The organism is Micromonospora sp. H33 (assembly GCF_052068455.1).
In the GTDB taxonomy this organism is placed as follows: domain Bacteria; phylum Actinomycetota; class Actinomycetes; order Mycobacteriales; family Micromonosporaceae; genus Micromonospora.
The window spans coordinates 392,876-449,589 of the sequence record NZ_JBQHDE010000003.1; the positions used below are offsets into that span (position 1 = coordinate 392,876).

55 protein-coding genes and 1 pseudogene (2 of these 56 running past the window's edge) are annotated in these 56,714 nt (G+C 73.8%); 33 read left to right on the forward strand and 23 right to left on the reverse strand.

What is annotated here, in order from left to right:
- On the reverse strand, positions 1-888 hold the 5' end (the start) of the coding sequence (locus ACTMS0_RS11055) for a molybdopterin oxidoreductase family protein (protein WP_441155169.1). 1,182 nt of this gene lie to the left of the window's left edge; only the first 888 of its 2,070 coding nucleotides appear in the window; its start codon is at positions 886-888; its stop codon lies beyond the left edge, outside the window.
- A 239-nt stretch (positions 889-1,127) separates the two neighbouring features.
- Between ACTMS0_RS11055 and ACTMS0_RS11060 the strand changes: the two genes are divergently transcribed.
- The 7 genes from ACTMS0_RS11060 to glmM all read left to right on the forward strand — a co-directional run bounded on the left by ACTMS0_RS11060 (position 1,128) and on the right by glmM (position 6,576).
- Positions 1,128-1,835, forward strand: coding sequence for a class I SAM-dependent methyltransferase (locus tag ACTMS0_RS11060; RefSeq protein ID WP_441155041.1), 708 nt, complete (start codon positions 1,128-1,130; stop codon positions 1,833-1,835).
- A 63-nt stretch (positions 1,836-1,898) separates the two neighbouring features.
- Complete coding sequence (locus tag ACTMS0_RS11065; RefSeq protein ID WP_168001560.1) at positions 1,899-2,156, forward strand: DUF6364 family protein; 258 nt, start codon at positions 1,899-1,901, stop codon at positions 2,154-2,156.
- Positions 2,146-2,439, forward strand: coding sequence for a type II toxin-antitoxin system PemK/MazF family toxin (locus ACTMS0_RS11070; protein WP_441155042.1), 294 nt, complete (start codon positions 2,146-2,148; stop codon positions 2,437-2,439). Before ACTMS0_RS11065 ends, ACTMS0_RS11070 begins: the two co-directional genes overlap by 11 nt.
- Positions 2,440-2,617: 178 nt before the next feature.
- Complete coding sequence (locus ACTMS0_RS11075) at positions 2,618-3,985, forward strand: NarK family nitrate/nitrite MFS transporter (protein WP_441155043.1); 1,368 nt, start codon at positions 2,618-2,620, stop codon at positions 3,983-3,985.
- A 191-nt stretch (positions 3,986-4,176) separates the two neighbouring features.
- On the forward strand, positions 4,177-4,620 hold the full coding sequence (gene rplM / locus ACTMS0_RS11080) for a 50S ribosomal protein L13 (protein WP_091102704.1): 444 nt from the start codon (positions 4,177-4,179) through the stop codon (positions 4,618-4,620).
- Positions 4,621-4,640: 20 nt separating this feature from the next.
- On the forward strand, positions 4,641-5,105 hold the full coding sequence (rpsI, locus tag ACTMS0_RS11085; protein WP_102658823.1) for a 30S ribosomal protein S9: 465 nt from the start codon (positions 4,641-4,643) through the stop codon (positions 5,103-5,105).
- Between the two features lie 115 nt (positions 5,106-5,220).
- A complete protein-coding gene (gene glmM, locus ACTMS0_RS11090; protein WP_441155044.1) occupies positions 5,221-6,576 on the forward strand; it encodes a phosphoglucosamine mutase in 1,356 nt (451 codons plus the stop codon).
- A 165-nt stretch (positions 6,577-6,741) separates the two neighbouring features.
- Here the strand turns inward: glmM and ACTMS0_RS11095 are convergent, their stop codons facing one another.
- Both ACTMS0_RS11095 and ACTMS0_RS11100 read right to left on the reverse strand, forming a co-directional pair.
- Positions 6,742-7,851 (reverse strand): threonine aldolase family protein, encoded by a 1,110-nt coding sequence (locus ACTMS0_RS11095; protein WP_441155045.1) that lies wholly within the window; start codon positions 7,849-7,851, stop codon positions 6,742-6,744.
- Positions 7,848-9,041 carry a pyridoxal phosphate-dependent aminotransferase gene (locus tag ACTMS0_RS11100; RefSeq protein ID WP_441155046.1) on the reverse strand — a complete coding sequence of 398 codons (1,194 nt, stop codon included), beginning with the start codon at positions 9,039-9,041 and terminating at the stop codon, positions 7,848-7,850. Before ACTMS0_RS11100 ends, ACTMS0_RS11095 begins: the two co-directional genes overlap by 4 nt.
- Positions 9,042-9,203: 162 nt before the next feature.
- Between ACTMS0_RS11100 and glmS the strand changes: the two genes are divergently transcribed.
- Positions 9,204-11,117 (forward strand): glutamine--fructose-6-phosphate transaminase (isomerizing), encoded by a 1,914-nt coding sequence (gene glmS, locus ACTMS0_RS11105; protein WP_441155047.1) that lies wholly within the window; start codon positions 9,204-9,206, stop codon positions 11,115-11,117.
- A gap of 61 nt (positions 11,118-11,178) precedes the next feature.
- On the opposite strand, the gene ACTMS0_RS11110 is transcribed toward glmS, so the two are convergent.
- A complete protein-coding gene (locus ACTMS0_RS11110; RefSeq protein WP_441155048.1) occupies positions 11,179-12,771 on the reverse strand; it encodes an alpha/beta hydrolase in 1,593 nt (530 codons plus the stop codon).
- A gap of 173 nt (positions 12,772-12,944) precedes the next feature.
- A complete protein-coding gene (locus ACTMS0_RS11115; protein WP_441155049.1) occupies positions 12,945-13,268 on the reverse strand; it encodes a hypothetical protein in 324 nt (107 codons plus the stop codon).
- Between the two features lie 148 nt (positions 13,269-13,416).
- Here ACTMS0_RS11115 and ACTMS0_RS11120 point away from each other — a divergent pair, with 148 nt between their 5' ends.
- From ACTMS0_RS11120 to ACTMS0_RS11175, 12 genes are all read left to right on the forward strand, one after another.
- The gene (locus ACTMS0_RS11120) at positions 13,417-13,785 is read left to right on the forward strand and encodes a holo-ACP synthase (protein ID WP_441155050.1); all 369 of its coding nucleotides are present in this window, start codon (positions 13,417-13,419) and stop codon (positions 13,783-13,785) included.
- A gap of 43 nt (positions 13,786-13,828) precedes the next feature.
- Complete coding sequence (locus tag ACTMS0_RS11125) at positions 13,829-15,298, forward strand: NAD(P)H-hydrate dehydratase (RefSeq protein ID WP_441155051.1); 1,470 nt, start codon at positions 13,829-13,831, stop codon at positions 15,296-15,298.
- 110 nt (positions 15,299-15,408) lie between these two features.
- On the forward strand, positions 15,409-15,759 hold the full coding sequence (locus ACTMS0_RS11130; protein WP_441155052.1) for a PepSY domain-containing protein: 351 nt from the start codon (positions 15,409-15,411) through the stop codon (positions 15,757-15,759).
- Positions 15,760-15,804: 45 nt separating this feature from the next.
- Positions 15,805-16,923, forward strand: a complete 1,119-nt coding sequence (gene alr, locus ACTMS0_RS11135; RefSeq protein WP_441155053.1) for an alanine racemase — start codon at positions 15,805-15,807, stop codon at positions 16,921-16,923.
- Complete coding sequence (locus tag ACTMS0_RS11140; RefSeq protein WP_441155054.1) at positions 16,920-18,014, forward strand: alpha/beta fold hydrolase; 1,095 nt, start codon at positions 16,920-16,922, stop codon at positions 18,012-18,014. Before alr ends, ACTMS0_RS11140 begins: the two co-directional genes overlap by 4 nt.
- A gap of 52 nt (positions 18,015-18,066) precedes the next feature.
- The gene (gene tsaE, locus ACTMS0_RS11145) at positions 18,067-18,549 is read left to right on the forward strand and encodes a tRNA (adenosine(37)-N6)-threonylcarbamoyltransferase complex ATPase subunit type 1 TsaE (protein ID WP_441155055.1); all 483 of its coding nucleotides are present in this window, start codon (positions 18,067-18,069) and stop codon (positions 18,547-18,549) included.
- A gap of 114 nt (positions 18,550-18,663) precedes the next feature.
- Entirely contained in the window at positions 18,664-19,365 is a 702-nt protein-coding gene (ung, locus tag ACTMS0_RS11150; RefSeq protein ID WP_441155056.1) for a uracil-DNA glycosylase, read from the forward strand.
- Between the two features lie 106 nt (positions 19,366-19,471).
- The gene (locus tag ACTMS0_RS11155) at positions 19,472-20,353 is read left to right on the forward strand and encodes a maleylpyruvate isomerase family mycothiol-dependent enzyme (RefSeq protein WP_441155057.1); all 882 of its coding nucleotides are present in this window, start codon (positions 19,472-19,474) and stop codon (positions 20,351-20,353) included.
- A 46-nt stretch (positions 20,354-20,399) separates the two neighbouring features.
- Positions 20,400-21,077 (forward strand): tRNA (adenosine(37)-N6)-threonylcarbamoyltransferase complex dimerization subunit type 1 TsaB, encoded by a 678-nt coding sequence (gene tsaB / locus ACTMS0_RS11160; RefSeq protein ID WP_441155058.1) that lies wholly within the window; start codon positions 20,400-20,402, stop codon positions 21,075-21,077.
- Positions 21,074-21,538 carry a ribosomal protein S18-alanine N-acetyltransferase gene (gene rimI, locus ACTMS0_RS11165; protein WP_441155059.1) on the forward strand — a complete coding sequence of 155 codons (465 nt, stop codon included), beginning with the start codon at positions 21,074-21,076 and terminating at the stop codon, positions 21,536-21,538. The genes tsaB and rimI overlap by 4 nt, the downstream gene beginning before the upstream one ends.
- Complete coding sequence (gene tsaD / locus ACTMS0_RS11170; protein ID WP_441155060.1) at positions 21,531-22,577, forward strand: tRNA (adenosine(37)-N6)-threonylcarbamoyltransferase complex transferase subunit TsaD; 1,047 nt, start codon at positions 21,531-21,533, stop codon at positions 22,575-22,577. Before rimI ends, tsaD begins: the two co-directional genes overlap by 8 nt.
- A gap of 14 nt (positions 22,578-22,591) precedes the next feature.
- Entirely contained in the window at positions 22,592-22,846 is a 255-nt protein-coding gene (locus tag ACTMS0_RS11175; protein ID WP_441155061.1) for a hypothetical protein, read from the forward strand.
- A gap of 70 nt (positions 22,847-22,916) precedes the next feature.
- Here ACTMS0_RS11175 and ACTMS0_RS11180 read toward each other — a convergent pair whose 3' ends face one another.
- The 10 genes from ACTMS0_RS11180 to ACTMS0_RS11225 form a co-directional block, all read right to left on the reverse strand.
- Positions 22,917-24,584, reverse strand: a complete 1,668-nt coding sequence (locus ACTMS0_RS11180) for a copper resistance CopC/CopD family protein (RefSeq protein WP_441155062.1) — start codon at positions 24,582-24,584, stop codon at positions 22,917-22,919.
- Positions 24,585-24,605: 21 nt separating this feature from the next.
- Positions 24,606-25,343 (reverse strand): DUF4142 domain-containing protein, encoded by a 738-nt coding sequence (locus tag ACTMS0_RS11185; protein ID WP_441155063.1) that lies wholly within the window; start codon positions 25,341-25,343, stop codon positions 24,606-24,608.
- A gap of 124 nt (positions 25,344-25,467) precedes the next feature.
- Positions 25,468-26,649: an ROK family protein gene (locus ACTMS0_RS11190; RefSeq protein WP_441155064.1), complete on the reverse strand. Its 1,182-nt coding sequence runs from the start codon at positions 26,647-26,649 to the stop codon at positions 25,468-25,470.
- 28 nt (positions 26,650-26,677) lie between these two features.
- A complete protein-coding gene (locus ACTMS0_RS11195; protein WP_441155065.1) occupies positions 26,678-27,937 on the reverse strand; it encodes a sugar ABC transporter permease in 1,260 nt (419 codons plus the stop codon).
- Positions 27,934-28,743 carry an ATP-binding cassette domain-containing protein gene (locus ACTMS0_RS11200; protein ID WP_441155066.1) on the reverse strand — a complete coding sequence of 270 codons (810 nt, stop codon included), beginning with the start codon at positions 28,741-28,743 and terminating at the stop codon, positions 27,934-27,936. The genes ACTMS0_RS11195 and ACTMS0_RS11200 overlap by 4 nt, the downstream gene beginning before the upstream one ends.
- Positions 28,744-28,853: 110 nt before the next feature.
- On the reverse strand, positions 28,854-29,948 hold the full coding sequence (locus ACTMS0_RS11205) for a sugar ABC transporter substrate-binding protein (protein WP_441155067.1): 1,095 nt from the start codon (positions 29,946-29,948) through the stop codon (positions 28,854-28,856).
- A 228-nt stretch (positions 29,949-30,176) separates the two neighbouring features.
- Positions 30,177-30,656, reverse strand: a complete 480-nt coding sequence (gene ybaK / locus ACTMS0_RS11210) for a Cys-tRNA(Pro) deacylase (RefSeq protein WP_441155068.1) — start codon at positions 30,654-30,656, stop codon at positions 30,177-30,179.
- Between the two features lie 136 nt (positions 30,657-30,792).
- On the reverse strand, positions 30,793-32,058 hold the full coding sequence (locus ACTMS0_RS11215; protein ID WP_441155069.1) for a THUMP-like domain-containing protein: 1,266 nt from the start codon (positions 32,056-32,058) through the stop codon (positions 30,793-30,795).
- A 72-nt stretch (positions 32,059-32,130) separates the two neighbouring features.
- Entirely contained in the window at positions 32,131-32,322 is a 192-nt protein-coding gene (locus ACTMS0_RS11220) for a DUF397 domain-containing protein (protein ID WP_441155070.1), read from the reverse strand.
- Entirely contained in the window at positions 32,313-33,113 is an 801-nt protein-coding gene (locus tag ACTMS0_RS11225; protein WP_441155071.1) for a helix-turn-helix domain-containing protein, read from the reverse strand. Before ACTMS0_RS11225 ends, ACTMS0_RS11220 begins: the two co-directional genes overlap by 10 nt.
- A 328-nt stretch (positions 33,114-33,441) precedes the next feature.
- Between ACTMS0_RS11225 and groES the strand changes: the two genes are divergently transcribed.
- The 3 genes from groES to ACTMS0_RS11240 all read left to right on the forward strand — a co-directional run bounded on the left by groES (position 33,442) and on the right by ACTMS0_RS11240 (position 37,243).
- Positions 33,442-33,756: a co-chaperone GroES gene (gene groES, locus ACTMS0_RS11230; RefSeq protein ID WP_089005269.1), complete on the forward strand. Its 315-nt coding sequence runs from the start codon at positions 33,442-33,444 to the stop codon at positions 33,754-33,756.
- 70 nt (positions 33,757-33,826) lie between these two features.
- The gene (groL, locus tag ACTMS0_RS11235) at positions 33,827-35,470 is read left to right on the forward strand and encodes a chaperonin GroEL (protein WP_441155072.1); all 1,644 of its coding nucleotides are present in this window, start codon (positions 33,827-33,829) and stop codon (positions 35,468-35,470) included.
- A gap of 129 nt (positions 35,471-35,599) precedes the next feature.
- On the forward strand, positions 35,600-37,243 hold the full coding sequence (locus tag ACTMS0_RS11240; RefSeq protein WP_441155073.1) for a molybdopterin-dependent oxidoreductase: 1,644 nt from the start codon (positions 35,600-35,602) through the stop codon (positions 37,241-37,243).
- A 230-nt stretch (positions 37,244-37,473) separates the two neighbouring features.
- On the opposite strand, the gene ACTMS0_RS11245 is transcribed toward ACTMS0_RS11240, so the two are convergent.
- Entirely contained in the window at positions 37,474-37,857 is a 384-nt protein-coding gene (locus tag ACTMS0_RS11245) for a WhiB family transcriptional regulator (protein WP_109946349.1), read from the reverse strand.
- 241 nt (positions 37,858-38,098) lie between these two features.
- On the opposite strand from ACTMS0_RS11245, the gene ACTMS0_RS11250 reads away from it, so the two are divergent.
- Positions 38,099-38,923 (forward strand): response regulator transcription factor, encoded by an 825-nt coding sequence (locus ACTMS0_RS11250; protein WP_441155074.1) that lies wholly within the window; start codon positions 38,099-38,101, stop codon positions 38,921-38,923.
- Between the two features lie 8 nt (positions 38,924-38,931).
- On the opposite strand, the gene ACTMS0_RS11255 is transcribed toward ACTMS0_RS11250, so the two are convergent.
- Positions 38,932-39,342 carry a DUF5319 domain-containing protein gene (locus tag ACTMS0_RS11255; protein ID WP_441155075.1) on the reverse strand — a complete coding sequence of 137 codons (411 nt, stop codon included), beginning with the start codon at positions 39,340-39,342 and terminating at the stop codon, positions 38,932-38,934.
- Positions 39,343-39,527: 185 nt separating this feature from the next.
- Between ACTMS0_RS11255 and guaB the strand changes: the two genes are divergently transcribed.
- The 4 genes from guaB (at position 39,528) to ACTMS0_RS11275 (ending at position 45,311) form a co-directional block, all read left to right on the forward strand.
- Positions 39,528-41,090, forward strand: a complete 1,563-nt coding sequence (gene guaB / locus ACTMS0_RS11260; RefSeq protein WP_441155076.1) for an IMP dehydrogenase — start codon at positions 39,528-39,530, stop codon at positions 41,088-41,090.
- Between the two features lie 29 nt (positions 41,091-41,119).
- Positions 41,120-42,238: a GuaB3 family IMP dehydrogenase-related protein gene (locus tag ACTMS0_RS11265; RefSeq protein WP_441155077.1), complete on the forward strand. Its 1,119-nt coding sequence runs from the start codon at positions 41,120-41,122 to the stop codon at positions 42,236-42,238.
- 50 nt (positions 42,239-42,288) lie between these two features.
- Positions 42,289-43,701 carry a M1 family metallopeptidase gene (locus ACTMS0_RS11270; protein ID WP_441155078.1) on the forward strand — a complete coding sequence of 471 codons (1,413 nt, stop codon included), beginning with the start codon at positions 42,289-42,291 and terminating at the stop codon, positions 43,699-43,701.
- A 155-nt stretch (positions 43,702-43,856) separates the two neighbouring features.
- Entirely contained in the window at positions 43,857-45,311 is a 1,455-nt protein-coding gene (locus tag ACTMS0_RS11275; RefSeq protein WP_441155170.1) for a M1 family metallopeptidase, read from the forward strand.
- Positions 45,312-45,333: 22 nt separating this feature from the next.
- On the opposite strand, the gene ACTMS0_RS11280 is transcribed toward ACTMS0_RS11275, so the two are convergent.
- Entirely contained in the window at positions 45,334-46,458 is a 1,125-nt protein-coding gene (locus ACTMS0_RS11280) for an LCP family protein (protein ID WP_441155079.1), read from the reverse strand.
- Between the two features lie 144 nt (positions 46,459-46,602).
- Between ACTMS0_RS11280 and ACTMS0_RS11285 the strand changes: the two genes are divergently transcribed.
- Entirely contained in the window at positions 46,603-48,300 is a 1,698-nt protein-coding gene (locus ACTMS0_RS11285; protein WP_441155080.1) for an FAD-dependent oxidoreductase, read from the forward strand.
- A gap of 145 nt (positions 48,301-48,445) precedes the next feature.
- On the forward strand, positions 48,446-49,999 hold the full coding sequence (guaA, locus tag ACTMS0_RS11290) for a glutamine-hydrolyzing GMP synthase (protein WP_441155081.1): 1,554 nt from the start codon (positions 48,446-48,448) through the stop codon (positions 49,997-49,999).
- A 7-nt stretch (positions 50,000-50,006) separates the two neighbouring features.
- On the opposite strand, the gene ACTMS0_RS11295 is transcribed toward guaA, so the two are convergent.
- Entirely contained in the window at positions 50,007-50,363 is a 357-nt protein-coding gene (locus ACTMS0_RS11295; RefSeq protein ID WP_441155082.1) for a PspC domain-containing protein, read from the reverse strand.
- A 144-nt stretch (positions 50,364-50,507) separates the two neighbouring features.
- Here ACTMS0_RS11295 and ACTMS0_RS11300 point away from each other — a divergent pair, with 144 nt between their 5' ends.
- From ACTMS0_RS11300 to ACTMS0_RS11310, 3 genes are all read left to right on the forward strand, one after another.
- Positions 50,508-51,455, forward strand: a complete 948-nt coding sequence (locus ACTMS0_RS11300) for an NUDIX hydrolase (protein WP_441155083.1) — start codon at positions 50,508-50,510, stop codon at positions 51,453-51,455.
- Positions 51,456-51,566: 111 nt separating this feature from the next.
- Positions 51,567-52,481: an NUDIX domain-containing protein gene (locus ACTMS0_RS11305; protein ID WP_441155084.1), complete on the forward strand. Its 915-nt coding sequence runs from the start codon at positions 51,567-51,569 to the stop codon at positions 52,479-52,481.
- Positions 52,482-52,924: 443 nt separating this feature from the next.
- Positions 52,925-53,827 carry a CDP-alcohol phosphatidyltransferase family protein gene (locus ACTMS0_RS11310; RefSeq protein WP_441155171.1) on the forward strand — a complete coding sequence of 301 codons (903 nt, stop codon included), beginning with the start codon at positions 52,925-52,927 and terminating at the stop codon, positions 53,825-53,827.
- A 66-nt stretch (positions 53,828-53,893) separates the two neighbouring features.
- Here the strand turns inward: ACTMS0_RS11310 and ACTMS0_RS11315 are convergent, their stop codons facing one another.
- The 4 genes and pseudogenes from ACTMS0_RS11315 to ACTMS0_RS11330 form a co-directional block, all read right to left on the reverse strand.
- A complete protein-coding gene (locus ACTMS0_RS11315) occupies positions 53,894-55,147 on the reverse strand; it encodes a phosphatidylserine decarboxylase (RefSeq protein WP_441155085.1) in 1,254 nt (417 codons plus the stop codon).
- Positions 55,148-55,311: 164 nt separating this feature from the next.
- Positions 55,312-55,566 (reverse strand): hypothetical protein, encoded by a 255-nt coding sequence (locus ACTMS0_RS11320; protein ID WP_441155086.1) that lies wholly within the window; start codon positions 55,564-55,566, stop codon positions 55,312-55,314.
- Positions 55,567-55,586: 20 nt separating this feature from the next.
- Positions 55,587-55,839: pseudogene (locus ACTMS0_RS11325) on the reverse strand (hypothetical protein); the annotation flags it as partial.
- Positions 55,836-56,714: the 3' portion of a PspC domain-containing protein gene (locus ACTMS0_RS11330; protein WP_441155087.1), read on the reverse strand. 789 nt of this gene lie beyond the right edge of the window; only the last 879 of its 1,668 coding nucleotides appear in the window; its start codon lies beyond the right edge, outside the window — the gene reads right to left on this strand; it ends in the stop codon at positions 55,836-55,838. The gene ACTMS0_RS11330 and the pseudogene ACTMS0_RS11325, both read right to left, overlap by 4 nt.

Genomic DNA, 56,714 nt, shown 5'->3' on the forward strand with positions numbered 1-56,714 from the left:
GAGCGCCAGGTTGACGTATCCGGTGACGGTGTCGACGCCCTTGGCGTGCTGCTCGGCGCCGCGCGCGGTGAGGATGACCGCCCGCTCGGCGGTGCCCAGCGCCCGGGCGGTCGCCTCCAAGTCGGCCACCGGCACCCCGGAGAGCGCCTCGGCGCGTGCCGGCCACCAGGCGGCCACGGCCCGGCGGACCTCCTCGAAACCGGTGGTGCGGGCGGCGATGTAGTCCTTGTCGACCAAGCCCTCGGTGAGCGCGATGTGCAGCAGCGCGCTGGCCACCGCGAGGTCGGTGCCCGGCAGCGGTTGCAGGTGCAGGTCGGCCAGGCGGGCGGTCGGGGTGACCCGGGGGTCCACCACGATCAGCTTCCCGCCGCGCTGGCGCTGCTCGGTCAGCCAGCGCACCAGCGGGGGCATCGTCTCGGCCGGGTTCGCGCCGACCAGCAGCAGGGTGTCGGCGCGGCCCAGGTCGGACAGCGGGAACGGCAGGCCCCGGTCGACGCCGAAGGCCCGCATGCCGGCGGCCGCCGCCGAGGACATGCAGAAGCGGCCGTTGTAGTCGATGTGCCGGGTGCGCAGCGCCACCCGGGCGAACTTCCCCAGCGCGTACGCCTTCTCGTTGGTGAGGCCGCCGCCGCCGAAGACGGCGACCGCGTCCCGGCCGTGTCCGGCCTGGACGTCGCGGATCCCCTCGACGATCCGGGCCAGGGCCGCGTCCCAGCTCGCCGGCCGCAGCTCGCCGCTGGCCCGGTCCCGCAGCAGGGGTGTGGTGAGCCGGTCGGGGTGGTCGAGCAGTTCGGCGGCGGTCCAGCCCTTCTGGCAGAGGCCGCCCCGGTTGGTGGGGAACTGCCGGGGGAGCACCGCCACCCGGCCGTCCTCCTCGCGCAGCGTCATGCCGCACTGGAGGGCGCAGTACGGGCAGTGCGTCGCCGCCTCCCGGGGCGGGGGCCCCGGTGAAGTCGCGGGTCGTGCACCGTCTGTCATGCCCGTGAAGCGTGCCGGGGAGGGGTTTCCGGTCCGGGTCCCGTTTGTTTCGGTCCTGTCAAGAGCGGCTCACACCGCACCGGGGCAGCGCGCGGGCCGGACTGGTCTACAATGTGGGAGAGTTTTCCTGCATATTGGGAGGGATCGGGATGGGTGTGGCAGCGGCGTTCGACGCCGTGGCGGGCCGGTACGACGGGGCCCGTCGCCGGTTGGTGCCCTGCTTCGACGAGTTCTACGGCACCGCGGTCGAGGTGGCCGCCCCGCCGTTGCGGGCCGCGCTCGCGTCGGGGCGTACCCCGGAGGTGCTGGACCTGGGCGCCGGCACCGGGCTGCTCTCCCTGCTGGTCGCCACCGCCGTGCCGGGTGTGCGGGTGACTCTCGTGGACGCCGCGCCGGCGATGCTCGCGGTCGCCGCCGACCACCTGCGGGCCGCCGCCGTGCCGCACCGCACGGTCCACGTCGACCTCACCGACCCCCTGCCGCCGGGCCGGTACGACGCCGTGGTGAGCGCGCTCGCCATCCACCACCTCGACGACGCCGCCAAGCGGGCGCTGTACCGGCGGGCCGCCGGGGCGCTCGTCCCGGGCGGTGTCCTCGTCAACGCCGAGCAGGTCGCCGGGCCGACCCCGGAGCTGGACCGGCGCTACGACGAGGTGTGGGTGGCCCAGGCCACCGCGCTCGGCTCGGACGACGCGGAGATCGCCGCCGCGCGGGAGCGGATGGCGTACGACCGGCCGGCACCGGTCGCCGCCCAGTGCGACTGGCTCACCGAGGCGGGCCTCGTCGACGTGGACTGCTACTTCAAGGCCTGGCGGTTCGCCGTCTTCGGTGGCCGCTCGCCGGAGGCGGCGGTCTGACCGGTTTGCCGGCGGGCGCAACGAGGATGACTGTCGGTCATACCAGTGGGTAATCTGACCAGCATGACTGCCAAGGTGACCCTGTCGTTCTCGGACGAGACGATCGAGGAGGCCCGGCGGTTCGCCAAGCGCGAGGGCCTGTCCCTGTCCGCCTGGATGGACCAGGCCGCCCGGGAGAAGGCGTTGCGCGAGGTCTTCTCGGCGCACGCCGCCGCCGTCGGTCGGGCCGGGATCGACCTGGAGTCCGCCGCCCTCGCCGACGCCCGCGAGGTGGGCATGGTCGACGACCTGCTCTTCGGCGGGCCTCCGCGTGCTGCGTAGGGGCGAGGTCTGGCGCATCTCCGGCGCCCGGGAACGGCTGGGTCTGATCGTCAGCTCCGACCTCTACAACTCCACCGCGGTGCCGATCGTGATCGTGGCGGAGGTGGTCGACGCGGCGCTGCTGCGCGACTCGCCTCTGGCCGTCCCGATGGGGGACCGGGTGGTGATGCCGGACCGGCTCTCCTCGCCGATGAAGCAGTGGTTCACCGAGTGCGTGGACGTCGCCGACACGGAGACCATGCAGCGGGTGGGCCGGGCGCTGCGCATCCTGCAACAGCTCTGACGGGCTCTTTTTCTCACCGACGGTCATCCGGCCCGGTGCGATCACCGTTGCCTGCCCGACCTCGTCGACGAAACGCTCCGGTAACGGCGGTTACCTAGCTTTCAGCCGGGATCGCTCGACACCGGCCGGGCCGGTGGGTCGTGCGACCACGACATCGCCCGGCCGGAAGGAGCACCTGATGACGACGACGAGCGAGCCCGTCACCACAGCGGAGGAGATCGACCTGCAACGCCGGCCGGGCCGGTGGATCGGGCACTGGGCTCCGGAGGACGGCCACTTCTGGCGGACCGTGGGTCGCGGGATCGCGCGGCGCAACCTCATCTACTCGATCTTCGCCGAGCACATCGGCTTCTCCGTCTGGCTGCTCTGGAGCATCGTCGTCGTCCGGCTGGACGACGTGGGGTGGACGTTGACCACCAGTCAGGCGCTCTGGCTGACCGCGGTGCCCAGCGGCGTCGGCGCGCTGCTGCGGCTGCCGTACACCTTCGCGGTGCCGATCTTCGGCGGCCGCAACTGGACCGTCGTCTCCGCCCTGCTGCTGATCATCCCGTGTGCGGGGCTGGCCTGGGCGGTCCAGCATCCGGAGATCGGCTTCCTGCCGCTGCTGCTGATCGCCGCCACGGCCGGCCTCGGCGGCGGCAACTTCGCCTCCAGCATGGCGAACATCTCGTTCTTCTACCCGGAACGGGAGAAAGGCTGGGCGCTCGGCCTGAACGCGGCCGGCGGCAACATCGGCGTCGCCGTCGTGCAGTTCGTGGTGCCGCAGGCGATCGTGCTCGGCGGCGGCCTCGCGCTGGCCCGGGCCGGCCTGATGTACATCCCCCTCGCCGTGATCGCGGCGGTCTGCGCGTACCTGTTCATGGACAACCTGTCCGAGGCCAAGGCGGACGTGGGCCCGGTGTGGTCCTCGCTGCGGCACCGGGACACCTGGGTCATGTCGTTCCTGTACATCGGCACCTTCGGCTCGTTCATCGGTTACTCGGCGGCCTTCCCGACCCTGCTCAACGGGGTGTTCGGCCGGCCGGACATCGCGCTGAGCTGGGCGTTCCTCGGCGCGGCCGTGGGCTCGGTCTGCCGGCCGTTTGGCGGCCGCCTCTCCGACGTGATCGGCGGCGCCCGGATCACCGTGGCCAGCTTCGTGCTGATGGTCGCCGGGGCGTCCCTGGCCCTGTGGTCGGTGGAGGAGCGCCGGCTGGGCGTCTTCTTCCTGGCGTTCATGCTGCTGTTCGTGGCGACCGGTGTCGGCAACGGCTCGACGTACCGGATGATCTCCCGGATCTTCCAGGTCAAGGGGGAGGACCTGGGTGGTACGCCGGAGATCATGCTTTCGATGCGCCGCCAGGCGGCCGGGGCGCTGGGGATCATCTCCTCGGTCGGCGCGTTCGGTGGGTTCCTCGTCCCGATCTGCTACGCCTGGGCGAAGTCGACCTACGGGGGCATCCAGCCCGCGCTGCGGTTCTATGTCGGGTTCTTCCTGGTGATGATCGTGGTGACCTGGGCCGCCTACCTGCGGCCGGGAGCGCGGATGGCCCGTGCGCGGGTGTGAGCCCGGTCATCGAACGGGGGTCCGGCGTGCGTCGCCGGGCCCCCGTTTTGACCGGCCGACGAGGCGTTGGGTATCGTTACCTGCTGTTGTGCGACATCTAGAGGCGTGCCACCTGAGGTACGCTTGGTCGTTCGTGCGCGCCTGGTCACCCGGCGCGCGACCCCAGACCGACGACGAGACAAGGTAGACCTGTGCGTACGTACAGCCCGAAGCCGGGTGAGATCGAGCGTCAGTGGCACGTCATCGACGCCTCTGATGTCGTGCTGGGCCGCCTGGCCACCCACGCCGCCACGCTGCTGCGCGGCAAGCACAAGCCGACTTTCGCGCCGCACGTCGACACGGGCGACTTCGTCGTCATCGTGAACGCGGGCAAGGTCGCGCTGACCGGCAACAAGCGGCAGCAGAAGATCGCCTACCGCCACTCCGGCTACCCGGGTGGTCTGAAGCAGGTCGGCTACGACGAGCTGCTGACCAAGCGTCCCGAGCGGGCCATCGAGCTGGCCGTGAAGGGGATGCTCCCGCACAACAAGCTCGGCCGTAAGCTCATCAAGAAGCTGAAGGTCTACGCCGGTGCCGAGCACCCGCACGGCGCGCAGTCGCCGGTGCCGTTCGAGATCAAGCAGATCGCGCAGTGAGCGCGGGCGAAGGAAGCAGCATGACCGACATCACCGCCACCGAGGTCGCCCCCGAGGCCACCGAGGCGCCGGCGCCCGTCGCCCGCGCGCCTCGTGGTGACCGGCCGATCCAGACCGTGGGCCGCCGCAAGGAGGCCATCGTCCGGGTCCGCATCGTGCCGGGCACCGGCAAGATCACCTGCAACGGCCGGGACCTCGAGGCCTACTTCCCGAGCAAGGTGCACCAGCAGCTCATCAAGGACCCGCTGGTCACCGCCGAGAAGCCGGAGGCGTTCGACGTCATCGCCAACCTGCGGGGTGGCGGCACCACCGGTCAGGCCGGCGCGCTCCGGCTGGCCATCGCCCGGGCCCTCATCGTCAACGAACCGGACGACCGTCCCGCGCTGAAGAAGGCCGGCTTCCTCACCCGGGACGCGCGGGTCAAGGAGAGCAAGAAGTACGGCCTCAAGAAGGCTCGCAAGGCTCCCCAGTACTCGAAGCGCTGACCATCAGCTGCACGTTGTACTTCTGACGGACGGCCGGGCCACCACCCATACGACGGGGGGTGGCCCGGCCGTTCCGCTTTCCCATCATCGGCAGTTCCATCGGAGGTTGGCGGGTATGGGCCGGTTGTTCGGCACGGACGGTGTACGCGGGCGGGCGAACGCGGATCTGACGCCCGAGTTGGCGCTCGCGGTGGCGGTGGCCGCCGCGCACACTCTCGCCGAGTCGGACAAGAGCCATCCCCCGCTGGCCGTCGTCGGCCGCGACACCCGGGCCAGCGGCGAGATGCTGGAGGCCGCCGTGGTGGCCGGCCTCACCAGCGCCGGGGCGAACGTCGTCCGGGTCGGCGTGCTGCCGACCCCGGCCGTGGCGTTCCTCACCGCCGAGGCCAAGGCCGACCTGGGCGTGATGCTCTCCGCGTCGCACAACCCCATGCCGGACAACGGCATCAAGCTCTTCGCCGCCGGCGGGCACAAGCTGCCGGACGAGATCGAGATGCAGATCGAGGCGGCCGTCCAGGCGAACGCGACCACCGCCTGGGAGCGCCCGATCGGCGCGGGCGTGGGCCGGGTCCACGACCTGCTCGACGGTGCCGACCACTACGTGCAGCACCTGGTGGGCACGGTTCCGCACCGGCTCGAGGGGATCAAGGTCGTGGTGGACTGCGCCAACGGCGCCGCCGCCGAGGTGGCCCCGGTGGCGTACCGGGAGGCCGGCGCCGAGGTGATCGCGATCCACGCCGAGCCCGACGGCCTCAACATCAACGACGAGTGCGGCTCGAACCACATCGAGGCGCTGCGCCAGGCCGTCGTCGAGCACGGCGCGCACCTGGGTATCGCCCACGACGGCGACGCCGACCGGTGCGTCGCGGTGACCGCCGACGGCGACGAGGTCGACGGCGACCAGGTGATGGCGATCCTCGCGCTGGCCATGCGGGAGGCCGGCACCCTCACCGGCGACACGCTGGTCGCCACGGTGATGAGCAACCTCGGCCTGCGCCTGGCCATGTCCAGGGAGGGCATCCGGCTGGTCGAGACCAAGGTCGGCGACCGGTACGTGCTGGAGGAGCTGCGCGCCTCCAGTCTGGCGCTGGGCGGCGAGCAGAGCGGGCACATCGTCATGCCCGCGTACGCGACCACCGGCGACGGCGTGCTGACCGGCCTGCACCTGATGTCGCGGATGGCGGCGACCGGGAAGCCCCTGGCCGAGCTGGCCGGCGTGGTCACCCGGCTGCCGCAGGTGCTGATCAACGTGCCGGTCGGCGACCGCACCGTCGGCGCGGCCGCGCCCGCCGTCCGGGCCGAGGTCGAGCGGGCCGAGGCCGAGCTGGGCGAGACCGGCCGTGTGCTGCTGCGCCCCTCGGGCACCGAGCCGCTGGTCCGGGTCATGGTCGAGGCCGCCACCGAGGCGACCGCCCGCTCGGTGGCCGAGCGGATCGCCGAGCAGGTCCGCACCGCCAGCCCGGTCGCCTGATCCGGTGCGCCGCGCGCGCCACGGCGCGAAGCAGCCGGCCTATCGACTCCATGCCGGCGGCATTGCGGGGTCAGCGCCGTCTGGACGGCGCGAAGCGGCCGGCATCAGGGTTTCGGCGTTGCCCCGATGGCGCGATGCCGCCGGCATCGCGGTCGGGGTGGGCGCTCAGCGGGCGGGCAGTCGGCGCAGGAAGCGGTGGGCCAGGTCGGTGATCTGGTCGGCGTCCAGCTCCAGGGCGGGGTCGGCCACCGTCACCTCGGCCAGCGCCAGCCCGGGGACGTCGGTGTCCCGCCACTGACCGACGAACCAGGCCTTCTCCTCCTCCGCGAGCGCGAGGGCGGCGTCGTTGAGCGCGTCGGCCGGGTACGGCAGCCAGAACCGGAACTGATGGGTGTGCGGTGGCGCGGGGAAGACCCGGGCCCCCGGCACCGTGGCGAGTGTCTCGGCGACCCGCCGCGCGTGGGCGACGTAGCCGGGCAGGCGGGGCAGTTCCTGGTCCAGCCCGTGCAGCGCGGCCAGCGCGGCCGGCCACTGCTGGAAGACCGTGCCGCCGTAGCGGTGCCGCCACGCGCGGGCGTACGCGGCCAGCTCCGGGTCACCGGCCAGCACCGCTCCGGAGACCCCGCCGAGGGACTTGTAGAGCGACACGTACACGCTGTCGACCAGTGCGGTGACCGCCGGGGCGGGCCGCCCGAGGTGCACGGTCGACTCCCACAGGCGGGCGCCGTCGACGTGCACGCGGGCGCCCCGGGCACGGCCGGCGCCGACCACCGCCACCAGCTCGTCCCAGGTCGGCAGCAGGAACCCGGCGTCCCGCAGCGGGAGTTCGAGGAGCAGCGTGCCGAACGGCTCGCCGAGGTCGCTGACCTCCTCGGCGGTCGGGAACCGGGCGGCGTCCGGGGTGCGGGCCGCTCGCAGGCCGGTGAGCACCGCGTACGCGTCCCGCTCGTGGACGAGGGGGTGACTGAGGGGGTGCAGGGCGACCGCGTCCCGGCCGGTCAGCTCGGCACCGTGGCGGAGGGCGACCTGCTGGGCCATGGTGCCGGTGGGGAAGAGGACGGCGGCCTCGGTGCCGAGCAGCTCGGCGATCCGGTGCTCGACGAGCTCGACCACACCGCCCTCGCCGTACAGGTCGGGGAGGCTGTCCTCGGGCAGCGCGGCCCGCATCGCGTCCAGCCGCTCGCCCACGGTCGCCGGCCGCGCTCCGGACAGGACCACGTCGCAGCCCCGCAGCGCGGCCAACCGACGGAGCCGGTCGGCGTACGGGCCGCTCACCGTGCCGCCTCGAGCCGACGGAGCCGGGTGACCGCCTCGGTCAGCACCTCCGGACGTTTGCAGAAGGCGAACCGGATCAGTCGCCGGCCGGCCTCCTGGTCGTCGTAGAAGACCTGCGTGGGCACGGCCACCACGCCGCAGCGCTCCGGCAGCGACCGGCAGAACTCCACCCCGTCCCGGCCGCCGAGCGGGGTGACGTCGGCGGTGACGAAGTAGGTGCCCTCGGGCGTGAGCACGTCGAACCCGGCGTCGGTGAGCCCGGCGACCAGGTGGTCACGGCGGGCCTGCATCCCGTCCCGGAACGCGGTGAAGTAGTCGTCGCCGAGGCCGAGCGCCACGGCGACCGCGGGTTGCAGCGGCGCGGCGTTGACGAAGGTCAGGAACTGCTTGACCCGCAGCGCCGCCGACACGAGCGTGGCCGGGCCGCTCACCCAGCCGACCTTCCAGCCCGTGCAGGAGAACGTCTTGCCGGCCGAGGAGATCCGCAGGGTCCGGTCGCGCATTCCCGGGAGCGTGGCGAGGGGGACGTGACCGGATGCCGCGTCGGTGAAGACCAGGTGCTCGTACACCTCGTCGGTGATCGCGTACGCGTCGTGCTCCCGGCACAGTTCGGCGACCAGGGCCAGCTCGTCGGCGGTGAAGACCTTGCCGGTCGGGTTGTGCGGGGAGTTCAGCAGGACCAGCCGGGTGCGGGGCCCGAAGGCGGCACGCAGCGCGTCCGGGTCGAAGGCGTACCGGCCGTCGGCGCCGGGACGCAGCGTGACCGGTCGCCGGACCGCGCCGGCCAGCGCGATCGAGGCGGCGTACGAGTCGTAGTACGGCTCGAAGCAGACCACCTCGTCACCCGGCTCGCAGAGGCCGAGGATCGCCGCCGCGATCGCCTCGGTGGCGCCCGCGGTCACCACGATCTCGCCGTCCGGGTCGTACTCCAGCCCCCAGAAGCGGCGCTGGTGGGCCGCGACAGCGGCGCGCAGCGCGGGGATCCCCGGCCCCGGCGGGTACTGGTTCTGCCCGGTGCGCAGCGCCTCGGCCGCGGCAACCAGCATCTCCGGCGGCCCGTCGGTGTCCGGGAAGCCCTGACCGAGGTTGACCGCCCCGGTGCGGACGGCGAGAGCGGACATCTCGGCGAAGATCGTCGTCCCGAACGGGCGCATCCGGGCCACCAGGGGATCGACGTGGGCGGTCGTCACGCCCGCCAGCCTACGGACTCGCCGTGCCGGTTCAACCCGTCGTGGCCGTCGATGGCGATTCGTTACTCCGCGTAGCGACTCGCTCCCTTCGCTCAAAGTTGCTGATCGTTTACCGGACTTCCGAGCACGCGCGATGAGCGAAACTGGGTTAGGCTGCGACCCATGTGTGGAATCGTGGGTTACGCCGGCACGCGCCCGGCGCTCGGCATCGTGCTCGACGGGCTGCGTCGGTTGGAGTACCGCGGCTACGACTCGGCCGGTGTCGCCATCGTCTGCGACGATGAGCTGCTGACCGAGAAGAAGGCCGGCAAGCTGGCCAACCTGGAGAAGGTGCTGTCCGAGCGGGCCGCCGAGGATCCGGCGTCCTGCGGCGCGAGCCCGATCGGCATCGGCGACGGCACCACCGGCATCGGCCACACCCGCTGGGCCACCCACGGCGGTCCCACCGACCGCAACGCCCACCCCCACCTGGCCCCGGACGGGCGGGTCGCCGTGATCCACAACGGCATCATCGAGAACTTCGCGAAGCTGCGCGCCGAACTGGAGGCCGACGGCGTCCAGTTCGGCAGCGACACCGACACCGAGTGCGCCGCGCACCTGCTCGCCGCCGCGCTCGCCGACCTGCGCGCCGCCGGCCACCCGGACGGGCCGCAGCTGCTGGCCGCCGGCATGCGCGTGGTCTGCCAGCGGCTGGAGGGCGCGTTCACCCTGCTCGCCGTCGACGCCGGCGTCCCCGGCGCGGTGGTCGGTGCCCGGCGCAACTCGCCCCTGGTCGTCGGCCGGGGCGACGGTGAGAACTACCTCGCCAGCGACGTCGCCGCGTTCATCGAGCACACCCGCGAAGCGGTGGAGCTGGGCCAGGACCAGATCGTCCTGATCACCGGCGACACCATCGAGATCACCGACTTCGACGGCCAGCCCGCCAGCGGCAAGGACTTCCACATCGACTGGGACTCCTCGGCCGCGGAGAAGGGCGGCTACGACTGGTTCATGCTCAAGGAGATCGAGGAGCAGCCGCAGGCGGTCGCCGACACGCTCCTCGGCCGGCTCACCGAGTCCGGCGAGATCATGCTCGACGAGGTCCGCCTCAGCGACCAGGACCTGCGCGACGTCGACAAGATCTTCATCGTCGCCTGCGGCACCGCGTACCACTCCGGCCTCGTCGCCAAGTACGCCATCGAGCACTGGACCCGGATCCCCTGCGAGGTGGAGCTCGCCAGCGAGTTCCGCTACCGCGACCCGGTGCTCGACCGGTCCACGCTCATCGTGGTGATCTCGCAGTCCGGCGAGACGATGGACACGCTGATGGCGCTGCGGCACGCCAAGGAGCAGAAGGCCCGGGTGCTCGCGATCTGCAACACCAACGGCTCCACCATCCCCCGCGAGTCCGACGCGGTCCTCTACACCCACGGCGGCCCCGAGATCGCCGTCGCCTCCACCAAGGCGTTCCTCACCCAGCTCGTCGCCTGCTACCTGATCGGCCTGCACCTCGCCCAGGTGCGTGGCATCAAGTTCGCCGACGAGGTGGCCGCCGTGGTCGACCAGCTCCACCAGATGCCGGGCAAGCTGCGCGAGCTGCTGGACCGGATCGAGCCGGTGCGCGAGCTGGCCCGGGAGCTGAAGTCCGAGCCGACCGTGCTGTTCATCGGCCGCCACGTCGGCTACCCGGTGGCGCTGGAGGGCGCGCTCAAGCTCAAGGAACTGGCGTACATGCACGCCGAGGGCTTCGCCGCCGGCGAGCTGAAGCACGGCCCGATCGCCCTCATCGACAAGGGCACCCCGGTGATCTGCATCGTGCCGTCGCCGGTCGGCCGGGGCATGCTGCACGACAAGGTCGTCTCCAACATCCAGGAGGTGCGGGCGCGTGGAGCCCGGACCATCGTGATCGCGGAGGAGGGGGACGAGGCCGTCGTCCGGTACGCCGACCACCTCATCTACGTCCCGCGTACGCCGACGCTGCTCGCGCCGCTGGTCACCACCGTGCCGCTGCAGGTGCTCGCGGCGGAGATCGCCGCCGCCCGTGGCCACGACGTCGACCAGCCCCGCAACCTGGCGAAGTCCGTCACGGTCGAGTAAACCGGCTGACGGGCCCGCCGGACCGCTTCCGCCGGTCCGGCGGGCCCGTCGCATGTCCGGCCTACGGCCGGCCGAGGACCAGCCTCGCCATGCCGTCGAGCGCCGGGTTGCCGGGTTCCCAGTAGCCGGTGTGGCCGTACCGGCCGCTGGGGAAGGTGCGCCCGCCGAACCCCGGATCGGAGGGGTCGCGCCCGAACCACAGCTCCCGGTCCGGCCCGTCGAGCAGCGCGACCGCCACACCGATCGGCGACGCGCCCAGCAGGGGCCGCCGGAGCAGCTCCTCTGGAGGGCGCGCCAGCCGGATCACGTCGTCGGGCGCGGTGCTCGCCCAGACCTGACCCGGCGGCAGGCCCAGGTCGCGCGCGTGGTCCACCCCGACGCCGGGTGAGCCCACGAAGACCAGGGCGTCGGCGGCGAGGCCCTGGTTCCGGGCGGCGGTGCCCACGACCAGGGACCCGTAGCTGTGCCCGAGCACGGTCTGCCGGGCGTCCGGGCCCTCGTGGGTGGCGCGCAGGCCCTCCTGGAACCGGTGCAGCGCCGGCCCCGCGTCGCCCGCCTGCCCCGGCCACGCGGCCTCGTGGAGGAAGTCCGGGGCGTCGTAGTCCAGCCAGAGCACCGCCGCGGTCTCCTCGCCCGGGGCGAGGTCCGTGCAGCGGGACAGCACCCGGCCCGCCCGGCTCAGCTCGCCGGTCACGTCGTCCAAACCGGCCGTCATTCCCGGCACGTACGTGAGCACCTGGCCGCTGCGGTCGGGGTTGCCGAGCGCGACCACGGCCCGTCCCTCCCCGTGGGTGGCCACTGACAGCAGGTACGCCCGCGGGCCCTCCGGCGCCGCCAGGCGCCCGGCCAGCGCGTCCAGCCCGGCGAGTGCCGCCTCCACCCGGCGCAGCCCGGCCAGTTCGAGCGGCCCGGGCGGCACCCGGTCGAGCAGCCGCCGCCGCTCGGCGAGCAGATCCTCGCGGTGCTGGCCGAGCAGGAGTCGGTTGGCCTGGTCCCGGGCGGCCGCCGGCACCCCGTCGAGGCGGCCGACCCGCTCCGACTCGTACGCCACCAGCCAGCGCCGCTGCGCCGGGCTGAGCCCCGTCCACCAGGCCCGGACCGCCGCGGGGGTGGCGTCGGCCCCGGGCCGGCCGGGCGGGGGTGGGCTCACCCAGCCGGCGGCGGCCGCACCGGCCAGCTCGGCGAGTCGCCCGGCCGCCTCCCGGTCGGCGGACCGCGCCGCGTCGAGTGCCGCACCGATACCCGCGGCCACCTCCGTGACCACCCGCCCGGTGCCGGCCGTCGCCGGGCGGGACGGGTCGGCGCTGACCTGGCCACGCCGGTCCACCCGTACGCCCGAACGGTCGGCCAGCGCGACCGCCGTGCCGAGCCGGGCCTTGGCGGCGGCGAGCCGGCCGCCGAACTCGGCGAGCACCTGGTCGGCCTCGATCAGCCCCGGCCGGCCGGCGAGCAGGTCGCTCCGCAGCCCGCCGAGGCGGGCGTCCGCGGCGCCGGCCGCCCGACCCGACCAGGCGTCCCGCAGCGTGGCGGCTCCCGCGGTCAGCTCCCTGGCCCGACGCTCGACCAGCGCGGAGGTCTCGCGCCAGGCCGCCCCGGCCGCCCGCCACGCACCCGGGTCGGCCGCCCACAGCTCCCGGTACCCGATGCCCTCCACCGGCGCCGGCCTCGCCGGACGACCGGACACCGGCCCGCGTGCCCCCGACCGGCCAGGCCCAGCTCCACCCGGTCGGCCACGGCCGGTCCCGGCCGGGCTCGACCGGCCGGGTGCCGGCCCGCTCGGACCAGGCGCGCCGGCGGTCGGGCGGGCCGGCGGCCGGACGGGGACCGTCATCGCGGTGCCCCGGTCAGCCGGGCCGCCGCCCGGTCGTCCACCGCGTCGTACGCGTCGGCCGCCGAACGGACCGCCTCGCCGGTGGCCGCCACCCGAGCGCCCAGCTCCCCGAACCAGGCGTGCACCGCCGCCTCCCACCCGGCCAGCGCCGCCCCGGCCGCCCACCGCGGGGCCGGCACCACCAGCCCGGACACGCCGGCAACCCCGTGCGCCAGCCGGTACGCGTCGTCGGCGAGCGCCGACGCGCTCCGGCGCAACGCGTCCGGCCGGACGCTGAACATCTCCTCCATCATCCCCGCCCCCGTGGCACCGTCGGACATCGCCGGACGGAACGCTAGGGGTGGGCGGCGGCGCCGCGCGTGCCCTGTGGAGGACGGGCGGCCGCCGTACCGCCGGGTTGTCCACAGGCGTTGCCCGGCGCGGCACCGACGGCTAATGTGCGGCCGCCCGCGCCGGTAGGGTGGGCCCGTGATCGTCGCGGTCGGCATCGACGTGGTCCTGGTGGAGCGGTTCACCCGGGCCCTGACGCGGACGCCGCTGCTCGCCGACCGGCTCTTCACCGAGGCCGAGCGGTACACCGCCTCCGGCAACCCGCGCTCGCCCGAGTCGCTCGCCGCCCGGTTCGCGGCCAAGGAGGCGGTGGCCAAGGCGCTCGGCGCGCCGGGCGGGTTGAGCTGGCACGACTGCGAGATCGTGCCGGATCCGGACGGCCGCCCCTGGCTGACCGTCTCCGGCACGGTCGCGGCGGCGGCCGCCGAGCGGGGGGTCAACCGCTGGCACATCTCGCTGTCGCACGACGGCGGGATCGCCTCGGCCATGGTGGTCGCGGAACGCTGATCGGCGGCGTGCCGGGCACGCCTCGCACGGGGACGGGAGTCGCATGAGACCGGTGTGGCGGGTGGCGGACGTACGCGCCGCGGAGGCGGGCCTGATGGCGACGCTTCCGCCGGGGACGCTGATGCAGCGCGCCGCGGCCGGGCTGGCCCGCCGTTGCGCGCTGCTCCTCGCCGACCGGGGCGGAGTCTACGCCGCCCGGGTGCTGCTGCTGGTCGGTTCGGGGGACAACGGCGGCGACACCCTCCTCGCCGGCGCGCACCTGGCCCGCCGCGGCGCGGCCGTGTCGGCTCTGTTGCTGACCCCCGGCCGGGCGCACGCCGAGGGCCTGGCGGCGTTCCGGGCCGCCGGTGGTCGGCTCGTCGAGCGCCCGCCCGCCCAGGTCGACCTCGTGCTGGACGGCATCGTCGGGATCGGCGGCAGCGGCGGCCTCCGGCAGACGGCGGACCAGCTCGCGGCGAGCCTGGTGCGGCACTGCGGGCGGGACGGCGCCCGGGCGACGGTGGTCGCGGTGGACGTGCCCAGCGGGGTGGCGGTGGACACGGGCCACGTGCCGCTCACCGCCTCCGGCCGGCCGAGCGCCGTGCGGGCCGACGTGACGGTGACCTTCGGCGCGTTGAAGCCGGCCCTGGTGGTGGGCCCCGCCGCGGCGCTGGCCGGCCAGGTCGAGCTGGTCGACATCGGGTTGGAGCCGTGGCTGCGCGGCACCCCGGCGCTACGGGTGACCGAGTGGTCGGACGTCGTCGACTGGTGGCCGCGGCTCGGCGCGGCCTCGGAGAAGTACAGCCGGGGCGTGGTCGGTGTCGCGACCGGCTCGGCCGTCTACCCCGGTGCGGCGGTGCTCTCGGTCGCCGGGGCGTCGGCCGGCCCCACCGGGATGGTCCGGTACGCGGGCGGCGCCCGCGACGAGGTGCTGCACCACCACCCGTCGGTGATCGCCGCCGGGCGGGTCGCCGACGCGGGCCGGGTGCAGGCGTGGGTCTGCGGCTCGGGGCTCGGCACCGGCGAGGAGGCGGGCGCAGAGCTGCGCGCCGTGCTCGCCGCGCCGGTCCCGGCCGTGCTCGACGCGGACGCCCTGACCCTGCTCGTGGACGGTTCGCTCGCCGAGCAGCTCCGGCGGCGGGACGCCCCGATCGTGGTCACCCCGCACGACCGTGAGTTCACCCGGCTCTGCGGGGAGACACCGGGCACCGACCGGGTGGCGGCCACGCTGCGGTTGGCCGCCTGGATGAACGCGGTGGTGCTGCTCAAGGGCGACCGCACGGTGATCGGCACGCCGGACGGCCGGGCGTACGTGAACCCGACCGGTACCCCGGCGTTGGCCACCGGGGGCACGGGGGACGTGCTGGCCGGGCTGCTCGGTTCGCTGCTCGCCGCGGGTCTCGCGCCCGAGCGGGCCGCCGCCGCGGCCGCGTACCTGCACGGGCTGGCCGGCCGGGAGGCGGCCCGGGGCGGCCCGGTGACCGCGACCGACGTGGCGGTCGCCCTGCGCCCGGTGCTGGCCCGCCTCCCCTGAGCACGCCCGGACGCCCGACCTGGTGAACCGGGGTGGCCCGGAGGCCGTACCCCTGGGCGTGCGGGCGTCGGGGGACGCGGCCGGCCGCACGCGTTCCGCGAGGAGGGACCATGCGTAGAGCCGCCACCTGGACCGTCGCCGTCACCGGTGTCGCACTTCCGCTGATCGTGGGCACCGCCCTGGCTTCGGCGAAGGACGGCCGGGACCGGGTCGCCACGCCGCCGGGCGGGCCGGGTTTCGAGCTGCGGATCGACCCGGAGCTGGATGCCCGGTTCGGGCCTCGGGAGGTCAACGCGGTGCAGGCCGCGGAGATCGTCACGGCCCGGTTCGGCGGCCGGGTGGTCCGCGCCGAGCTGGACGAGGCGGGCGGCCGCCCGATCTGGGAGATGAAGCTCGACGGCGCCCGGGCCGGCGAGGTCGACGTCGACGCGACGACCGGGGCGGTGCTGGCCGGCGACTGAGCGGTGCGCTGCCGGCACCGGTGATCAGCTCAGTAGTCTGGGGACATGTGGCAGGCCGAGGTACGCGTCGACCTTGACGTGATCCGCGAGAACGTGAACCGGCTGCGGTCCGGCACCACCGCCGAGCTGATGGCGGTGGTCAAGGCCGACGGGTACGGCCACGGCATGCTCCCGGCCGCCCGCGCGGCGCTGGACGCCGGGGCCGACTGGCTCGGCGTCTGCACCCTCGACGAGGCGCTCACCCTGCGCCGGGCGGGGATCACCGCGCCGGTGCTGGCGTGGCTGCTCGCGCCGGGGCTGCCGCTGCACGAGGGGGTGACGGCCGGCGTCGACCTGGGTGCGGCCAGCCTGCCGCAGCTCGACGAGATGATCGAGGCGAGCCGCGTCGCCGGGCGGCCGGCCCGGCTGCACCTCAAGATCGACACGGGTCTGTCCCGGGGCGGAGCGACCGTCGCCGACTGGCCGACCCTGCTGGACGCCGCCGCGAAGGCGCAGGCCGACGGCCTGGTCGAGGTCGTCGGTGTGTGGAGCCACTTCGTGTACGCGGACTCGCCCGGCCACCCGACCACCGACCGCCAGCTCGCCGTGTTCCACGAGGGGCTGGGCATGGTGGAGAAGGCCGGGCTGCGCCCGCGCTACCGCCACCTGGCCAACTCGGCGGCCACGCTGACCCGGCCCGACACCCACTTCGACCTGGTCCGCCCCGGGCTGGCCGTCTACGGCCTCTCCCCGGTGGCCGGCGAGCGCTACGGGCTGCGCCCGGCGATGACGGTCCGCGCCCGGGTCATGCTCACCAAGCGCGTCCCGGCGGGCGTCGGCGTCTCGTACGGCCACACCTACACGACCGAGCGGGAGAGCACCCTGGCGGTGGTCCCGCTCGGCTACGCCGACGGGGTGCCCCGGCACGCCTCCAACAGCGGCCCGGTCCAGCTCGGCGGCGTCCGGCGGACCATCTCCGGCCGGGTCTGCATGGACCAGTTCGTGCTCGACTGCGGGGACGACCCGGTCGCGGCCGGGGACGTGGTCACGCTGTTCGGCAGCGGCGCCGACGGCGAGCCCACCGCCGACGACTGGGCCGAGGCGGTCGACACGATCAACTACGAGATCGTCACCCGCTTCGGCAGCACCCGGGTGCCCCGCGCCTACGACGGCGAGCGCCCGTGACGTCGTCCCGCCCCCGGATCCCGCTGCCCCGCTCCGGCCCCGCCCGGGCCGCCGTCGGCGCGCTGGCCGCCGTCGGGGTCGCGGCCGCCGGCCTGGCCGCGGGCGTCGCGACCGAACGCGCGCTCGTCCGCCGGCTCAAGACCGACCCCACCGACCGGTACGCCGGAGAGGTCTTCGGCGAGCAGCGGTACGACGAGGCGCTGAGCCTGGAGATGCCGGACGGCACCGACATCCACGTCGAGGTGGTGGAGCCGACCCGGCCCGTGCCGGGCAATCCGACGGTGATGCTGGTGCACGGGTTCTGCCTCGACATGGGGACGTTCCACTTCCAGCGCAAGATGCTCGCCGAGCGGGGCGAGCACCGCGTGGTCGCGTACGACCAGCCCGGGCACGGCCGTTCGGGCCGGTTGGAGACCGGCGAGTACGACCTGGCCGCGCTCGGCCGGACACTGCGCGCGGTGATCGACCGCACCGCCCCGGAGGGCCCGCTGGTGCTGGTCGGCCACTCGATGGGCGGCATGACGATCATGGCGTTCGCCGAACTCTTCCCGGAGCTGTTCGGCGACCGGGTGGTGGGCACCGTGCTGATGGCCACCTCGGGCGGCCTGCTGGCCGAGACCAAGCTGGTCGCCCCGGCCCTGCTCGGCCGCGTGGGCGCACCGATGCTCTACATGATGAGCAACGCCACCCGCTACGGCGGGACGGTGATCGACCGGGCCCGGAAGTCCACCACCAACGTGGCCTGGCTGCTCACCCGCAAGTACGGCTTCGGCACCCGCCGCCCCAGCCCGGCGCTGGTGTCGTACGTGGAGGAGATGAACTCGCGGACGTCCGCCGACACGGTCACCCGCTACCTGCGGACGCTCGCCACCCACTCGCGCTACCCGGCGCTGGCCGCGCTCAGCGGCACGCCGGTGCTGGTGGTGGTCGGTGACAAGGACATGATCACCCCGGTAACGCACTCGGAGGAGATCGTCCGGCGGTTGCCGCACGCCGAGTTCGTCAAGATCCCCGACAGCGGGCACGTCGTGATGCTGGAGCACGCCGACGAGGTCAACGCCGCGCTGGCCCGCTTCCTGGAGGAGCTGTGAGCGCGCGGAGTGCGGCACGGCGGAGCCCCGTGGTCGCGAACCGGGAGGAGCGGTGAGTGTGCGGGTCACGCTGCCGACCGTCGAGGACACGCACGCGTTCGGCCGCCGGCTGGCCGGCCTGCTGCGCGCGGGTGACCTGCTGCTGCTGACCGGCCCGCTCGGCGCCGGCAAGACCGCGCTCACCCAGGGCATCGGCGCCGGGCTCGGCGTACGGGGAGACGTCACCTCACCGACCTTCGTGATCGCCCGGGTGCACCGCCCCGATCCGGTCCTGGGCGGGCGGGTGGCGCTCGTGCACGCGGACGCGTACCGCCTCGGGGACGCGGCCGACCCGCGCGCTGAGATCGACGACCTGGACCTGGACGCCTCGGTGGACGAGTCGGTGACCGTGGTCGAGTGGGGGGAGGGGCTGGTCGAGCAGCTCGTCGACGCCCACCTGCGGGTCCGGATCGACCGCCGGGACGACGACACCCGGGTGGTCGACCTGGAGCCGGCCGGCGGCGACTGGGCGTCCCGGCTGGCCGCGCTGGCCTGAGCAGCGTGTCGGGAACTCGCGTGGGGTTTCCCGAACGTCGCTGAGCCCCATGGCAGGAGGTTGTCGGACCGGCGGCCTAGAGTGCCCGGGACCGACCCGACCGAAAGGCCGCCGATGCCCGACGACGCTCCCACCCTGGACCTGCTGGCGCTGCTGCCGGAGGAATGGCGCACGGTGCTCACCCCGCACCTCGACCCGGTCCGCACCGCCGCGCTCGCCGGGTTCGTCGCCCGGGAGTACGCCACGCAGACCGTCTTCCCGCCCGTCGAGGACCTGTTCTCGGCTTACCGGCTCTGCGCGCCGGCCGACTGCCGGGTGCTGATCCTCGGGCAGGACCCGTACCACCGGGTCGGGCAGGCGCACGGGTTGAGCTTCAGCGTCCGGGACGGGGTGGCCGTGCCGCCGTCGCTGCGCAACGTCTTCAAGGAGCTGGGTGAGGACCTGGGCGTGCCGAAGCCGGCCGGCGGCAACCTGAGCGGTTGGGCCGCACAGGGCGTGCTGCTGCTCAACGCGGTGCTGACCGTCCGCCAGGCCACCCCCGGTTCGCACGCGAACTCAGGCTGGGAGGAGTTCACCGACGCCACCATCCGCGCCCTCGACGCGATGGAGTCGCGGGTGGTGTTCCTGCTCTGGGGCGGCTATGCGCGCAAGAAGGCGGCCCTGGTCACCAACCCACGGCACCTGGTGCTGGAGGCCGGCCACCCCAGCCCGATGAACCCGCGCGGGTTCCTCGGCAGCCGCCCGTTCAGCGCCGCCAACAAGGCCCTCGCCGACGCCGGCCTGCCCACGATCGACTGGGAGCGCACCGCCGGCTGACGGCCGTCCGGACGAACGGGCCGGCACCGCCGGGCGCAGCACGCGCCCGGCGGTCGAAAGAGAGCAATCCTGCGGGTGACCGGTGCGTGGCCGTCCGAAGTAGCCTGTGCCCCCAGCGGTCGGTGAGCCGGAGGTGGCGATGGCGGCGGTCAGCGAGGAGCGGTGGCGGGCGGCGCGGACGGCACTGGCGGACTGGACCGACCGCTTCGTCGACCTGGTCCGCGATGCCCCGCCGGCGGCCATGGCAACCGCCCACTGGTCGGTCGCCGACACGGTCGCCCACGTGTACTCCCTCGCGTGGTACTACGTCTGCCTGGTGGACCCGGAGCATCCGCCGCTGCCGGTGCCCGGCCTGTCCGCGCGGCTGCCGGACACCACCGTCGACACCGTGGCGGACTTCAACGACGTGCTGCTGCGGCACCTGACCGAGCGGGAGCCGCAGCCCCTGCTCGACCGGTTGCAGGCCGACGTCAAGCAATTCCTGGCGAGCTGCGAGGGCCGGCGCCCCGACGAGACGGTGCCCTGGCTGGGTGGGGCCCGGGTCCCGCTCGCCGGGCTCTGCGCGCACCTGGTCAACGAGCTGCTCATCCACGGCCACGACGTCGCCCGCGCCGCCGGTCGGCCGTGGACGGTCCCCGGCCCCGACGCCGCGCTGTTCCTGGAGCTGTTCATGGCCGGGGTGGTCCGGCACGGCTACGGGCGGCTGATCGACGGCGGGGCGCCGCCGAGCGAGCGCCGGATCGTGGTCGAGTTCCGCTCGGCGTACGCGCCGCCGGTCCGGTTCCTCCTGCACCGGGGCCGGGTGTCGTTCGCCGATCCCGGCGTCCGGCCGGACGCCCGGATCGACCACGATCCCGGCACGCTCAATCTGATGATGTTCGGCCGGGTGAGCCGGGCCCGGGCGGTGCTCACGGGGAAGGTGCGGATCAGCGGCCGGCGCCCCTGGCTGCTGCCGGCCTTCCTGCGGAAGTTCCGCACGCCGAGTTGACCCGGGCCGCCGGGGACGACGACGGGGGCGACTAGGCTGGTTCACCGTGCTCGTACTGGTGGTGGACAGCTCGACGCCCGCGGTGACCGCCGCGCTGGTGGAGGTCTCGGCGGCCGGCGTCGAGACCCGGGCGCACCGCCGCACCGTGGACGCCCGCGCGCACGGTGAGCTGCTCGCCCCGCAGGTCGACGCGGTCCTCGCCGACGCCGGCGCACGCCCGGCCGACCTCGCCGCGATCGTCGCGGGTCTCGGCCCCGGCCCGTTCACCGGGCTGCGGGTGGGCCTGGTCACCGCCGCCACGATGGGGCAGGTGCTCGGCGTCCCCACGTACGGTGTCTGCTCGCTGGACGGGATCGGCCACCCGGCGGCCGCCGGCGAGCCGGTCCTGGCCGCGAGCGACGCGCGGCGCCGGGAGATCTACTGGGCGGTCTACGACGGCGCGGGCCAGCGGATCGTCGGCCCCGAGGTCTCCGCGCCGGCGGTGGCCGCCGAGCGTGCCCGGGGCCTGGCCGTCACCCTCGCGGTGGGCGACGGCGCGCACCGGTACGCGGAGACGCTGGCCCTGCCGGTCGGGGCCGAGCCCCGCTACCCGGAGGCGGCCGTGCTGGCGATGCTCGCGGCCGAGCGGATCCGGGCCGGCGCCCCCGGCGAGCCGCTCACCCCGCTCTACCTGCGGCGGCCGGACGCGGTCGCGGCGACCGCCCGCAAGCCGGTCCTACCGTGAGCGCGGTCCGGTTGGAGCGGTTCCGTTGGTGGCACATCGAGGAGGTGCTGCCGATCGAGGCGGACCTGTTCGGCGCCGAGCAGTGGTCCGCCGCGATGTTCTGGAACGAGTTGGCCAACGGGCACCACTACCTGGTCGCGACCGACGACGACGGCAGCGTGCTCGGCTACGCCGGGCTCACCGCCGCACCGCCGGACGAGGCGTGGGTGCAGAACATCGCCGTACGGCGGGAGGCGCAGCGCCGGGGCGTCGGGCGGCTGCTGCTGGAGGCGCTGCTGGCCGAGGCGGCACGGCTGCGCGTCCGCAGCACGTTGCTGGAGGTCGCTGCGGACAACGGGCCCGCCCAGAAGCTCTACGCGATGTACGGCTTCGAGGTGATCGGCGTACGGCGCGGCTACTACCAGCCGAGCAACACCGACGCGCTGGTCATGCAGCGGCACGAGGAGTGGAGCGATGGCTGACGAACCCCTGGTCCTCGGGATCGAGACCTCCTGCGACGAGACCGGGGTCGGCATCGTCCGCGGCCACACCCTGCTGGCCGACGCGCTCGCCAGCAGCGTCGAGCAGCACGCCCGGTTCGGCGGTGTGGTCCCCGAGGTGGCCAGCCGGGCCCACCTGGAGGCGATCGTGCCCACGATGGACCGGGCGCTGGCCGAGGCGGGCGTGACGCTCGCCGACGTCGACGCCATCGCGGTCACCGCCGGGCCCGGGCTGGCCGGCGCGCTGCTGGTCGGCGTCGCCGCCGCGAAGGGGTACGCGGTCGCCGCAGAGAAGCCGGTGTACGGCGTCAACCACCTCGCCGCGCACGTGGCCGTGGACACCCTGGAGCACGGGCCGCTGCCCGAGCCGGCGGTCGCCCTGCTGGTCTCCGGCGGGCACTCGTCCCTGCTGCTGGTCGACGACCTCGCGCGTGGGGTGACCTCGCTCGGCGCCACCATCGACGACGCGGCCGGCGAGGCCTTCGACAAGGTGGCCCGGCTGCTCGGCCTGCCCTTCCCCGGTGGCCCGTACGTCGACCGGGAGGCCCGGGCCGGTGACCCGGCCGCCATCGGGTTCCCGCGCGGGCTGACCGCCGCGAAGGACCTGGTGGCCCACCGTTACGACTTCTCGTTCTCCGGTTTGAAGACGGCGGTTGCGCGCTGGGTCGAGGCGCGGCAGCGGGCCGGTGAGCCGGTACCGGTGGCCGACGTGGCCGCGTCCTTCCAGGAGGCGGTCTGCGACGTGCTGGTCGGGAAGGCGCTCGACGCCTGCCGCACCAACGGGGTGGAGACCCTGGTGATCGGCGGGGGAGTGGCCGCCAACTCCCGGCTGCGGGCGATGGCCGAGGAGCGCGCCGCGAGGCAGGGCGTCCGGGTCCGGATGCCGCGGCCGAAGCTGTGCACCGACAACGGCGCGATGGTCGCCGCGCTCGGCTCGCACCTGGTCGCCTCGGGTGTCGCGCCGAGCCGGCTGGACCTGCCCGCCGACTCGGCGCTGCCGCTGACCACGGTCAGCGTGTGAGGGGAGGAGCCGACGTGATCGTCCGGATGTGGGAGGTGCGGGCCGAGCCGTACGGCGTGGCCGATCTGATCACGTGGTTGTGCGACACCGCCCTGCCCGACTTCGACCACGACCCGTTGCACCTGTCCAGCGAGGTGTTCTCGTCCACGGACCACCGCGTGGTGGTGATCTCCAAGTGGCGCGGCAGCCCCCGGCCGCTGCCCGACCCGCCGGTGACGCTGGTCGCCCGCCCGCCGCACTCCTGGGACTTCACACAGGTCGACCGCTGACCCCGTTCGCGCCGGAGCCGCGGCGGTCCGGCGGCCCCGGCGAAGCCGGCCGCCGAGCCGCCACCGGTGGTCACCGGACGGGCACCGTGGCGGTCACGGTGGACTGGTCGATGTCGGAGACCCGTGCGGTGATCCGCACGGTCCACTCGCCGGGTACGGGGAAACGGATCTCCGCGCTGGCGTGGTGCGGCTCCGGTGTGTCGACCGGTACGGGGATCGGCTCGACGCCCGCGGCCGGGAGCGCGGCGGTGACCGTCCACTCGACGACCGGCAGCGGCTTCGCGGCGGGGGTGTAGACGTAGGCGTGCAGGCTGTTCAGTGTGCCGGCCTGTGCGGGGTACACGTCGAACTGCACGGTGAGCAGGTCGGTGTCGAGGGACTGCGCGACGCCCTCCCGCGCGACCCGGGCCGCCTCCGTGCCGGCGTTGCGGCCCGGCGGAGTCTGCACGAGTACCGCGGTGAGGGCGAGCACCACCGCGGTCGCCGCGAGTTCGACGCCGGCGGCGCGGGCGACCCGGCGGGGGCGACCGGCGGCGACCCGCCGCCGGACGAGGCGCCGCTGTCCGGCGGCCACGGCGAGGACCGCGGCCAGCAGTGCGGCCTTCGCGCACAGCAGCCGACCGTACGCGCTGCCCAGCAGCGCCGACGGCCGGCCGAGCTCGATCGCGGCCTGGCCCAGGCCGGCGATGACGAGCCAGCACACCGCGAGGGTGGCGCACCTCGACCAGGCCGGCAGGATCCGGGCGAGGACCCGGGGGTGGGTCCGGCGCAGCAGGAACGCCGTGAGGGTGAGCAGCCCGCCCAGCCAGACGGTCACCGCGGCGAGGTGGATGGTGACCAGGGCGATGCTCACCGGTGGCAGGGGAGCGGCGACCGGGTGCCCGGCCAGCGGCCAGGTCGCCACCGCGGCCAGCCCCACCGCCGCCAGCATCCCGGCGCGCGGACGGCCGGCGGTCCCGCGGACGACGGCGGGCAGCAGCGCGGCGGCGACCCCGATCAGTGCCAGCCGTACGGCGTACACCACCGCCACCCCGCCGGTGCCGACGGCTTCGAGGTCCCGGAGGGACAACTTCGCCACCGGTACGCCGACCGCCTCGGCGGCCTGCCCGACCCAGGTGGCGGCCGTGGCCGCCGCGACCAGCCCGAGCCCGGCCCACGACACGACGAGGGCACCGCGTCGGGAGAGCCGGCGGGGCCACATCGTGACCGCCAGCAGCGGTGGACCGACCGCCGCGACCAGGCCCAGGTATCCGAGGTACTTGGCCGCCGGCACCAGCAGGCTCCCGGGTGACGCATCCTCCTGCCCCGGCTGGGGCGGGGCCGTGGAGGGGGCTCCGGCGGAGTAGGTGAAGCTGCCGGCGACCGGGTGGCTGTCCGCCGAGATGACCCGGTAGCTGACCAGGTAGGTGCCGAGCGGCCGGTCGGGGACCCGGACGCGGATGCGCAGCGTCGCTCCGCGTACCTCCGGTTCGTCGAGGCTGATCCGCCGGCCGTCCGGGGCGAGCACCTGCACCCGGCCGGGGATCGGTGCCACCGGCTCGCTGAAGGTGACCATCACCTCCCGGGGCGCGTAGCCGACGACCTCGTCGCGCTGCGGTGTCGTGGCGACCACGACGGCGTGCGCGGCCGCCGGGCTCGCCGGGATCACGGTGAGGCACAGGCAGGCCAGGACGAGCCCGAGGAGAATCCCCGCCCGGGTACGTCCGGGCGGGGATTCGGTGCGTTTCTTCGTCCGCATGGGCGGCGGTGTGGGCGGGCGTCAGGTGCGTCGGAGCATCCGCCAGGTGGCGACGCCGCCGGTGCCGAGGGCGGCGAGGAAGACCAGCCAGACCAGAGCGCTGCTGACCCCGAGCTGCGGCGGGGTGTTGGCCGACGCGGCGGCGAGCAGACCGTCCTCGCCGGGGGCGGGCAGCGCGGCCGGCGGCAGCTCCGCCCACCGGACCAGCCCGGTGCTCTCCAGCATGGTCATGTGGTTGTTGACGAACGTGTTGGTCGCCTCGGCGAGTTCCCGGATGACCGGGTTGCGGGTGCTGGCGCGCACGGCCGCCACGACCGGGAAGATCTTGCCGTGCGCGACCCGGAGCCGGGTGACGAAGATCTGGTCGAACCGCGCGCCCCGCGCGTTCTGCATCTCACCCAGCCACCCCTTCTGCTCCGCGGTCGGCTCGGTGGGGATGATCGCGCCCAGCTTGTTCGCCGCCGCGACGGTCAGCCGGTCGAGCTCCTCGTGCTGCTTGGCGATCTCCGCGCCGATCTCCCGCACGACGGGCGACTGCCCCTTCTCGGCGGCCATCTGGCCGGCGGGCATCTCCCACAGCCCGGCCAGCCGTACGCCGTCGAGCAGTGCGGCGTCGGCGGCGTTGAGCTGTTGGCCGGCCGGCGCGGCGAGGGCGGCGCCGGGCAGCACCCCGAGCCCGGCGGCGATCGCGATGAGCAGGACCGCCAGGCGACGGGTCCGGTGGCCCTGCCGGCGACGGGCGGATCTGCGCGGTGCCATGTCTGCGGTGCCTCCTGGGTTCCGGGCCGGTGGGACGTCGGGGTCGGGCAGCCGCACCCCGCCGGCCGCCCGTCCGTCCTCAGGTACGGATTGAGCCGCGGATCAGTTCAGTGGGAATCGCGAATCAGCCGACGTCGAGCGGGTCGGCGAGGAGGCGTTCGAAGGCCAGTTCGGCGGCGCCGATCAGGGGGGCGTCGGCACCGAGCTTCGGGGTCCGCAGTCGGACGTGCTCCAGGCAGGCCGGCAGTGCGATCGAGTTGAGCCGGCTGCGGACCTGGGCCGCCGCGGCCAGGTAGAGGTCACGCATGGTGCCGCCGAAGATGACCATTTCCGGGTTGAAGATGTTGACCAGGTTGGCCACGCCGAAGCCGAGCCAGTCGCCGGCCTGTCGTACCGCCGTCTGGGCGCGGGCGTCCCCCCGGTCGGCGGCGTCGAAGACGGCCAGCAACGCCTCGCGGCCGCGCGCGTCCGAGCGGCCGGCCGCGCGCAGCAGGCCGTGCTCGCCGATCTCGGTCTCCCAGCAGCCGCGGGACCCGCACTCGCAGCGGGCGCCGTCGCGGACCACGACCATGTGCCCGACCTCGCCGCTGTAGCCGCCGTGCCCGGTCAGCCGCCGTCCGCCGGCGATGATGCCGGCGCCCACGCCGACGTCCCCGTACAGGTAGATGACGTTGTCGCAGCCCTCGGCCGCCCCGCGGGCGTGCTCGGCGAAGGCGGCCACGTCGGCGACGTTGCCCACGGTGACCGGCACGTCGAGGCCCAGTTCGGCGCCGATCGCCGTGCCGATCGGCTCGTCCACCCAGCCCGTCGTGGGGCCGAGCCGCACCAGGCCGTCGTCGCGGCGGACCATCCCGCAGACGGCGACGCCCGCGCCCACGCAGATCCCGTCGGCGGGGACCACCTGCTGCATCTCCTTGACCGCCCCGGCCAGCAGCGGCGCGGCCTCCGCGGCGGTGAGGCCGCGCGGCCGGTCCAGCTCCCGGCGGTCGAGCACCGCGCCGCCGAGACCGATCCGCGCGGCCCGCAGCCGGTCCACCTCGATGGAGTACGCGTACGCGTGCACCCGGGCCGACTCGGGCCGGACGACCAGCGACGGTCGTCCGGCCCGGCCGGTCTCCTTCGGCGCCCCCTCGCTCACCAGTCCGGCCGCGGCGAGGTCGGTGGTGAGTGCGCCGATGGTGCTGCGGTTCAACCCGAGCGCGGTGGTCAGCTCCGCCCGCGACGTCGCCCCGTGCAGGTGGACGTGCCGCAGCAGCGCCCCGAGGTTCTGCCGGCGGATCTCGTCCTGGCTCGGTCCTACGCGCATCGCGGTGTGCTACTCCGGTGAAGCGAGGTCAACGGGTGCCGGTCGCGGCGGACCGGCGGCGGGACAGCGCGTCCACACCGGCCGCGAGCAGCAGAACCGCGCCGGTGAAGACGTACTTCAGACCGGAGCTGAGGTTGAGCAGGCCCATGCCGTTGATGATGACCGCGACCACGGCGCCACCGAGCACCGCGTTGATCATGCGACCCTTGCCGCCGAAGAGGCTCGTACCACCGATCACCGCCGCGCCGACCGCGTAGAGCAGCACGTTGCTGCCACCGGTGTTCGGGTCGACCGACCTGTCCCGGCTGGCCGCGATGATGCCGCCGACCGCCGCCATCGTCGAGCAGATGACGAACGCGGAGATCCGGATGCGGTCGACGTTGATGCCGGCCCGCCGGGCGGCCTCGCGGTTGCCGCCGACCGCGTACAGGTGCCGGCCGTACGCGGTGCGGTTGAGCACGAACGTCCAGCCGATCAGGAGCGCGGCCAGGATCGGGACCACGATGGGCATGCCCTTGTTGGAGCTGATCAGCGGGTTGATGCTGCGCTCCTGGTTGAGCACGTACACGGCGAAGCCGAGGATGAGCGCGAGCACCGCGATCCGGCCGAAGACCACCATGATGGGCTCGGTGACCAGGCCACGGGCGGTGCGGTTGCGGTGGCGCAGCAGCTGCGCGGCGGCGTACCCGGCGACCGCGACCGCGAAGAGCGCCCAGCCGATCAGCGGCGGCACCCACCGGTTCTCGATCGCGATGATCACCTCGTCGCCGATCGAGATGTTGGTGCCCTCCTTCATCAGCAGCAGCACCACGCCCTGGAAGGCGAGGAAGCCGGCGAGGGTGACCACGAAGGACGGGATGCCGACCTTCGCCACCAGGAAGCCGAGCGTCAGGCCGATGACCAGGCCGGTGGCGAGCGCGGCGAGCACCGCGACGTACCACGGGTAGCCCAGCACGGTCACCACGTTGGCGAGGATGGCCGCGCAGACGCCGCTGGCGAAGCCGGCGGAGAGGTCGATCTCGCCGAGCAGCAGGACGAAGATCAGGCCCATCGCGATGGCGGTGACCGCCGCACCCTGGGTGAACAGGTTGGCGAAGTTGCCGGCGGAGAAGAAGACCGGCCGCACGATCGCGAAGACGACGCAGAGGACGACCAGGCCGATGACGGCCGGCAGCGAGCCGAGGTCACCGCCGCGGACCCGGGCCAGGTAGTTGCGGACGTGGCTGGCGACGGTGGGTGCCGGGGTGACGGCCGCCGGCCCCTCCTCGCGTACTGCGGTGGTGGTCATCGGACGGCTCCCGGGGTGGTGGCGGGCTGCCCGCCGTTGTCGTGCTGCCCGTTGCCGAGGCCGAGGCCGCCGGACCGGCCGGCGGTGATCAGCTCGACGATCTGGGCGTGGGTGATGTCGGTGGTCTTCACCTGCGCGACCATCTGGCCGAGGTAGAGCGCGGCGATCCGGTCGGAGACGGCGAAGACGTCGTTCATGTTGTGCGAGATGAGCACCACGGCCAGGCCGTTGTCGGCCAGGCGGCGGACCAGTTCGAGCACCTGCGCGGTCTGCGCGACGCCGAGCGCGGCGGTGGGCTCGTCGAGGATGACCACCCTGCTGTTCCAGAGCACCGCCTTGGCGATCGCCACGGTCTGGCGCTGGCCGCCGGAGAGGCTGGAGACGTGCTGGCGCAGCGACTTCACGGTGCGGACGGACAGCCCGGCGAGCGTCTCGGCGGCCATCTGCTCCATGGTCGGCTCGTCCAGCACGATGCCGCTGCGCTTCTCCCGGCCGAGGAACATGTTCTGCACGATGTCGAGGTTGTCGCAGAGCGCGAGGTCCTGGTAGACGACCTCGATGCCGAGCGCGGCGGCGTCGCGCGGGCTGTGGATGGTCACCGGCCGGCCGTCGAAGAGGACCTCCCCGGCGTCGGTCGGATAAATGCCGGCGATGCACTTGACCAGCGTGGACTTGCCGGCGCCGTTGTCGCCGACCAGCGCGGTCACCTCGCCGGGGTGGGCGGTGAAGGCGACGTCGCGCAGGACCTGGACGGGACCGAAGCTCTTGTCGATCCCGCGTAGCTCCAGCAGGGGGGTCGCGGACACGGGGTTCTCCTTACGGCTCAAGGGAAGGTCTCTTCAGCCCGTCGGTAGTGGCGGCGCGCCGCCCGGCACGGGGGGTGGCCCGTGCCGGGCGGCGCTCACCACGGCGGGGTTCAGCTGATGCCGGCGTCGGCGCAGAGCTTGGCGTACGCCCCGGTGCAGACCTCGTCCTTGGTCACGAAGCCGTCGGCGATGACGTCCTTGACGTTCTCCTTGTAGATCAGCTTCGGGGTGAGCAGCACGGCCGCGACGTCACGGCCGCTCTCCGGGTCCTTGACGGTCTGGCCGGTCTCCTTGCGCTCGCCCTTGGCCAGCGCGATGGCGAGGTCGGCGGCCGCCTTGGCCTCCTCCTTGATCGCCTTGTAGACCGTCATGCACTGGTCACCGGCGAGGATGTTCTGCAGGCCCTGCGGGGTCGCGTCCTGGCCGGTCACCGGGACCTTGCCGTTGAGCTTGTTCTTCTTCAGGACGGAGATCGCCGCGTTGCCGAGGCCGTCGTTCGCGGCCAGCACGCCGTTGATCTTGCCCTTGGTCTGGGTCAGCATCTGCTCGAAGATGACGCCCGCCTGGGCGTTGTCCCAGTCCGGCACGGCCTGGTCCGGGCCCTTGGTGAACTCGCCGGCGTCGAACTTCGGCTTGAGGATCGAGTCGTACCCGTTCTTGAACAGGGTGGCGTTGTTGTCGGTCGGGGAGCCGTTCAGGTACGCCACGACCGGCTTCTGCACGCCCGCGTCGGTGAGGCACTTGGCCAGGCCCTCGCCCTGCAGCTTGCCGACGGCCTCGTTGTCGAAGCTGACGTAGTACTCGGCCGAGCCGCCGAGGGTCAGCCGGTCGTAGTCGATGGTGGCGACGCCCTGGGACTTCGCCTTCTCCAGCACGGCCTTGCCGGTGCCCGAGTCCAGGTTGACGATCATCAGGGCGGTCGCGCCGTTGGTGATCATCTGGTCGGCGATGGTGGAGAACTGCGACTTGTCGCCCTGGGCGTTCTGGATGTCGTACTGGACGCCGGCGGCCTTGAAGGCCTCCTCCAGGAACTTGCGGTCCGCGCCCTCCCAGCGGGCGGAGGACTTGCTGTCCGGAAGGATCACGCCGATCTTCGGAGTCTTCTGGCCGCCGGCCTGGTCGCCGCCGGAATTGTCACCACAGGCCGCCATGCTGCCGGTGGCCAGGAGGCCCGCGGCGGCGACGGCGAGGAAGCCCTTGCGCATGTGCAGGGTCCTTTCGGAGGTGGGGGATGGTGGTTGTTTTGTTGTGCCCGGCAACGTATTCCGCGCTACGCCGCCCGCACAAGAGTGCTGAGGTCATGAGTTTGTTGTGGGCAGTAACAATTCGGCAACGCCAGCGACTCCCAGGCTTTACGCAGCGGCAAGCGCTCTCTGCTCGGACGAGCCGGGGCAAGCCGGATCAGCGGGGTGAGCCGGGTGAAACGGTCGGAATCAGGCGGAGGCGATGGGGGCGGTGGTGGCGTCGGTCAGGGTGGCGAGATCCTGCGGAGACAGCTCCAGCTGAAGGCCCCGACGGCCCGCCGAGACGTACACGGTGTCGTGACGCAGGGCCGTCTCGTCGAGCACGGTGGTCAGGCGGCGGCGCTGGCCGAGCGGGCTGATGCCGCCCCGCACGTACCCGGTGGCGCGCTCGGCCACCGCCCGGTCGGCCATCGCGGCCCGCTTGCCGCCCACCGCCGCGGCGAGGGCCTTCAGGTCCAGCTCGCCGGTCACCGGGACAACCGCGACGGTGAGCGCGCCGTCCACCTCGGTCACGAGCGACTTGAACACCCGCTCCGGGGACACGCCGAGCGCCGCCGCCACCAGCGCCCCGTAGTTCGGGGCGTCCGGCGAGACGTCGTACGGATGGGTGCGGTGCGCGACCTTCCGCTTCGCCAGCAGCGAGGTCGCCGGAGTCCCCTGTCCCGCCACGCCCGCCAACCTAGTGCCACCGGCCCCACCCGGCCACCCGGATTCGTCGGCCGCCCACGTCGGGTCCGTTGATCATGAGGTTAGCGGCGCGACACGCCGTTGTTACCGCCGCTAACCTCATGATCAACGGGTTGGGTCAGGCGGGTGGGACCGGGCGGGCGATCAGGACCGTGGGGGCTCCGGCTACCCGGGTCAGGAGCAGGCTGGCGGGCTCGTTGCCGGTGAGTTTCAGGTCGCGGCGGAGTTTTTCCGGTTCGAGGGCGGAGCCGCGCTTGAGGATCTCCACCCGGCCCACCCGGCGTTCGCGCAGCAACGCGCGCAGCCGCTTCAGCGAGAACGGCAGCACGTCGGTGACCTCCAGACAGCGGCCGAAGGGCGTCGGCGTGGGGGTCTCGGCGTACAGGTAGGCGATCGCCGGGTCGCCCAGGGTGGCGTCCAGCTCGCCGGCCAGTTCGGCGACGAGGTGCGCGCGGACCACGGCCGGGTCCGGGTCGTACACGTACCGCCGCACCGGACCGACCGGCGCCTCGACCGTGCCGGAACCAGTCAGCTCGTGGGCGACCGGCGCCTCGGCCCGGCCGGTGCCGGTCTGCCGGTGCGTGGCCACGGCCGGCCCCGCGTTCCCGGACGCGCCCGGTCCGCCCTTCTCCGTCAGGACGGTCGCGCGGCGGGGGACCGCCGCCAGCTCGCCGCACCAGAGGGCCGCCTCGACCAGGTCGCCGTCGACGCTGACCCATTCCGCCTCCGCGCCGGGCGGGATCAGGGCGTGGTCCAGGCCGGGCGCCACCTTCACCACCGTGCGCGGCACCCGCTCGGCCAGCCCCACCACGAAGTCCCAGGGCGGCGAGTAGGCGTTCGGGTCGAAGATCCGCCGCCCGGACCTCCGGCGCGCGGGGTCGCAGAAGACCCCGTCGACCCGGCTCACGTCGAACTCGGTCGCGTCCCCGCACTCCACGGTGAACCGATCGGCCAGCCCGGTCGCCTCGGCGTTCGCGGCGGCCATCGCGGCGGTGACCGGGTCGGCCTCCACCCCGTACACCCGGATGCCGGCCCGGGCGGCGGCGAGCGCGTCGGCGCCGAGACCGCACCCGAGGTCGGCCAGGGTGGTGACACCGGCGGCGCGGAGCCGGTCGGCGCGGCGCTGCGCCACCACGCCCCGGGTGGCCTGCTCCAGCCCGGCCCGGGTGAAGAACATCCGGGCCGCGATCGCGCCGAACTTGCCCACCGCCCGGCGCCGCAGCTCGGCCTGCGTGAGGGCCGCCGCCGCCAGCCCCGCGGGCACCCCGGTCGAGCGGAGCGCCGCCGCCGCGGCCAGCGGGTCACCGCCGGCCACCTCGGCCGCCGCCGCGAGCGCGGCCGACCCCTCGGGTGTACGCAGCTCCGCCAGCTGTTCCAGGTCCACCCGGCCATTCTTCCGGCCGTGCCCGGACCGTATTGCCAGGGGCCGGACGGTCGGCGGCCGCGCGTGCGGTGATCAGCGAGGTGTCGGGCAGGCGGCGACGAAGGCCCGCCAGCTCGCCGGGGTGAAGGCGAGCACGGGGCCGGCCGGGTCCTTGCTGTCCCGGACCGCGACCACGCCGGGCAGGTTGTCGGCGACCTCCACACAGGCGCCGCCGTTGCTGTTGCTGCGGGTGGACTTGCGCCAGGCGGCGCGGGTCAGGTCCATGACTTCGCCACTTCCTCGATCAGGCGGGCGGACTGCCGGCGCGGCAGCGCCTCACCGGCCACAGTCTCCCAACGCCGTCCCAGGCTGGCAAGGTCGTTCGGGCCGTCCACGGTGTGGCCCCGGAGCTGGTTGTCCAGGTGCGCCAGCTCGGTGCCGTCGGCGAGCCGGGCCAGGATGAAGGGGCCGTTGAGCCCGATGTACCACGAGGTCTCGGCCGGGATGATCCGCACGTGCACGTGCGGCTGAGCGCCGACGGCCAGCAGGTGCGCGAGCTGCTCACGCATGGTCGCCCGGTCGCCGACCTGCCGGCGCAGCGCCTGCTCGTCGAGTACCGCGACGAGCTGCGGCGGCTGGTCGCGGCTCAGCACCGCCTGCCGGGCCATCCGGGCCAGCACCCGCTCCTCGACCTCCTCGGGGGTCAGCAATGGGCCGGCTCGGAGCATCGCCCGCGCGTACGCCTCGGTCTGGAGCAGGCCAGGGATTACCGTCGGGTCGTACCAGCGCAGGGCGGTGGCCTCACGCTCCACCTCCTCCCACGGGCGGAACCAGTCCGGCGCGGCGTGCAGCCGGATCAGCTCCAGCAGGCTGACGAAGAGGCCGCCGGTTTCCAGCACCGTGTCCACCCGGGCCAGGTAGTCCGGGTTGAGCGGCTTCTGGCCGACCTCGACTGCGCTCACCGCGGAGGAGGAGTAGTTGATCAGTTTGCCCAGTTCCTCCTGGCTGAGGCCGCGCGCCTGGCGGGCCCGGCGTAACTGGTCGCGCAGGAAGCCCAGTGTTGGTATCTCGATCATCCGCCCGTCCTCCGTGTTCCGACCCGATGCCGGAACGTAAGGGCGTGCTCACCCGCCGAGGAAGCGAATGCCGGCGTGTTGCGGTGAAGAGTGGCGGAACAGTGGCGACACGGGCGCGCCCGTTGGCACTCTCCTTGACGGAGTGCTAGCCGAGGAATAACCTGCGATTAGCACTCTCACCCTGAGGGTGCCAACCCCCGGGCCCTGGTGTCCGGGAGGTGAACGCCAGGCGGACCGGCACCCGCGACGACGGCCCCGCCCGGTGGCATGTGGCAGATTGCGCTGGTCGGCTCGCCGGCCGGTAACGAAACCAGTACCCCAGGAGGGTATGCCCGTGACTACCGCGACCAAGGTTGCGATCAAGCCGCTCGAGGACCGGATCGTGGTCCAGGCGAACGAGGCTGAGACCACCACGGCGTCGGGCATCGTGATTCCCGACACCGCCAAGGAGAAGCCGCAGGAGGGCACCGTCCTCGCTGTCGGCCCGGGCCGGATCGACGACAAGGGCAACCGCGTGCCGCTCGACGTCAAGGTCGGCGACACCGTCCTCTACTCGAAGTACGGCGGCACCGAGGTCAAGTACGCCGGCGAGGAGTACCTGGTGCTCTCCGCCCGCGACGTCCTCGCGGTCATCGAGAAGTAAGCAACCGATCAGTGTCGTTGCCCCGGTCCGGCTCGCCGGGCCGGGGCAACGTCGCTTCGAAGGGACATTCATGGCGAAGATCCTGAGCTTCTCGGACGACGCCCGGCACCTGCTGGAACACGGTGTCAACGCCCTCGCGGACACGGTCAAGGTGACCCTCGGCCCCCGCGGGCGCAACGTCGTCCTGGACAAGAAGTTTGGTGCGCCCACGATCACCAACGACGGCGTGACGATCGCCAAGGAGATCGAGCTCACCAACCCGTACGAGAACCTCGGCGCGCAGCTGGTCAAGGAGGTGGCGACCAAGACCAACGACGTCGCCGGCGACGGGACCACCACCGCGACCGTGCTGGCCCAGGCGATGGTCCGCGAGGGCCTGCGCAACGTCACGGCCGGCGCCAACCCGACCGGCCTCAAGCGGGGCATCGACGCGGCGGCCGCGAAGGTCTCCGAGGCGCTGCTCGGCAAGGCCGTCGAGGTGGCCGACAAGGAGGCGATCGCGCACGTCGCGACCATCTCCGCGCAGGACGCGACGATCGGCGAGCTGATCGCCGAGGCGATGGAGAAGGTCGGCCGCGACGGTGTCATCACCGTCGAGGAGGGCTCCGCCCTGCACACCGAGCTGGACGTGACCGAGGGTCTCCAGTTCGACAAGGGCTTCATCTCGCCGAACTTCGTCACCGACGTGGAGGGGCAGGAGTCGGTCCTAGAGGACCCGTACATCCTCGTCACCACGCAGAAGATCTCTGCGATCGAGGAGCTGCTGCCGCTGCTGGAGCAGGTCCTCCAGAACAACAAGCCGCTGCTCATCATCGCCGAGGACGTCGAGGGCCAGGCGCTGTCCACCCTGGTGGTCAACGCGATCCGCAAGACCCTCAAGGTCTGCGCGGTGAAGGCCCCCGGCTTCGGCGACCGCCGCAAGGCGATGCTCCAGGACATCGCGATCCTCACCGGCGCCGAGCTGGTCGCCCCGGAACTGGGCTACAAGCTCGACCAGGTCGGCATCGAGGTGCTCGGCACCGCCCGTCGCGTGGTGGTCGACAAGGAGACCACCACGATCGTCGACGGCGGCGGCCAGTCCTCCGAGGTCGCCGACCGGGTGGCCCAGATCCGCAAGGAGATCGAGGCCTCGGACTCCGAGTGGGACCGGGAGAAGCTCGCCGAGCGGCTGGCCAAGCTCTCCGGCGGCATCGCCGTGGTCAAGGTCGGCGCCGCCACCGAGGTCGAGATGAAGGAGCGCAAGCACCGCATCGAGGACGCCATCGCGGCGACCAAGGCCGCGGTCGAGGAGGGTACGGTCCCCGGCGGCGGTGCCGCCCTGGCCCAGATCCTGCCGGTGCTCGACGACGACCTCGGCTTCACCGGTGACGAGAAGGTCGGCGTCTCGATCGTGCGCAAGGCACTGGTCGAGCCGCTGCGCTGGATCGCCCAGAACGCCGGCCACGACGGCTACGTGGTGGTGCAGAAGGTCGTCGGCAAGGAGTGGGGCCACGGCCTCAACGCGGCCAACGGCGAGTACGTCGACCTGACCAAGGCCGGCATCCTCGACCCGGTGAAGGTGACCCGCAACGCGGTCACCAACGCCGCGTCCATCGCCGGCCTGCTGCTCACCACGGAGAGCCTCGTGGTGGAGAAGCCGAAGGAGTCGGAGCCGGCCGCGGGCGGCCACGGCCACGGCCACGGCCACAGTCACCAGCACGGCCCGGGCTTCTGATCCACGTCGTACGCCCGGTCGGGGCGCCCCGCCATGAAGGCGGGGCGCCCCGACGTGTTTTCCGGGGTCTGCTTACGGAACGCTGACGTCACTACCGGGCCGCCGCTCTGATCGGAAACACTGGTCGGCGTGACCACGACGACGCGCCGCCACGCCGCCCTGGCCGGGGTGACCGCCGCCGCGATAGCGATCGGGTCGGCGGAACTCGTGGCGGTGCTGACCGGCCCGCGCTCCGCGCCGCTCGTCGCCGTCGGGGGCCTGGTCGTCGACACCGTGCCCGAGCCGCTCAAGCAGGTCGGCATCGCGCTGTTCGGCACGTACGACAAGATCGCGCTGCTGGTCGGCACGGCCCTGCTGCTGGCCGGCTTCGCCGCGCTGCTGGGCGTGGTGTCCCGGCGCCGGTTGGCGTACGGCCTCACCGGCGTCGTGGCGTTCGCGGCCCTGGGGGTCGGGGCGGCCCTGACCCGGGCCGGCGCGGACGCCGCCGACGCCCTGCCGGCGCTGGTCGGGGGCGGCCTCGGCGCGGTGGTGCTGTGGGCGTTCATCGCCGGCCCGCTGGAGCTCGACCCGTGGCCTTGGTCCCCGCCCACCCCGTCATCCGCGGCACCCGAGACCGCTGCCGTCGCGCCTTCAGCCCCGGCGGGTCCGCCGACGGGACGGGACAGCCGCGACCCGGACGGCGCCGGGGAGCCTCCGGCAACGAACCCGGAGTCGCGGCGGCGTTTCCTGACCGCCACCGGCCTGCTGCTCGGGGCGGCCGGCGTGGCCGGCCTCGGCGGCCGTTGGCTGGCCGGCCGGCAGAGTGTCTCGGCGGCCCGCAGCGCGGTCGCCCTGCCGTCCCCGGCGTCGCCGGCACCCGCCGTTCCGACCGGCGCCGATCTCGACCTGCCGCAGCTCGCCTCGTACGTCACCCCGAACACCGGCTTCTACCGGATCGACACCGCGCTGGTGGTGCCACAGGTGGACCCGGCCACGTGGCGGCTGCGCATCCACGGCCGGGTACGCAACCCGATCACGCTCACCTTCGACGAACTGCTGGCCCGGCGGATGGTGGAGCGGTACGTGACCCTCGCCTGCGTCTCCAACGAGGTCGGCGGGGACCTGATCGGCAACGCGCGCTGGCTGGGCGTACCGCTGAAGGAGCTGCTCGACGAGGCGGACCCGGAGGAGGGCGCCGACCAGGTCGTCGGGCGGTCCGTCGACGGTTGGACCTGCGGCACCCCGACGGCGTTGCTGCGCGACGGGCGGGACGCCCTGCTGGCGGTCGGCATGAACGGCGAGCCGCTGCCGGTCGAGCACGGCTTCCCGGCTCGCATGGTGGTGCCCGGCCTCTACGGGTACGTGTCGGCCTGCAAGTGGGTGACCGAGCTGGAGCTGACCAGCTTCGCGGACTTCGACGCGTACTGGGTGCCGCGCGGCTGGTCCGCCCAGGGCCCGATCAAGACCCAGTCGCGGATCGACACCCCGCGCCCGCGCAACCGGCTGACCGCCGGCCCGGTCACCGTCGCCGGGGTGGCCTGGGCGCAGCACCGTGGCATTCGCCGCGTCGAGGTCCGGGTCGACGAGGGACCGTGGCAGGAGGCCAAGCTGGCGACCACGGTCTCGGTGGAGACCTGGGTGCAGTGGTCGTGGCGCTGGGACGCGACGCCGGGCGAGCACAAGCTCGAGGTCCGCGCCACGGACTCGACCGGCGAGACCCAGACCGGGCGGCGCTCGGCGGTGGCGCCGGACGGCGCGACCGGCTGGCACACGGTCCGGGTCACCGTCCGCTGACCCGGGCTGAGGAGGCGTTTCCCGGGGTCCGAGGGCGGTGCGACTGTCCGCGGTTCCGTCCTTTGCTCTGCACCCACGGGCGCGCCGGTAGCACGGCGTAGCCGGTGCGTATCCGGGTGCAGAGCAAAGGGGGCCGACCGGTGTGGTCGTGGCGCGGCGTGCGTCACACAGCGTGCGACGCCGCGCCCCGGGTTCGGGGCGCGGCGTCGGGGTCGTCCTTCGGGCCGGACTCAGGCGATCTTGCGCTGAGCGGGGACGGTCGACTTGTGCGGCCGGCCCAGGCGGGCCTCCAACCGGGCGACGTCGACCCGCGTCTGCCGGCGGTCGGCCAGGTCCTCCCAGCCGAGGGCGAGCAGGCGCAGCCGCTCCGACTCGCTGAAGCCGCCCCAGACGCCGTACGGCTCCCGGACGGAGAGCGCGTGGGCCGCGCACTCGGCCCGGACGGGGCAGGTGCGGCAGACCGCCTTGGCGCCCGACTCCCGGCGCAGCCGGGAGGAGCCCCGCTCGCCGTCCGGGTGGAAGAACTGGGCGCTGTCCCGACCTCGGCATGCGCCGAGACGCTGCCAGTCCCAGAGATCGACGATGGGTCCGGGCAGTCTACGTACGTTCGACATCAGCACCCCTCCTTCCGCGCGGCACCGCGGAGTTCCCTGTCTTACCGGCGTCCGCGCTGGCGCGCCGTGTCCGGCTCGACGTCCCGGTACCCGGGGTCGACGCGACTCACACTTCTGTGATCCAAAACCTCGGACAACTTGCGGCATATGCCCCAACTGTCGGAAAAGTTCGGAGGATTGCGGGAACCTCCTCCCGAGGGGACCCCGTCATGGTCTGCTCGTGAACGGAGAGGAGACCACTGTGCGTACGGTTCTCGTGTGCGTTCGGACGCCCCTGGCGGCACAGCACCTGACCTCCGCGGCGGCGCGGCTGGGACTGTCCGGGGCGGTGCGGACCGCCGTCTCCGATCCCGAGGTGATGCTGCGGCTCGCGGAGCGTCCCGCCGACGTGGTGCTCGCCGACACGGCGCTCACCCGGCCGGACAGCGCGGGGTTCGTCCGCCGCGTGCTCGCCCGGGCGCCGCAGGCCGCCGTGCTGCTGCTCGGCGCCGAGGAGTCCGAGGCGGCCGCCGCGACGATCAGCGCCGGCGCCCGTGGACTCATCCAGGGCACCGACCACGACCTCACCAGCGCGGTGGCCAAGGCCCTGCTGCTGCTCTCGGCCCCCGGGCGGGCCAACCGGCACCGGGTCACCGACCCGGCGCGGGACGCCGCCTCCGTCGGCGGGCCGGCCCGCTCCACGCCGGCCGGCCGGGCCGCCGCCGACCCGCCCCCGGCCTGGTCGGCCGGCTCTTCCGACCAGGTGAACGGGCACCCGACCGTGGTGCCCGTGCAGCGCGGTGACGACCCCGCCGAGCCGGCCGGAGAGCCGGAGGGGGCCGTGCCGGGCAGCCAGCGCAACGGCTCCGCCGCCCGGGACGGCCGGGCGCCGATCGGGCTGACCGAGCGCGAGCTGCAGGTGCTGCTGGGGATGGCGGAGGGCAAGAGCAACGCCGAGATCGGGCGCGAGCTGTTCGTCTCCGAGGACACGGTCAAGACCCACGCCCGGCGGCTCTTCCGCAAGCTGGGCGCGCGGGACCGCGCCCACGCGGTGGCCGCCGGGTTCCGTGCCGGGCTGGTGGCCTGACCCTGGCGTCAGCGCCCGGAGCCGGGCTCCTCGTCCGAGCCCTCGCTCAACGTGTCGTGCACGCCGTCGGCGTACCCGCGGGCGTAGTCCCAGCTGACGTAGCGGTCCGGATCCGGGTCGTACGCCGGCTCGTGCACCCGGGGACGGCCGGAGCTGAGCAGGTGGCGCAGGTTGCCCCGGAGCAGGTCCCAGTCGAAGTAGTGGGGCTCACGGCAGTCCTCGCATTCGATGACCAGCCCGCGTACCCCGATCGGCGCCAGCAGCGCCTGGTAGATCTCCAGGTCGGCCAGGTCCTCCAGCACGTCCTGCCGCTCGACGTCGGTCAGCGGGTCGAGCGACCCGTCGTCGCCGGGGTCGTGCAGGCCCGCTGCCGGATCGGCCGGGTCACCGTTGAAGGGGTCGATGGGCTCGTCGTGCACCCCCTCACCGTAGACCCAACACCCCGCCGACGCCTGCCCCCGGGCCGTGCGTGACCTGCCCCGCCACCGGCGGGGGCGGGGCGGGTCACTGGGTACGATGGGACGACGCGCCGTCACCCGGCGTGCGCCGGTGCCCGCCCGCGCCACCTCGCTGAAGCCCGTCCGAGCAGCTCAGGGGAGCAATCGTGGAAATTTCGCCCAGCACGGCTCATCCGACCGGCGCCGACAACGGCGAGCTGGGCGGTCACCTGCCCGAGCTGCCCGCCGGCTCGGCGCGGGTGGTGCCGCTCGGGCTGACCTTCGACGACGTACTGCTCCAGCCCGGCGAGTCGGACGTCGTGCCCAGCCGGGTGAACACGCGCACGAAACTGACCCGCACCATCGAGCTGAGCGTCCCGCTGCTGTCCAGCGCGATGGACACGGTGACCGAGGCCCGGATGGCGATCGCCATGGCGCGCCAGGGCGGGATCGGCGTGCTGCACCGCAACCTCTCCCTGGAGGACCAGGCGCTCCAGGTCGACCTGGTGAAGCGCTCCGAGTCGGGCATGATCACCAACCCGGTGACCGCGAGCCCGGACGACACGCTCCGGGACGTCGACTCGCTCTGCGGGCGGTACCGCATCTCCGGCGTGCCGGTGGTCGACGGCGACGGCCAGCTCGTCGGCATCGTCACCAACCGCGACATGCGGTTCGTGTCCGACCCCGCCACACCGGTCCGCGAGATCATGACCCGCCCGCCGCTGGTCACCGCCCCGGTCGGGGTCAGCAAGGAGGACGCGCTCGGCCTGCTGCGCCAGCACAAGATCGAGAAGCTGCCGATCGTCGACGGCTCCGGCAAGCTGCGCGGGCTGATCACCGTCAAGGACTTCACCAAGAGCGAGCAGTACCCGAACGCCACCAAGGACGAGGCCGGCCGCCTCCGGGTGGCCGCGGCGGTCGGGGTCGGCGAGGACGCGTACAAGCGGGCCCGCACCCTGGTCGACGCCGGCGTCGACGTGCTGATCGTGGACACCGCGCACGGCCACCAGCGGGCCGTGCTGGAGATGGTCGCCCGGCTCAAGAAGGACGTCGCCATCGACATCGTCGGGGGCAACATCGCCACGTACGCGGGCGCGAAGGCGCTGGTCGAGGCCGGGGCGGACGGCGTCAAGGTCGGGGTCGGCCCGGGCGCGATCTGCACGACGCGGATCGTGGCGGGTGTCGGCGTACCGCAGATCACGGCGATCATGGAGGCGGCGCGGGCGGCGCGGCCGGCCGGCGTCCCGGTGATCGGCGACGGCGGCATCCAGTACTCGGGCGACATCGCCAAGGCGCTCGTCGCCGGGGCCGACACGGTCATGCTGGGCAGCCTGCTGGCCGGCTGCGAGGAGAGCCCGGGCGAGCTGATCTTCATCAACGGCAAGCAGTACAAGGCATACCGGGGGATGGGCTCGCTGGGCGCCATGCAGTCCCGGGGCCAGGGCAAGTCGTACTCGAAGGACCGCTACTTCCAGCAGGACGTGCTCGCGGAGGACAAGCTGGTCCCCGAGGGCGTCGAGGGCCAGGTGCCGTACCGGGGCCCGCTCGCCCAGGTCGCCCACCAGCTCATCGGGGGACTGCGGGCGGCGATGGGCTACGTCGGCGCGGAGAGCATCCCCGAGCTGCACCGCCGTGGCCAGCTCATCCGGATCACCGCGGCCGGGCTCAAGGAGAGCCACCCGCACGACATCCAGATGACCGTCGAGGCGCCCAACTACCACTCCCGCTGACCCACCACCCCCAACCACCTGGAGTCCCCATGCGTGACGTGGTCGAGATCGGGCTGGGCAAGACCGCGCAGCGCGGCTACCACCTGGACGACATCGCGATCGTGCCGAGCCGCCGCACCCGGGACGTCGACGACGTCTCCACGGCCTGGCAGCTCGACGCGTACCCGTTCGGCATCCCCTGCGTCGGACATCCCTCCGACGCGACGATGAGCCCGTCCTCGGCCGTGAAGCTGAACCAGCTCGGCGGCCTCGGCGTGCTCAACGTGGAGGGTCTGTGGACCCGCTACGAGAACCCGACGAAGGTGCTGGAGGAGCTGGCCGGCCTCGACGAGGGCGCGCGGCACACCAAGCGGCTCCAGGAGGTGTACGCCGAGCCGATCCGCCCGGACCTGATCGCCGAGCGGGTCCGCGAGCTGCGCGCCGGCGGCGGCACGGTGGCCGTGCGGGTCTCCCCGCAGCACACCCTCGCGCTCGCCCCGGTCATCCTCGACGCCGGCGTCGACATCCTGGTCATCCAGGGCACGATCGTCTCCGCCGAGCACGTGTCGACCACCGACGAGCCGCTCAACCTCAAGGAGTTCATCGCCGACCTCGACCTGCCGGTCATCGTGGGCGGCTGCACCGACTACAAGACCGCCCTGCACCTGATGCGCACCGGCGCGGCCGGCGTGATCGTCGGCATCGGCGGCGACGACTGGTCGACCACCGAGTCCGTGCTCGGCATCCGGGTGCCGATGGCCACCGCGATCGCCGACGCGGCGGCCGCGCGGCGGGACTACCTGGACGAGACCGGCGGCCGGTACGTGCACCTGATCGCCGACGGCGACATGCAGACCTCCGGCGACATCGCGAAGGCCCTCGGCTGCGGCGCGGACGCGGTGATGCTCGGCGAGCCGCTGTCGCTGTGCGAGGAGGCGCCGGCCGGTGGCGCGTGGTGGCACTCGGCCGCCAGCCACCCGTCGCTGCCGCGCGGCGCGTTCGAGGTGGCCGGCGAGCCGCTCGGCTCGATGGAGCAGTTGCTCTTCGGTCCGGCCGACGAGCCGGACGGCCAGCTCAACCTGTTCGGCGGGCTGCGCCGCGCGATGGCCAAGTGCGGCTACCGCGACCTCAAGGAGTTCCAGAAGGTCGGCCTGGTCCTGGACCGCTGACCCACCTCGAGAAGCACCGCACGCACCGGTCGCGCCGATAGGCTCGACCGGTGCGTCGTACTTCTGCCCGGATCCGGCCGGCCCTGGCCGTGGCCGTCGCGGCGGCGGTCGTGCTCGCCGGCTGCCTCGCGTCCGGCCGGGACGACGCCGACTTCCGGCCCGGCGCCGCCGAGATCGGCGACCCGTACGTCCCGGGGGCCGGCAACGGCGGGTACGACGTCGACAACTACCGCCTCGCCGTCGACTACGACCCGCCCGACGACCGGCTCTCCGGCCAGGCCGTGGTCACCGCCACCGCCACCGAGCCGCTGTCCCGATTCAACCTGGACCTCGTCGGGCTGGACGTGGCGACGGTGACCGTCGACGGCACCCCGGCCGAGTACCGCCGCGACGGCGACGAGCTGGTGGTGACCCCGGAGCGGGGGCTGGCCCGGGGCAGCCGGTTCACCGTCGAGGTGGCGTACGCGGGCGTCCCCACCGCCCGCCCCGACGGGCAGCTGGGCAGCGGCGGGTTCCTGCACACCGAGGACGGGGCGATCGCCCTCGGCCAGCCGTACTCGGCCGCCACCTGGTTCCCGGTCAACGACCACCCGACCGACAAGGCCACGTACGACATCGAGGTGACCGTCCCGGACGGGCTGGAGGCGCTCAGCAACGGGGTGCCGGGCGACCGGACCAGCGCCGGCGGTCGGACCACGTGGCGGTGGGCCGAGCGCACGCCGATGGCGAGCTACCTGAGCACGCTGGTCATCGGGGACTACCGCGTGACGAGCGGCACGCACGCCGGGAAGCCGATCGTCACGGCGGTGCCGGAGCGGCTGGCCGCGACCGGCCCGGAGGCGACGTCGCTGGCCCGCACCGCCGAGATCGCCGACTTCCTGGCCGGGCGCTTCGGGCCGTACCCCTTCGAGTCGTACGGCGGGATCGTGGTCACCGACCCGCGGGTGGGGTACGCGCTGGAGACGCAGTCCCGGCCGGTCTACGGGCCGGGCTTCTTCCGCGGCGGGCGGCCCAACCTCGGGGTGGTCACGCACGAACTGGCGCACCAGTGGTTCGGCAACAGCGTCGCGGTGGCCCGCTGGCGGGACATCTGGCTCAACGAGGGCTTCGCCACGTACGCCGAGTGGCTGTGGGAGGAGCACGACGGCGGCCGGACCGCGCAGCGGAACTTCGAGAGCCAGTACGCGATGACCGACTGGTCGCGGCCGACACTCGACCCAGGGCGGGGGCAGATGTTCGGCAGCGCCGTCTACAACCGCGGCGCGCTGACCGTCCACGCGCTGCGCCGTACGGTCGGTGACGAGGCCTTCTTCACGATCCTGCGGACGTGGACGGCCGAGCGGCGCGGCGGCAACGCGACCACCGACGACCTGGTCGCGCTCGCCGAGCGGATCTCCGGGAAGAGCCTGCGTCCGTTCTTCGACGCCTGGCTGACCGGGCGGACCGCGCCGGCCCTGCCGTGACCCCACCGGCCCTGGCCGTGACCCCGCCGTCGATCGACGCTCGGTAGGCTGCCGCCCAGGCGGTACGTGCGCCGGTCGTCCCCGGCCGGTCGGCGGCGCCGGTCGGGCGGCCGACGTGGTGCGTGCCGGCACAGCGAAGGGACAGGGCGATGACGTTGTCGCGGCGACTCCTGCGCGCCAGCACCGCGCTGGTGCTGACGATCCCGCTCGGGCTGGCCGCCTGCGGCTCGTCCGACGAGCCGGTCCCGATCTCGGCCAGCGGCGCGCCGACGTCGTCGTCCCGGCAGTTCAGGCCCGGCGCGCCCGGCGCCGGCGACCCGTACTTCCCGACGTACGGCAACGGCGGCTACGACGTCGGCCACTACAGGGTCAAGGTCCGGTACGACCCGGCGACGGACCGGCTCACCGGCACGGCGACCGTGCGGGCCGCCGCCACCCAGGACCTGTCGGCGTTCAACCTGGACCTGGCCGGCCTCACGGTGCGGTCGGTCACCGTGGACGGCGCCCCGGCGAAGCACGCGCGCACCGGAAACGAGTTGGTGGTCACCCCGGCCCGCGGCCTGGTCTCCGGCAACGGCTTCGTCGCCGAGATCGCGTACGAGGGGGTGCCCGAGCCGCTGGCGAACGAGGTGCTCGGCGTAGGAGGCTTCCTGCACACCGACACCGGCGCGATCGCGCTCGGCCAACCCGAGTCGGCGAGCACCTGGTTCCCGGTCAACGATCACCCCTCCGACAAGGCCACGTACGACTTCGAGGTGGCCGTCCCGGACGGCCTGACCGCGGTCAGCAACGGCGTGCCGGCCGGGAAGGCCGGCTCGGGCGGCTGGACGACGTGGAAGTGGGCCGAGCGCAACCCGATGGCGAGCTACCTGAGCACCCTGGTGATCGGGAAGTTCCGGCTGACCCAGGGTGAGCACAAGGGACGGCCGGTCTTCCACGCGGTCACCACCGAGGTGGCCGAGGGCGCGCCCGACCGGTCGATCGCCCGGACCACCGAGGTCGCCGACTACCTGGAGGGCGTGTTCGGGCCGTACCCGTTCGCGGCGTACGGCGGGGTGGTCGTCAGCGACAGCCGCATCCGGTACGCGCTGGAGACGCAGAGCCGGCCGGTGTACTCGGCGGGGTTCTTCCGGGGCGGCGACAACACCGGGGTGGTCGCCCACGAGCTGGCCCACCAGTGGTTCGGCAACAGCGTGGCACTGGCCCGCTGGCAGGACATCTGGCTCAACGAGGGCCTCGCCACGTACGCCGAGTGGCTCTGGGCCGAGCACGACGGCGAGCGTACGGCGCAGGCGGAGTTCGACGCGCGGTACGCCGGCTCGCCCGCGCGGGTCTGGCGGACGCCGCCGGGCGACCCGGGGGTGGAGAACCTGTTCAGCGAGTCGGTCTACCAGCGTGGCGCGATGACGGTGCACGCGTTGCGGGTGACCGTCGGCGACTCGGCCTTCTTCGAGATCCTGAAGGCCTGGGCATCCCAGAAGCGCGACGACAATGGCACGACGGCTGAGTTCGTGGCGCTGTCCGAACGCATCTCCGGCAAGAAGCTCGCCCCGTTGTTCGACACCTGGCTGACGTCCACGACCCGCCCCGACCGCCCCACCCCCCGCTGACCGCAATCGACGGGAATCCTGGTCAGGACCGCACGCGAAGTTCGGGGTGGGCGGCCAGGTACGCGTCGGCTCGGCCGGCACGTAGCTCGGGGAGGAAGCCGCGCCCGACCTGGGTGAGCTGCTCGCCGCGGTAGCCGCTGCCCCGGCCGACGGAGGCGCCGGGGAGGCCGACCAGGACGAACCGGTCCGGGCTGAGCCCGCCGAGGGCGTACGCGACGTCGACGATCCGCGGCCCGCCGGCGTAGATCAGCGTGTCCCCGAGCGCCGCCACCACCTGGTCGACCCGGGCCGGGTCCCGGGCCAGGTTCTCGTCGAGGATCTTCGCGACCAGCGCCTTGATCAGCTGCTGCTGGTGGCGCTGGCGCGCGTAGTCGCCCCCGGTGATGTAGCGCTGGCGGGCGTAGTCCAGCGCCTGCCAGCCGTTGAGGCGCCGTACGCCCGGCTCGTACACCATCTGCGGCCCGACGTACCCGCCGCCGCCCGGCTTCGGGGCGCGGTGCTTGCCGTCCGGCCGGCGGTGCAGCGACACCACCCGCTGGTCGATCCGCAGGTCCACTCCGCCGAGGGTGTCGACCAGCCGGTCGAAGCCGCCGAAGGTGAGCACCGCGCCGGCGTCGATCCGCAGGCCCGTGTAGCCGCTGACCGTGCTGCGCAGCAGCTCGTACCCCTGGGCCGGGTCCGGCTTGCCCGGCCGGCCGGGCACCCGGCTGCCGTAGCCCATCGCGTGGGTCAGCTTGGTGCGTCCGCCGCGGTAGCCGGCCCGGGGAAACGCCGGGATGTCGACCAGCAGGTCGCGGGGGAGCGAGAACAGGTACGCCCGGTCCAGCCCGCGCGGCACGTGCAGCAGGAGGACGGCGTCCGAGTGCGGCTCCCAGGCGGGGTCGCTCACCCGGGTGTCCACCCCCACCAGCAGCAGGTTGAGCGGACCGGTGATGGCGGCGGCGCCCGGCGGCGGACCGGTCGGGGAGGGCGACGGTGGGGGCGTGGGGGTGGCCCCGGCGCTGGTCTCGCCGGTCACCGGCCGCTGCGGGCCGCGGTCGGCCAGCGTGCGGACCACCGCCACCCCGCCGGCCGTGAGCAGGACGGCGGCGGCGAGCACGACCAGGGCGAGGCGCCACCCACGGCGTCCTTCCGACCTGAGGACCATCCGGCCACCCCTTCCCCCGTAACTGAAGAAACGTGCGGACGGGGCACCGGGTTGCAGCCGGGGCTCGGCGGTCCGTCGAACGGGGTCCATGATCGCGGCAAACTGCCCCTGGCGCGACGGCTACCGGCCAGTAATGATGCGTCCATGCGGTACGACGTGGTCGTCATCGGGTCCGGGTTCGGCGGCAGCGTCACCGCGCTGCGGCTCGCCGAGAAGGGCTACCGGGTCGGTGTCCTGGAGGCCGGGCGCCGCTTCGCCGACGAGGAGTTCCCCCAGACCTCCTGGCGGGTGCGCCGGTTCCTCTGGGCGCCGTGGCTCGGGTGCTACGGCCTCCAGCGGATCACCCTGCTCCGGGCGGCCGACCGGAGGGCCGGCGGCGGCGTCATGGTGCTCTCCGGTGCCGGGGTGGGCGGTGGCTCGCTGGTCTACGCGAACACCCTGTACGAGCCGCTGGACGCCTTCTACGACGACCCGCAGTGGCGGGACATCACCGACTGGCGCGACGAACTGGCCCGCCACTACGACCAGGCGAAGCGGATGCTCGGCGTCACCACGTACCCGGTCACCACCGCAGCGGACCGGGCGATGCGGTCGGTGGCCGAGCGGATGGGGGTCGGGCACACCTTCCACGCCACGCCGGTCGGGGTGCACATCGGCCGGCCGGGGCAGCGGGTACCGGACCCGTACTTCGGCGGCGCCGGCCCGGAGCGGACCGGCTGCACGCACTGCGGCGCCTGCATGACCGGTTGCCGGCACGGGGCCAAGAACACGCTGGTCAAGAACTACCTGTGGCTCGCCGAGCGGCTCGGCGTCGACGTGCACCCGCTGACGACGGTGACCGCCGTGCGCCCGGTCGAGGGCGGCGGGTACGCGGTGCACACCGTGCGCACCGGAGCCTGGCTGCGCAAGCGCCGCCAGGTGATCCACGTCGACCAGGTGGTCTTCGCGGCCGGAGCGCTCGGCACCCAGCGGCTACTGCACGGGATGCGGGCCAGCGGGGCGCTGCCCCGGCTCTCGTCCCGCCTGGGCGAGCTGACCCGGACCAACTCGGAGGCGATCCTCGGGGCGTCGGTGTCCCGCCGCCAGGCCCGCGCGAGCGGGACGGACTTCACCGAGGGGGTGGCGATCACCAGCTCGTTCCACCCCGACCCGCAGACCCACATCGAGCCGGTCCGCTACGGGCGGGGCTCGAACGCGATGGGCCTGCTCCAGTCGCTGCTGGTCGACGGCGGCCCGCACCGGGTACGCCGCTGGCTGGGCTCCATCGCGCGGCAGCCGGGCGTGGCGGCCCGGATGCTGTCGGTCCGCGGCTGGTCGGAGCGTACGGTCATCGCCCTGGTCATGCAGTCGGTCGACAACTCCCTGACCACCCGGATGCGGCGCGGGCCGCTCGGCCGGCGGCTGGTGTCCGGCCCCGGCCACGGCGCGCCGAACCCGACCTGGATCCCCGCCGGCAACCAGGCGGTGCGGCTGCTCGCCGAGGAGATCGGCGGGGTGCCGGGTGGTGCGCTCACCGAGCCGTTCAACGTGCCGATGACCGCGCACATCCTGGGCGGCGCGGTGATCGGCGCCACGCCCGCCGACGGGGTGATCGACCCTTGGCACCGGGTCTACGGGCACCCCGGTCTGCACGTGGTGGACGGGGCGGCGGTCTCGGCCAACCTCGGCGTCAACCCGAGCCTCACCATCACCGCCCAGGCGGAACGCGCCATATCCTTCTGGCCCAACAGGGGCGACGAGGATCCCCGCCCGCCCCTCGGCTCCCCGTACACCCGCCTCGCCCCGGTCGCCCCGCGTACCCCGGCGGTTCCGGCGGACGCCCCCGGCGCCCTGCGCCCCTGACCCCTCCGCGATCTTGCGGTTTCTGCCCCGGCGAATGGCGCACAAGTCGCGAAACAGGGGCCACAAGTGCAAGATCGCGGAGATCGGAAGGCGCGCCGCCGGGTCGCGGCCGGTGCGGCGGTGACGGTCGGTAGGCTTTCTGCACATGAGCACGCCTCGCCCCGTCCTGGTGGTGGACTTCGGAGCCCAGTACGCCCAGCTCATCGCGCGCCGGGTGCGCGAGGCGAAGGTCTACTCGGAGATCGTCCCGCACACGATGCCGGTCGCCGAGATGTTGGCGAAGGACCCGGCGGCGATCGTCCTGTCCGGCGGCCCGGCCAGCGTCTACGCGCCCGACGCCCCCCGGATCGACGCGGGCATGTTCGACGCCGGGGTGCCCGTGTTCGGCATCTGCTACGGCTTCCAGGCGATGGCCCAGGCGCTCGGCGGCACGGTCGCGAAGACCGGCAACCGGGAGTACGGCGGCACCCCGCTGCACGCCCGCCCGGAGGCCGGCGTGCTGCTCCGGGACCTCCCCGACGACCTGCCGGTCTGGATGAGCCACGGCGACTGCGTCACCGAGGCCCCGGCCGGTTTCACGGTCACCGCCGAGTCGGCGGGCGCGCCGGTGGCCGCCTTCGAGGACCTGGCCGGCCGTCGCGCCGGTGTGCAGTTCCACCCGGAGGTGGGGCACACCGCGCACGGCCAGGAGATGCTGACCCGCTTCCTGTACGACATCGCCGGCATCGAGCCCACCTGGACGCCGGAGAACATCATCGACGAGCAGGTGGCCCGGATCCGTGAGCAGGTGGGCGACAAGGAGGTCATCTGCGGCCTGTCCGGCGGCGTCGACTCCGCGGTCGCCGCGGCGCTGGTGCACAAGGCCGTCGGTGACCAGCTCACCTGCGTCTTCGTCGACCACGGCCTGCTGCGGGCCGGCGAGGCGGAGCAGGTGGAGAAGGACTACGTCGCCGCCACCGGCATCAAGCTGAAGGTGGTCGACGCGCAGGAGCGCTTCCTCGGCGCCCTCGCCGGGGTCACCGACCCGGAGCAGAAGCGGAAGATCATCGGCCGGGAGTTCATCCGGGTCTTCGAGGCCGCCGCCCGGGAGATCGCCGCCCACGGCGACGTGGAGTTCCTGGTGCAGGGCACCCTCTACCCGGACGTGGTCGAGTCCGGCGGCGGCACCGGCACCGCCAACATCAAGAGCCACCACAACGTCGGCGGGCTCCCGGAGGACCTGAAGTTCGCCCTGGTCGAGCCGCTGCGCACGCTCTTCAAGGACGAGGTCCGCACGCTCGGCCTCCAGCTCGGCCTGCCCGAGGCGATGGTCTGGCGGCACCCGTTCCCGGGGCCGGGTCTGGCCATCCGGATCATCGGCGCGGTCGACGAGGAGCGGCTCGCCGTGCTCCGGAAGGCCGACCTGATCGCCCGGCAGGAGCTGTCCGCCGCCGGTCTGGACCGGGGCGTGTGGCAGTTCCCGGTCGTGCTCCTGGCGGACGTGCGCAGCGTCGGCGTCCAGGGAGACGGGCGCAGCTACGGGCATCCCGTGGTGCTGCGCCCGGTCTCCAGCGAGGACGCGATGACCGCCGACTGGTCGCGGCTGCCGTACGAGGTGATCGCCCGGATGTCCACCCGGATCACCAACGAGGTCGCCGAGGTCAACCGGGTGGTCCTCGACGTGACCAGCAAGCCGCCGGGCACCATCGAGTGGGAGTGAGCCGGGCTCACGCGGCCGGCGGCACGGGCGGCTGAGGCGCCGGCCGGGACTCCGGGGCGGGGACCGGCGCGGTGGTCGGCGCGGGCGCGGTCGTCGGGTTCGGCGTCGCGGGCGCGGCGGCCGTCGGGTGCGGCCAGGCGGGCGCGCCGGCCGGCTCCTCCGGCATCAGGAACCACATGATCGGGTACGCGAGCAGCGCGAGGCCGCCGGTGAGCAGACCGGTGACCGCGAAGATCACCCGGACCAGGGTGGGGTCGACGTCGAAGTAGCGGCCGACTCCACTGGCCACCCCGGCGACCATCCGGTCGGTGGCGGGGCGGCGGAGCTGCTTGTACGGGGCTTGGGGAGAACCGGTGGTCGTCATGTCTCCACGGTCCGCGCCGGGCGTCCAGCCGGCCTCGGTGACCGCCCGGATCCATACCCTGACCCGCCCCTGATGCGGGAGCCTAGAGTCAGGAATCTGACTCTTTTCGATGCCGGTAACTGATTGCGGGGAGAATTTGGCTCCGTGACCACCATGCTGGAGCCGCTCCGCAGGATCGCGGCGTACGCAATCTGTACTGACGCAGTCGGTCGGGTGTTGCTGGTCCGCGCATCGGAGCGCTCCGGCACCCCCGGCACGTGGTCGCTGCCCGGAGGCGCGGTCGACCACGGCGAGGATCCCCACCACACCGTCGTCCGGGAGACGGCGGCGGAGACCGGGCTCTCGGTCAGCGTCGCCGGCCTGAAGGACGTCCTGGCCGACATGCGGGCGCTGCCCGAGCGGGGCATCACCATCCACACCGACCGCCTCGTCTACCACGTGTCGGTCCGTGGCGGGACGCTCACCGACCGGGTCGACCGGCCCACCGACGTGGCCCGCTGGTTCACCCTGGACGAGGCCCGCGAGCTGCCGCTGCGTTCGTTCACCGCGCGCGCCCTGGGCCTGCCGACCTCCTCGGCGGACATCGTGCCCGACGAGCCGCCCGAGTTTCCCTCGTTCTACGCGGTGCCCGGCCCGGACGGCCTGCACCGGGCGCAGCGCTTCGCCGCGTACGCCGTGGTCACCGACCCGGACGGGCGGGTGCTGCTGACCCGCGTCTCCGACGGCTACCCGGGGGCCGGCTGCTGGCACCTGCCCGGCGGCGGCACCGACTACGGCGAGCAGCCGGGTGCGGCCCTGATCCGGGAGCTGGTGGAGGAGACCGGGCAGAGCGGGCGTCTGGTCGAGCTGCTCGGGGTGGCGAGCCACCGCGACGCCGCCTCGCTCGGCCCGGAGGGGTACCCGATCGACTGGCACGGCGTCCGCGCCTTCTACCGGGTCGTGGTCGACCAGCCCGCCCCGCCGATCGTCGCCGACGTCGGCGGCTCCACCTGCGAGGCCCGCTGGTTCGCCCGCGAGGAGCTCGGCGCCCTCCCGACCGACCGCCTCACGGAGGTGACGGCGGAAGCCGTCCAGGCCGCCCGCCTGACCTGATCTCCCGCCCGCGGGCCTCCCCCCGTCGATCATGAAGTTATTGTCGGGACACGCCGGTGTCCGCGGCGCTAACTTCATGATCGACGGTGTGCCGGCGGGGGGAGCGGGTTCGTGGAGCAGCGACGGCGGGTGGCGGCGTACGGGGTCCTCCGGGACCCGGACGGGCGGGTGCTGCTCGCCCGGGGGTCGGCCGCGTGTCCGTACCCGGGCGTCTGGCAGCTCCCGGGCGGCGGGTTGACGCACGCCGAGCACCCCGTCGACGCGGTCGTGCGTGAGTTCGCCGAGGAGACCGGGCTGGCCGTGGCGGTGGCCGGGATCCGGGCGGCTGTCGCGGACGTGGCCACCTTCGCCGACGCCGGGGTCGCCGTGCACACCGACCGGCTCGTGTTCGACGTGACGGCGCAGGGTGGCGCGCTCCGACCGGAGCCGGACGGGGGCAGCGACGAGCTGGGCTGGTTCACGACAACGGAGGCGGCGACCGTGCCGCTGATGCCCTTCACCGCCGAGCTGCTCGGGCTGGCCGTCGCACCTCTGCCGGCGGGGCTCCCGACCACCCTGCCGGCGGCTCAGGCCGCCCCGCTCCCGGCCGACCGCCGGCAGCGCTTCGGGGCGTACGGGCTGGTGACCGACCCGCGGGGGCGGGTGCTGCTGACGTTGATCGCCGACGGCTACCCGGGGGCCGGTCGCTGGCACCTGCCCGGCGGCGGCACCGACCACGGCGAGGCGCCGGAGCCGGCGCTGCTGCGCGAGCTGGTGGAGGAGTCCGGCCAGCTCGGGCGGGTCGTCGGGCTGATCGGCGTGGACAACCTGCACAACCCGGCCGCGCTGGGGCCGGAGGGATACCCGCTCGACTGGCACGGCGTCCGGGTGATCTACCGGGTGGCGGTCGACCAGCCGACCGAGCCGCGGGTCACCGAGCTGGCCGGCGGGTCGACCGAGCGGGCCGCGTGGTTCGACGTCGGGCAGCTCACCGGCCTCCCGCTCACCGACATCGCCGCTCGCGCGATGACGGAGCGTGTTGGCTGAACCGTCCGCCGCGCGGAGCCGTACCTGGGGACGGTCGCCCGGGCCCGGGTGATCGGCACAGCGAAAGATGGGCGTAGATCGGGCATCTGGGATGGCGGGAACGCTCGCTGCGACGGCTTGGCCCAGGTCCGGTACCCTCGAGTGAGGGAGTTGGCGGTGAAACGGGCGATGCGGCCCGGGATGGGAACAACAGAGCGGTTCGCGCGGTTTAAGGGAGATATAAGTACCGCCGGCAGCTATCGCCAATCCCCGTTCCCCTATGCGATGGTGTACTCCGCAAAACGGCTGCCGGGCCAGGAAGGTCCGGCACGAGACAGCCGGACACGCCGCCGCCGAGGCGGTGAGCCGATCCGGTGATGGAGGAAAACGTGCCGAGAGCCCCATGGCGCCGGCGTCGTACGACTGACAGTCCGCGCCCCGCAGGGCGTCGTTGGGCGGGCCGGCTGCGCCGCAGCAGCACCTTCGCCCGCCAGGTGCTGCTGGTCCGGGTGGGCCGCCGTGACGGCGACCTCCGCGCCCGCACCGACGTGGCGCTGGCCGAGCGCCGGTACGCGGACCCCCGGTACGACCGGTACGACACCGAGATCGAAGCGGTCGTGCCGGTCAGCCCCGCCCTCGCCCCCACGTCGCCGGTCGACGACCCGGCGGCGATGTCGATCCCGCTGCTCCCCGGCGAGCGGACCGCCGCCCGCCGGATGAAGTTCGCGGTGGTCAACGCCTGCACCCTGGCCAGCCTCATGCTGGGCATGCTGGCGATCTTCCTCGCCATGCAGGGTGAGGTCCGGGTGGCGGCCCTCTGCCTGATCGCCTGCGTCGTCTTCGACGGCCTCGACGGTGCCCTGGCCCGCAAGCTCGGCGTGGCCAGCCCGTTCGGCGCCCAGATGGACTCGCTGGCCGACATGTGCTCGTTCGGGCTCGCCGCCCCGGTGGTGGTCTACGCCTCGCTGGCCGGCTCCGTCCCGCCGGCCGCCGCCGCGGTGGCGTGCGCCCTCGTCGCGGCCTGCGCCGCGATCCGGCTCGCCCGGTTCAACGTCTCGCCGAAGGACGGCCGCTTCTTCTGCGGTGTGCCGACCACCATGGCCGCCGCCGTGCTCGCCCTGACGGTCGCGATCGGGCTGCCGGTGTCGGGGCTGGTGCTGGTCAGTGGCGTGGCGCTGCTCGCCTTCGCCATGGTCTCCAGCTTCCCGTACGCGAAGCTCGCCCGCCTGGTGAAGCTGCCGCCGTGGCTGTGGCTGGCCCCGGTCCTCGGCGCGCTGATCGACATCCGGCTCACGTTCGCCCTGATCGTCGCGGGCTACCTGCTCAGCGGCCCGGTGCTCTGGCTGCGCCAGCGTCGCACCGTCTGACCGACAAGCAGCAGAAAAGGGGCGCCGCGGGTATCCGCGGCGCCCCTTTCAGCTTGTGTCGAGGAATCAGCGCCAGCGGGCGATGACGCTCGACCCGCCGACCACCTTGTCACCCGGCCCGACCAGCGGCTCCGCCGCCTCGGCGGGCAGGTAGACGTCGGTGCGCGAGCCGAACCGGATCAGCCCGAAGCGCTCGCCCTTGGCCAGCAGCGCGCCGATCGGCGCCCGCTGCACGATCCGCCGGGCGATCAGCCCGGTGCGCTGCGCCACCACCACCGTGCCGTGCGCGGTGTCCAGCACCGTGTACGCGGCGACGTTGTGCTCGGCCTCCGGCTTCATCGCGTTGACGAAGCCGCCGTCGGCCACGAAGTAGTCGGCCACCTTCCCGGCCACCGGGGAGCGGTTGACGTGCACGTCGAGCACCGACAGGAAGACCGCGATCCGCAGCCACTCGCCGTCGCCGAAGCGCTCGTCGTGCAGCCGCTGCACGGAGAGCACCTGACCGTCGGCGGCGGCGACCACGGCCGACGGGTCCTCCGGCACGTCCCGCTCCGGGTCGCGGAAGAAGGCGGCCACCGGTGCCGCGGCCAGGGCGGGCAGCAGCCACAGCTTCGACTTCGGCCGGGTCAGCCGGGCCAGCCCCGCCAGGCCGAGCGCGATGCCCGCGGCGGCCACCCCGTTGGAGTCGATGTGCATGGTGCGGGTCAGCGGCACGCTCGACGGCCGGTACGCCGGAGCCAGCCGCGCGGCCGCGGCGGCGTCGACCGGGGTGAAGCGGAGTCGGTGCACCCGCAGCGGCGGGTTGTTGCGCAGCACCAGGTCACTGCCGACGCCGTACAGGGCGCCCTGACGGTCCAGCTCGTCGCCGGCACCGGCGCTGCGTCCCGGGGCGACCGGCGCGGCGACGCTGAGCACCGCCCCGTCGGCGAGGTACTTGCCCAGCCCCTCGATGGCGGCGCGGGTCTCCTCGGCGGTGCCGGTGAACGGCTCGCCGGCGATGGCGACCGCCGCGACCTCGGCCTCGGCCAGGGTGTCGACGACGCGGACCCGCTCGGCGACCCAGCGGCCCTGCGTGGAGACGTGCTCGCGCAGCAGCGTGGCGCTCGCCGAGGCGGCCGGCACCACGGTGAGCGTGTCGCCGGGCAGCAGCGCCTCGATCGCCGCGGCCAGCACCGGCGACTCCGGGCTGGCACCGACCAGGAGTGCGGCCTTCGGGTCGTTGATCCGGGCGAACTCGGCGACGAGGGTCCGGGCGGCACGCTCGCCGATGCGGACCGGACCGGACCGGCCGGAGGGGCGCACGGCGGGGGACTGGGTCATGTCGGGCGGGCTCCTGACGGGTCGGGACGACGGTTGAGGCGGAAGCCGGACACGGCCGGCGCCGGCTCGGCCGTGGGCGGGCCGGCACGGGCGTGAGGCGGCCGGCCGGAAGGTCTCCACCGGCCAGCATATGCGCCGCGCGTACGGGCGGCGCACCGCTGTGGTCAGCGGCGGTCGTCACCGGCCGGCGGGGTCGGCGGCCAGTCCCCGGGAACGTCCGCCGACCGGTCCTCGACGGCCTCGGTGGGGCGGTCGGTGACTGCCTCGGTCGGCCACTCGTCGGCCTCCTCCCGGCCGGTGCCCCCGGTCGTCGGGGCCCCTGACAGGGGCGCGGAGACGTCCCGGTCGCGGTGCTCCGGCACCGGCCACCCGTCGGTGTCGTCGGTCCGACCGGTCTCCCAGGCCGCCACCTCCGGCACCGGGTGGCTGGTCGTCGGGGCGAGGGTCCCGTCCGGTGCGCCCGTCCCGTCGGCGGCGGCCGTCCGGTCCGCCGCGGCGGGGCGGGTGGAGCGGGCCGCGCGCAGCGCGCCCGCCAGCCCGAGTACGCCGATCAGCAGCAGCGCGCCGGCCAGGAACCAGCCGACCGGCGGCAGGACGAACCCGAGCAGCCGGGCGACCAGCCACCAGGCGGCGAGGCCGACGAAGAGCAGCCCGAACGCCAGGGACACGAGGTCGGTACGGTGCGCCCTCACCGGGTCACCTCCAGCTTGCCGGCGTTGACGTGGATGTACAGGTGCAGCTTCCCGCCGCCGGGGCCGTTCGCGCCCAGGTCGGTGGTCTCGCGCAGGGGTCCGTCGACACCGCCGGCGCGCTCGTCGAGCGTCCCCGACCGGCGGCCGAAGATGACCGCGTCACCGGCGTTGACGTCGGCCATGACGGTCACGTCGACGTCCGGTGGCACGACCACGGTGGCCTCGCCGAAGTTGATCGAGACGGTGATCTCGGTGTCCTTCCCGTTGAAGTCCACCGCGCGCAGGTCGAGCACCGAGTCGCCGAAGCTGTTCTCGTAGCGGGTCGCGAGCTCGGCGTGGCTGGCCGGGGCCCAGGTCACCGCGCCGTCCACGCCCCGGATGTGGTCGTAGGACTCGGCGACGGTCGCCACCGTCAGCGCGGCGGCGGTCACCAGACCGAGCGCGATCAGCCACCGGGCCCGGCCGAACCAGGTGCCGACGAGCAGGCCGAGACCGATGGTGGCCAGGGCCGCCGCGAAGTACGCCGACGCGCCGACCGCGAAGACGTCCAGCAGGTCGAGGACGGTCACCACGCCGAGGGCGAGGAAGATCAGCGAGAAGGTCACCGCACCCAGCGCGGACCGCTCCCGCGGCCGCTTCGGCGGTCGGGTCGCCGGTGCCGGCGGTGCCGCCGGCCGGGCCGACCCGGCGTACGGGCCGTGTGGGGCGAACGGCGGCCGGTAGCCGCCCGGGGGCAGGGGCGTGGTCGGCGGCCCGGACAGTGTCGAGGGCGACGGCCAGACGGGCCCAGCCGGGGCGCCGGCGACGGGAGCGCCCCACGCGGAGGGCGCCGGGCCGGGTGACGTCCCGCCCCACGCCGGCGGCGCCGGCGGCAA

Coding starts and splice junctions, on each gene's coding strand:
- ACTMS0_RS11060 (WP_441155041.1), top strand. CDS start 1,128: ATGGGTGTGGCAGCGGCGTTCGACGCCGTGGCGGGCCGGTACGACGGG.
- ACTMS0_RS11065 (WP_168001560.1), top strand. CDS start 1,899: ATGACTGCCAAGGTGACCCTGTCGTTCTCGGACGAGACGATCGAGGAG.
- ACTMS0_RS11075 (WP_441155043.1), top strand. CDS start 2,618: ATGACGACGACGAGCGAGCCCGTCACCACAGCGGAGGAGATCGACCTG.
- rpsI (WP_102658823.1), top strand. CDS start 4,641: ATGACCGACATCACCGCCACCGAGGTCGCCCCCGAGGCCACCGAGGCG.
- glmM (WP_441155044.1), top strand. CDS start 5,221: ATGGGCCGGTTGTTCGGCACGGACGGTGTACGCGGGCGGGCGAACGCG.
- glmS (WP_441155047.1), top strand. CDS start 9,204: ATGTGTGGAATCGTGGGTTACGCCGGCACGCGCCCGGCGCTCGGCATC.
- ACTMS0_RS11115 (WP_441155049.1), bottom strand. CDS start 13,268: ATGTCCGACGGTGCCACGGGGGCGGGGATGATGGAGGAGATGTTCAGC.
- ACTMS0_RS11125 (WP_441155051.1), top strand. CDS start 13,829: ATGAGACCGGTGTGGCGGGTGGCGGACGTACGCGCCGCGGAGGCGGGC.
- ACTMS0_RS11130 (WP_441155052.1), top strand. CDS start 15,409: ATGCGTAGAGCCGCCACCTGGACCGTCGCCGTCACCGGTGTCGCACTT.
- alr (WP_441155053.1), top strand. CDS start 15,805: ATGTGGCAGGCCGAGGTACGCGTCGACCTTGACGTGATCCGCGAGAAC.
- ung (WP_441155056.1), top strand. CDS start 18,664: ATGCCCGACGACGCTCCCACCCTGGACCTGCTGGCGCTGCTGCCGGAG.
- tsaD (WP_441155060.1), top strand. CDS start 21,531: ATGGCTGACGAACCCCTGGTCCTCGGGATCGAGACCTCCTGCGACGAG.
- ACTMS0_RS11180 (WP_441155062.1), bottom strand. CDS start 24,584: ATGCGGACGAAGAAACGCACCGAATCCCCGCCCGGACGTACCCGGGCG.
- ACTMS0_RS11185 (WP_441155063.1), bottom strand. CDS start 25,343: ATGGCACCGCGCAGATCCGCCCGTCGCCGGCAGGGCCACCGGACCCGT.
- ACTMS0_RS11190 (WP_441155064.1), bottom strand. CDS start 26,649: ATGCGCGTAGGACCGAGCCAGGACGAGATCCGCCGGCAGAACCTCGGG.
- ACTMS0_RS11195 (WP_441155065.1), bottom strand. CDS start 27,937: ATGACCACCACCGCAGTACGCGAGGAGGGGCCGGCGGCCGTCACCCCG.
- ACTMS0_RS11205 (WP_441155067.1), bottom strand. CDS start 29,948: ATGCGCAAGGGCTTCCTCGCCGTCGCCGCCGCGGGCCTCCTGGCCACC.
- ACTMS0_RS11220 (WP_441155070.1), bottom strand. CDS start 32,322: ATGGACCTGACCCGCGCCGCCTGGCGCAAGTCCACCCGCAGCAACAGC.
- ACTMS0_RS11225 (WP_441155071.1), bottom strand. CDS start 33,113: ATGATCGAGATACCAACACTGGGCTTCCTGCGCGACCAGTTACGCCGG.
- groES (WP_089005269.1), top strand. CDS start 33,442: ATGCCCGTGACTACCGCGACCAAGGTTGCGATCAAGCCGCTCGAGGAC.
- groL (WP_441155072.1), top strand. CDS start 33,827: ATGGCGAAGATCCTGAGCTTCTCGGACGACGCCCGGCACCTGCTGGAA.
- ACTMS0_RS11245 (WP_109946349.1), bottom strand. CDS start 37,857: ATGTCGAACGTACGTAGACTGCCCGGACCCATCGTCGATCTCTGGGAC.
- ACTMS0_RS11265 (WP_441155077.1), top strand. CDS start 41,120: ATGCGTGACGTGGTCGAGATCGGGCTGGGCAAGACCGCGCAGCGCGGC.
- ACTMS0_RS11280 (WP_441155079.1), bottom strand. CDS start 46,458: ATGGTCCTCAGGTCGGAAGGACGCCGTGGGTGGCGCCTCGCCCTGGTC.
- ACTMS0_RS11285 (WP_441155080.1), top strand. CDS start 46,603: ATGCGGTACGACGTGGTCGTCATCGGGTCCGGGTTCGGCGGCAGCGTC.
- guaA (WP_441155081.1), top strand. CDS start 48,446: ATGAGCACGCCTCGCCCCGTCCTGGTGGTGGACTTCGGAGCCCAGTAC.
- ACTMS0_RS11295 (WP_441155082.1), bottom strand. CDS start 50,363: ATGACGACCACCGGTTCTCCCCAAGCCCCGTACAAGCAGCTCCGCCGC.
- ACTMS0_RS11315 (WP_441155085.1), bottom strand. CDS start 55,147: ATGACCCAGTCCCCCGCCGTGCGCCCCTCCGGCCGGTCCGGTCCGGTC.